Raw genomic sequence first — 57,371 nt, forward strand, 5'->3', positions numbered from 1 at the left:
CACCCACAATGACAACATCAAACGTCATATCATCAGAGGGTGCTTTTGATGACGTTTCAGTGGCTGCTTGCCAAATAACGCTAGAGCGGTTGCCTGTTCGACAATACGCATGAATGTTGTCGCCGTCCTTAATGACGGCTTTAAACGCTTCCACATCCGAAGGTTGCATTTGCCCACCGCTGAAGGGAATGTGCACGGCATTAATGTTTTTTTCTTTTGCCAAGGCTTTTACCTCAGCAAAAGTCAGTTGACCTTCTTCTTCATTATCAGGTCGGTTACAAATGATGAGAGTGATGCCTAGCTGTGACAAGGTTTCTACGTTGGCCAGGCTAATTTGATCAGACACCGAATAATTGTCCGTAATTTGTTTGCGTAACATGTTTGTTTCCTCGATGTTTTTATTAGAATTTATGTATTAATGAATACCGTTGGATTACTTAAAGGCATTCAATGGGATTTTTAAGTAAGCCAAGCCGTTATCTTCCGCTTTTGGCATATGCCCAGCCCGCATGTTGATTTGAAGTGAGGGTAGAATAAGGCGTGGCATGGCCAATGTTTTGTCTCGCGTTTCGCGTAAATTGACAAACACAGACTTACTAATGTCACTCTTGACGTGAATATTTCCTTCTCTTTGTGCTTTTACTGTCGTTTGAAACTCCAATTCGCGACCATTTGGACAATAGTCATGGCACATGAAAATACGATAATCTTCAGGCAAGGCTAATATTTTTTGAATGGAATCAAACAAAGTGCCGGCATCCCCGCCGGGAAAATCAGCGCGGGCTGTGCCGGCATCAGGCATGAATAACGTATCGCCCACGAATACCGCATCCCCCAAAATATGGGTAAAGCAAGCTGGTGTATGACCGGGAGTGTGCATTGCCACACATTGCATTGACCCCACTTGATACACTTCATCATCACTGAATAAGTGATCAAACTGGGAACCATCATGTTTAAAGTCGGCGCCTTCATGGAAGACGGTGGCAAAGGTGTCTTGCACGGTTGTAATGTGTTTGCCTATGCCGATTTGACCGCCTAGTTTTTCTTGCAAGTAAGGCGCGGCGGAAAGGTGATCCGCATGAACATGCGTTTCAATCAACCATTCAACAGTTAGTTTATGAGCGGCGACGTAGTTTACGATCTCATCGGCTCCCTTATAAGAAGTACTGCCTGAGGCATAATCAAAGTCTAAGACGCTATCAATAATCGCGCAGTTGGATGAATCTGGATCCTTAACCACGTACGAGAAAGTATTAGAGTCTTTATCAAAGAAAGCCGCGACATTGGGTTTTGTTATTGTGTTCGTCATTACTCTTTCCCTTTCGGTTTTGTCTTTAATTCGTAAATAACCGCTTATCGGTTTGATAACCTCCATAGAGCAGAAAGCATGCCAATGATGTGGTTTAAATATAACTCATTGAATTTAATGTGTTTATTGTATTTTATGAGTTTTTCTAATTAAATTAACTTTGACTAATATAGTGTAAATTGCCATATTTCGTTTTCAATTTTGACAAATATGACAATTTTTTATGAACATCATTGCATCCGATGTACCTTCTTATGAAGGGATGGCGAATATGTTAGAGGGCTATGACTGTCCTGCTATTTTAGTGTCTGTGGATTATCAAATATTAGCGATTAATCAACTTTACCGAAATGAATTTGGTGATGTTCCACTGCCTAAAAAAGCCCGTTGCTATGAGGTTTCTCATGGCTATACCGTTCCCTGCGATGAGGCCGGAGAGGATTGTCCTTTGTCTGCGGTAATGCACAGTGGTCATAAAGAACGAGTGCTTCATATCCACCAAACGCCGCGTGGAAAAGAGCATGTCGATGTAGAAATGCTGCCAATTCATGATGCTCAAGGTGAGCTGCTTTTCTTTGTTGAACTATTGCGAAGAGTGTCAATCGCCAGTGCTGAAAACATGAGCAACAAGCTGGTGGGGGCGAGTAAACGCTTTAATCAGATGTTAGAAAAAGTCACCCGAGTGAGTAGAAGTGAGGCTTCCGTTCTCTTATTGGGGGAATCAGGAAGTGGTAAAGAGCTAGTGGCGACGGCGGTTCATCAAGGTAGCCTGCGGGCCAATAATTCATTAGTAACGTTAGAGTGCGCGGGGCTTACCGACTCGCTGTTTGAAAGTGAACTGTTTGGTCATGTAAAAGGCTCTTTTACAGGAGCCAACAACAACCGAACAGGGCTGGTTGAGCTGGCCAATGGTGGGACTTTATTTTTAGATGAAATTGGTGATGTGCCACTTTCTATGCAGGTAAAACTGTTGCGTCTTATTGAAACGGGGTCTTTTCGGCCGGTGGGGTCCTCGACGATTAAGCACAGTAATTTCCGCTTAATTTGTGCGACTCATAAAAGCCTTGCTCAAATGGTGAGAGCAGGGGCGTTCCGTCAAGACCTCTATTACCGGATTAATGTTTTTCCTATTTATGTGCCTTCGCTGCGCGAGCGACAAGACGATCTGCCTTTGTTAATCAATACTTTACTTAAACGTATAAGCGAACGAAAAGAGTATCACCTCACCGATTCTGCCTTACAAATACTAAAGCGATACGATTTTCCGGGTAACATCCGAGAGCTGAGTAATATCCTTAACCGAGCGGTCATTCTGACGGACACCAATCTTATTGAACGCAGTACAATTCAAGAATGCTTGAATATTGATAATGAACTTAGCCAACAAAGTGATACTCCGTTAACACTGCCGTTGAGTTCTCATAAAATCCATGGTTTTGAAGAGAAGTGGGTGGATTTGAAAACTGCGGAAAAGCATTATTTATCTGACCTTATGGCGTTTCATAATAATGATAAAGAGAAGGTGGCGCAGGTGGCGGGTATTAGCCTTCGTTCTTTATATCGTAAGTTATAAAACTCTTGTTGGTACTATGAATCTTATACTTAACCAACATACTAAATAGCTGAAAGTGGCGACGAAAGCTATTGATCGTCGTGAACAAAAAATCCGATCTTACCCCTAGAGAAACAAGTGAGCTTGTTCGCACCTCCCTAGTCTATCCTCCCTAAGATGTTAACTGCTTATTGCCTGTCATGGATCACTGTTTGAGCCGTCGACATTACGCTAACGTAGTAGTTACAGATAAAAAATACAGCACTCCAGTGATTGAAGAGGGTAATCAATATTAAGTTTTATTACTTAGATTGAGCTTTCTTGGCGATGGGCATGATAGATGGTTTTGTATCGACCTGATTGGCGTTGGGATGTTAATAAAGGGATTAAGGCATGACAGACTTGCACACTAGCGTCAAAGAAGCAGAAGAAATCACCTCAGAAACAGCCCCCCTTAACACTGGTACTGTGATTTCGATACGCGGCAGTGTCGTGGATGTGCGTTTTGATCATCAGTTGCCACCGATTCGTACCTTGTTGCATACCGGAACCAAAAAACAGATTGCCATTGAGGTTTTTTCTCAATTAGACGCTCATCGAATTCGTTGTATTGCCCTGACGCCAACCCAAGGTCTTGCCCGTGGCATGTTGGTAGAAGACACTGGAAAGCCCCTACAAGCGCCGGTTGGAAAAGAGATTCTGTCGCGCATGTTCGATGTATTTGGCAACACCATTGATCAAAAAGCGCCACTGAAAGAGGTTCAATGGCGTTCCGTTCATAACGAACCACCCGCCTTAGAAAGACGCTCCACCAAGACACAAGTATTCGAAACCGGAATTAAGGTGATTGATGTCTTAATGCCGCTTGAGCGCGGCGGAAAAGCCGGTTTATTTGGCGGTGCGGGTGTTGGGAAAACCGTTCTGTTGACCGAAATGATTCATAACATGGTCGGTCAGCATGCAGGCGTGAGTATCTTTTGTGGCATTGGTGAACGTTGTCGTGAAGGTGAAGAGCTCTATCGCGAGATGAGAGACGCGGGCGTGTTGGATAACATGGTGATGATGTTTGGGCAAATGAATGAACCGCCCGGCGCGCGTTTTCGTGTGGGTCATGCGGCGTTAACCATGGCGGAGTATTTCCGTGACGACGAACATCGCGATGTTTTGTTACTCGTCGACAATATTTTTCGTTTCATTCAAGCGGGCATGGAAGTGTCTGGTTTAATGGGACAGATGCCTGCTCGGTTAGGTTATCAGCCAACCATGGGCACTGAATTATCACAATTAGAAGAACGTATTGCCAATACTGGCAGCGGCGCAATCACCTCGATTCAAGCCGTGTATGTGCCAGCCGATGACTTTACTGATCCTGCCGCCGTGCATACTTTTTCGCACCTTTCCGCCTCTATTGTACTGTCACGTAAACGTGCCAGTGAAGGGCTTTACCCCGCGATCGACCCGTTACAGTCCAGTTCAAAAATGGCGACGCCGAGTATTATCGGCAGACGACATTATGACCTTGCGCAGGATATTCGTCGTACGTTGGCGCAATACGCAGAGCTCAAAGACATCATTGCCATGCTCGGCATGGAACAGTTATCGCCAGAAGACCACAAGGTGGTCGGGCGAGCTCGACGTTTAGAGCGTTTTTTAACTCAGCCGTTTTTCACCACCGAGCAGTTCACCGGTATGTCTGGGAAATTGGTCAGTCTTGATGACGCGTTGGATGGTTGTGAACGGATTCTTAAAGACGAATTTGAAGACTATCCCGAAAGCGCGCTCTATATGATTGGCGCGATTGATGAAGCGCATAAAAAATACAAGCTACCTGGTGCAAAGGAGGATCAACATGGCACTAACGTACATGACGCTTAAGGTTTTGTTGCCTTACAAAGTCTTTGCCGAGGTACCCCAAGTCAAGCGCATTGTCGCGATGACGCATCAAGGCGCATTTGGCATTTTACCCAATAGATTGGACTGCGTCGCCGCGTTGTCAGCGGGCATCTTGGTCTTTGAAACAGAAGGTGCAGAAGAAACTTACCTTGCGGTGGATGAGGGCGTTTTGGTGAAAACGGGTTTGGATGTCAGGGTTTCTGTACGAAATGCCATGAGTGGCATGGGTTTGGACGCCTTGCGAGCCGCGGTAGAAAAAGAATTTATGCAGCTCGACGAGCAGGAACGAACGCTGCGTTCTGTGTTGACCAAGATGGAAAGTGGTTTTATTCAACGCTTGGTGGCGTTTAAGCCGGATACAAACGTGTTATGAAAAACGAGAATGAACCGAACTCTACATTGAAAAAAAAACCGCCCAGCAGCGATAGCCAACAAAACTACAGCCAGCAGGTGGGCGACATGGCGTCACGCAAGCTAAAGGCGCAGCGACATGTTAATAAAACCGTGTGGTCTGGGTTAGGGATGATGGGATTAATTGGCTGGTCTATAGCGATTCCCACGGTGCTCGGTGCAGGGCTTGGTATTTGGTTAGACGATCTTTATCCCGGTGGGCGTTCGTGGACATTGGCGCTGCTGGTCGTTGGTCTTTGTCTTGGCTGTTTTAATGCGTGGCACTGGGTCGATAAAGAAGACAAAGATATTCATCAACATGAGGATAACAATGATGCTGATTGATTTTAGCGACAACCTATGGGGCGGTATTGCCTACGCAATTTTTGTGGGCGTATTGCTAGGTGTTTTTTATTTTGCAGGACTTTGGTGGACCGTACGTCGACTAGGTTCTAGTCACTATATCGCGCCATTGTTTCTATTTAGTATGGTGTTTCGTATCAGTGTCGTCATGGTCAGCTTTTATGTCTTTTTGGGCAATGATTGGCGAACGTTATTACTGGGCTTACTCGGGTTCTTTGTACTGCGCTTGTTTGCTACGGGTCTCATTCGTTTAAAGGACAACCCTGTTGTCATCGCTCCCGTTCTGAGCATTAACGATGAACATTCTCATGCAGGTGATCGTTAATGCACCTCAGTCCGGATCAAATTATTTACTGGCAAATGGGGTTCTTTAAGCTCAATGCCACCATCGTATTTACTTGGTTGGTGATGTCAGTGCTGGTGGTGGCTTCTATCTTTATCACTCGTAAATTGTCTATCAATCTACAGAGCTCTCGCTGGCAGAATCTGTTGGAAGTGGTGGTGATCAACATCAGTAAACAGATCGAAGAAGTGGGACTAAGCCAACCTCATAAATACCTTGGTTTTTTGGGCTCGCTGTTTTTATTCATTGCGCTTTCTGCGCTTGGCACTGTGATTCCGGGGTTTGAACCACCCACAGGCTCGCTCTCTACCACGGTCGCTTTGGCTGTGTGTGTGTTGGTGGCAGTGCCGTTATTTGGTATTCAAGAGCAAGGGTTGGGTTGTTACCTTTCTTCTTATGCCAAGCCAACCATCATTATGCTGCCATTTAATATTATCAGTGAGGTGTCGCGAACCTTGGCGCTCGCGGTGCGATTGTTTGGCAATATGATGAGCGGCGCTATGATCATCGCGATTTTGCTTACCATTACGCCATTCTTGTTTCCTGTAGTGATGACACTACTGGGTTTGCTGACAGGCATAGTGCAAGCCTACATCTTTTTTATTCTGGCAACCGTGTACATCGCGGCGGCCACCCGTTCCCAAAAAACAGAAGTCCAACAAGCTGAGCCTAATGCGCCCAGTTAACTGTTATGACGATTTAACTTTAATGGCTATTTAATCTTATGAACATTTATGGAGTGACTATGGACAGCATGACGATTATTGCGGTGGTATCGATTATTACCGCGGGACTGACGATTGCCATCGGTGTTATTGGGCCGTCATTGGGGGAAGGTAAGGCTGTGGCGACCGCGTTGTCGTCATTGGCTCAGCAACCAGATGCCTCAGCAACCATTACCCGAACCTTGTTTGTGGGTTTGGCGATGATCGAATCCACCGCGATTTATTGTTTTGTGGTGTCAATGATTTTGCTGTTTGCCAACCCTTTCTGGAATTACGGCATTGCCCAAGCGACAGGTCAATAAATTATGTTGATTGATTGGTTTACCGTCATTGCGCAACTCATCAATTTTCTTGTTCTCGTGTGGTTGCTGAAGCGTTTTTTGTACCGTCCTATTCTTGATGCGATCGATGCACGTGAAAAACGCATTGTGGACGAGCTTGCTGATGCCGACGAAAAGAGAGCGGAAGCCGAGCAGCAGCGTGAGACATTCCAGCAAAAAAATGCAGAATTTGATCAGCACCGTGCCGCGAAAATGAGCAAAGTGACAAAAGACGCAAAAGCCGAAAAGGCGCGTTTGCTGAATGAAGTACGTGAAGAATCGGATGCGTTACGCAGCAAACTAGAATTGGCGCTTAAAAACGAGCAGCATAGTTTGCAGGATGCACTGAGTCAGCGAGCGCGAGAAGAAGTGTTTGCGATTGCTCGGAAAGCGTTGAGTGACCTTGCTGGCACCAGTTTAGAAGCACGCATGGCCGTTATTTTTGTGCAGCGTTTAGACGCATTAAAAGACGAAGAAAAAGCCAGCTTACAATCTGCCTTTGCAGGCTCGGATCAGCCTTTAATCGTTCATACGGCGTTTGATCTTCCAGAAGAGCAGACCGCGCTTATTAGAGCAGCACTTAAGGATATCTTGGGAGATTCGGTAGACATTCAGTTTGCTACTGAGCCTGCGGTCGTCAGTGGTATCGAAATCAATGCTAACGGTCAGAAAATAGCGTGGAGCATTGTCGACTACCTTGCCACATTAACTAAGCGTGTGAACCAAGTGTTGCAGTCCCATGACGATAGTCGCCAGCAGGATCAAAGCAAAGAGCAAGCCTCATGAAGTCTATGTTTGACGAATTATTCTCAGGCTTAGCTCAGGCACGACAATCTTTCGAGCCAGCATTAACGCCACGTGAAGTCGGTGTTATTACCAGCGTTGCTACCGGTATTGCCAAAGTGTCCGGCTTGCCAGGTGTGGGCTATGAAGAACTGCTTAAGTTTCCCGGTGATATTTATGGCATAGCCTTTAACGTGGATGAAAATGAAATTGGTGCCGTGTTGCTAGGTGACTATTGGCACTTACAGGCGGGCGATGAAGTTGAACGTCTCGGTCATGTCGTCGATGTACCCGTTGGTGAAAATTTGATCGGCCGTATCATCAACCCAATCGGTGAACCTCTGGATGGCAAAGGCAAACTAGTGGTCAGTGAACGTTTACCGGTTGAGCGACCATCGCCAGCGATTATGGATCGTGCCGCCGTTAGCGTACCTTTGCAAACTGGCATCAAGGTCATTGATGCCTTGATTCCGGTGGGTCGAGGACAGCGAGAATTGATTCTTGGTGATCGGCAAACCGGCAAGACGGCGATTGCGCTTGATACCATATTGAATCAGCGCGGAAAGAATGTGTTGTGCGTTTATTGCGCCATTGGACAACGTGCTTCTGGTGTTGCCAAAGTTATTGCGACGTTGCGTGAACAAGGCGCGCTGGAATACACCGTGGTGGTGGTAACCGAGGGGAACGATCCACCGGGGCTTGCGTACCTTGCGCCTTATGCGGCTACCAGTATTGCTGAGCACTTTATGGAAAAGGGCCGCGATGTACTGATTGTTTATGACGACCTGACACATCACGCACGAGCGTATCGTGAATTGTCACTCTTGTTACGTCGGCCGCCGGGTCGAGAAGCCTTCCCTGGTGATATTTTCTATATTCACTCGCGGCTTTTGGAACGGGCGACGCACTTAAGTGCCGAGCTTGGTGGTGGTTCATTGACTGCGTTGCCGATTATCGAAACCGAAGCGCAGGATATTTCAGCGTACATTCCTACCAATCTAATCTCTATCACCGATGGGCAGATTTATCTTTCGCCTGCGTTGTTTGAACTGGGGGTTTTGCCCGCAGTTGATGTGGGAAAATCAGTGTCTCGTGTTGGCGGTAAAGCCCAAAGAGCGGCGTACCGCGGCGTGACAGTCGATCTTAAATTAGCGTATGCCCAGTTTGAGGAGTTAGAAGCCTTTGCCCGTTTTGGGGCGCGATTAGACGATAATACGCTGAAAATTATTGAACATGGCCGACGCATTCGAGCGTGTTTGATGCAGCCTGAATTCGCTCCTGTGTCGATGGCAGAGCAAATTACTGTTTTGGTGGCACTGACGGCAGATTTGTTTGATGACATTTCTTTAGCGCACATGCCAGCGGCGGAGCAAGCGGTACGTGATGCGGCGATTAACATACCTGATCAGCTGGTTGAACGATTAGAAAGTTCTGAAAAATTAAGCAAGGAAAATAAAGCCGTTATCCTTCAGCTTGCACGCCAAGCGCTTGATGATTTTCAGTCAGACGTTGATTTAACAGGTTTGGATTGGACGGAGAAAGCGTCTAAGCAAACGCATTCAAGTGAGCCGTCATGACCGACAGCATCGCCAGTTTGCGCCATAAGATCACCAGTGCTAAAGACCTTCAATCCGTCGTGCGCAGTATGAAAACCATCGCGTCCTCGAGCATTGGGCAATATGAAAAAGCGGTTCATTCGCTGGACGATTATTACCAAACGGTGCAATTGGGGCTGGTGGCTTGTTTGTCAGCAAATACCCAATCGGCTGAGTTGGGCAGGCCTTTAGCGATCGTAAACCGATCTCAAAAAAACGTGTCAGGTGTGGGCGTGATTGTGTTTGGTTCGGATCAGGGATTGGTAGGACAATTCAATGAAGCGATGGTTGAATTTGTGGTTGAATCCTTGGCTAAGTTACCGGGTGAAAAAACCGTCTGGGCGGTTGGGGAGCGTGTACAGTCTCGCTTACTCGATACCGCACTCAAAACAGAAGACAGTTTTACCTTACCCGGCTCAATTCATACCATTACCGCACTGGTGGGCAACATTTTGATCGAACTGGAAGCGAAGCGCGAGCAAGGTGTGATTGATCAAGTATTTCTTTTTCATCATCGGCCCGAATCTGATTCGATTTATCGGCCAGTCTGTCAGCAACTACTGCCCTTGGACGCCGCTTGGCAGCACAATCTTGAGGGTATTCACTGGCCAACAAACAACCTTGCGGAAGTGATGCCAAATCAAGATCAAACACGGCGTGCGTTTGTGCGTGAATACTTGTTTGTTAGTTTATTTAGAGCGTGTGCAGAGTCGCTTGCCAGCGAGAACGCCAGTCGTCTCGCTGCTATGCAGCGAGCTGAAAAGAACATCGATGAATTACAAGAAAACCTAAACCAAACGTTTCACCGTTTGCGTCAAAGTGATATTGACGAAGAGTTGTTTGATGTCTTATCAGGCTTCAACGCGCTGAATTAGAACCTCGATCAATACTTCCTATAAAAAAACGTATGCTTTTTTTAAAGAGAGATGTGCTTGGTAAAAGCCAATCGCTTCAACCTCATAGCGATCCATAACGCGCTAAATTTTTAAAATACGCTTAGAAACGATTTGTGTTCAATCTTAGAACTCAGTAATAAGTGCGCTCATTGTAGATTTAATGATTTAGCGCAGTGTCAGTGTGTATTTAATCTTGCATTATAAAGTGGTGTTGTACATTTAAATTGAAAATTTGAGTATGGCAGGCTTTTAATTTAGTGGTGCTGAACTTAAGTGCTACTGATGTTTGGGTTTATTTTTCCTTTTATTTAAATTGTATTTTTTAAAATAACTGAATACGACTGTACTCATTATTTTAATGAAAGTGATTTTTTAAAAGGTGCTTTTTAAATAAAAAATAGAATCCCCCCGTTTTTTAAAGGACGTTAATAATGACTTTTAAATTTCCAACCGCGTATACCATTCTTTTTATTTTAATCGCATTGATCGCTGCTGGCACTTGGATTGTACCCGCTGGACAATATGACCGTGTTGAAAGTGTGGTACTAGGAAAAGAAGTGCCTGTCCCTGGTACTTATCAGCAAGTTGAAGCGAACCCCCAAGGTGTTGTTGATGTTTTCCTTGCGCCCATCGCTGGATTTTATAATCCAGACAGTTATGAGGCCGCGGCGATTGATGTGGCCTTATTTGTTCTGATTATTGGTGGTTTCTTAGGTGTGGTCACCAAAACGGGCGCGATTGATACTGGCGTTTCTCGCGCCATGGTGAAGCTGAAGGGCCATGAAAAATGGATGATACCGATTTTGATGGCGCTATTTGCGCTGGGCGGTAGCACCTATGGCATGGCCGAAGAATCACTGGCTTTTTACGCCTTACTGATTCCAGTGATGATAGCCGCAGGGTATGATTCTGTGGTGGTGGTGGGTATTATTTTATTGGGTGCTGGTATCGGAACGCTAGGTTCAACCATTAATCCCTTTGCGACGGTTATCGCTGCTAATGCGGCAGACATTCCTTTTACTCAAGGCATTGTATTGCGATTTTTTATCCTGCTTAGCGGTTGGTTGGCTTGCGTTGTCTATGTGATGCGCTACGCCGAAAAAGTCAAAAACAATCCTAAACTGTCTATTGTTGCTGATCATCAAGCGGATATAGAAGCGCAATTTTGTAAAAAAACTGACGTTGCCAGCGAGCTTGAGCTGACGCTTTCTCAGAAGTTGGTATTGGTTATTTTTGCCTTAACCTTTGCGGTGATGATTTGGGGTGTATCAAGTCAAGGCTGGTGGATGGCAAAAATGGGCGCGCTCTTTATTGCATCGTCTGTGTTGGTGGGGTTTGTCACTTGGATGGGGGAAAAAACCTTTACAGAAGTCTTTATCAATGGCGCCCGTGATTTATTAGGCGTGGCCATTATTATTGGAATTGCACGGGGTATTGTTGTTGTCATGGACGCCGGTCACATGACAGATACTATTTTGCATTTAGGTGAAGAAACCCTCAGTGGTTTATCGGCTGTCGTCTTTATCAATGCGATGTTTGGTATTGAAGTACTTATGTCGTTTTTTGTTCCTTCTTCCTCTGGTTTAGCGGTTTTAACCATGCCGATTATGGCGCCATTGGCTGATTTTTCTGGCGTAGGCCGTGAATTGGTGGTGACGGCGTATCAGTCTGCTAATGGACTGGTGAACTTATTTAATCCTACGTTTGCTGTGGTGATGGGCGGATTGGCCATTGCTAAGGTGCCTTACGAAAGATGGTTACGCTTTATTTGGCCGCTATTGTTGGTTCTTTGTCTCATCATTATGGGCTCTCTCAGTGTTGTCGCGCTAAGCGCATAAGCCTTGGCTTATTCGTACCTTTTTTGGCCTTGATGAATTGTTTTTGTGCTTGGCCTTAGGTTTTTTCAACCACTTTTTAGGACACGATTATGATCGAATTTGGCGTTCACTCCGAAGTAGGCAAGTTACGAAAAGTTATTGTCTGCCGACCGGGTCTTGCCCATTCCCGCCTCACACCGGCCAATGCCGCGGAGTTATTGTACGACGATGTGTTGTGGGTTCAGCAGGCGCGGACAGACCACATGGACTTCTGTATGAAAATGGAGAGTCGTGGCGTAAAAGTACTCGAATTTGGGTTGTTATTAGAACAAACCTTACGCGATAAAACGGCGCGGGCTTGGGTTCTTGATCGTCGTATTAACGAGAATCAAGTGGGTGTTGGTATGTTGAATGATTTGCGCAGTTGGCTCGATGATATGCCGGCTGAGCAATTGTCTATTTACCTTATTGGTGGTATTTCAGTTCATGATTTACCTTTCCAATCTCATGGCATGTTCGGTAACTATCTTGGGGTTGATGGTTTTGTCATTCCCCCGTTACCAAATACACAATTTACCCGAGATAACAGCAGTTGGATTTACAACGGTGTCACAGTAAACCCTATGTATTGGCCGGCACGCCGTCCAGAAACATTATTAATTACCGCGGTATATCGCTTTCATCCTGAGTTTGCACCTGCCTTTAACAATGGCGATTTTAAAATTTGGTGGGGTGACCCAGATCAGGATCATGGTCCAGCAACCGCCGAAGGGGGCGATGTGATGGCCTGGGGCAATGGCAGTGTGTTGATCGGAATGGGCGAGCGCACGTCGCCACAAGCGGTTGGGCAAATTGCCAAACGACTCTTTGAGCAGGGTGCAGCCACTCGAGTGATTGCTTGTCAAATGCCTCGTTCTCGTTCTGCCATGCACCTTGATACCGTATTTAGCCATTGTGATCGAGATGTCGTTACGGCTTTTACCGATGTGTGTGATGAGATTCAATGTTATAGCCTACGACCAGGCGATAACGCTGGGCAGATTGATTTTCGTAAAGAGAAGAAACACTTGTTTTCCCTCGCAGCGGAATGCTTAGGCATTAAAAAACTCAACGTGGTGCAAACCGGCGGTGACCATTATCAAAAAGAACGCGAGCAATGGGATGACGGCAATAACGTCGTTGCACTGGAGCCCGGAGTGGTGGTTGCTTATGACCGTAATACTTATACCAATACCTTATTGCGCAAAGCGGGCGTAGAAGTGATTACGGTGAGTGGTGCAGAATTAGGCCGAGGTCGCGGCGGCGGTCATTGTATGACGTGTCCTATTTGGCGTGACCCAGTTGAATATTAGGTCGTAACGTCAGACTTTTTAATCACTTTTTTAAATGCACCTGTTACCAATATTACTCATTGTTATTAGCTAAATTCACATTATTTGAATTTATCTGATTCTTATTCAAGGAATTTAAAATGTCGTTCAATTTACGTAATAGAAACTTTCTTAAGTTATTAGATTTTAGTCAGCGAGATGTTAATTTTTTATTAGATTTGTCTCGGGATCTTAAACGTGCGAAATACAGTGGTATGGAGCAACAGGGATTAAAAGGCAAAAATATTTGTCTGATCTTTGAAAAGTCATCGACTCGAACTATGTGTGCGTTTGAAGTCGCTTCTTTTGATCAAGGTGCACAAGTGACTTATTTAGGGCCTTCTGGTTCACAAATCGGTAAGAAGGAGTCAATGAAAGACACGGCTCGTGTGCTGGGTAGAATGTTCGACGCGATTGAATACCGTGGCTTTGGTCAGGACGTTGTGGAAGAGCTTGCTCAATACGCGGGTGTGCCAGTGTACAACGGTTTAACCAATGAATTTCATCCAACTCAAATGCTGGCCGATTTGTTAACCATGCGTGAACACAGTGGCAAACCATTGAGTGAAGTAAGTTACGCCTATGTGGGCGACGCTCACTCTAATATGGGTCATTCGCTGATGATTGCAGGTTGTCTAATGGGCATGGATGTTCGTATTGCGGCGCCTAAATCCCTATGGCCGAGTGATGAGTTTTTAAAACCAGCACGTGAGTTAGAAAAGCGCTATGGCGGTAAACTGACCATCACAGAAGATCCTAAGGAAGCGGTTAAGGGATGTGATTTTATCCATACCGATGTTTGGGTTTCTATGGGTGAACCGGATAGTGTTTGGGAAGAGCGTATTAAACTGTTAACGCCTTACCGTGTCGACAGTGCTTTGATGCAATCGACAGGCAACAGTGCCACCAAATTCATGCATTGCCTACCGGCCTTTCATAACCGCGACACGGATGTGGGCGAAGAAATTTTCCAAAAATTTGGCATTACTGAAATGGAGGTTTCCGATGACGTATTTGAATCGGTAGCGGGCATTCAGTTTGATCAAGCAGAGAACCGTTTGCACACCATCAAGGCGATGCTAGTGGCAACGTTAGGAAATTAATAAGTGGCAACACTTGGGAACTAAAGGAGTGATGGTATGAGAATTGTAGTTGCTCTGGGTGGCAATGCTTTGCTTAAGCGCGGTCAACCGTTAACAGCGCAAGCGCAGCGTGAAAACATCAAAATCGCAGCGCAGGCCTTGGCAAAAATTGCCGTAAATAATGAGCTGATTATTACTCATGGTAATGGTCCTCAAGTCGGCCTGCTGGCGTTACAAGGCAATGCTTATAAGCCGGATGAATTGTATCCTCTTGATGTGTTAGGGGCAGAAACCGAGGGCATGATCGGTTACATGATAGAACAAGAAATGGGTAATTTAGTGCCATTCGAACGACCTTTGGCGACACTGTTGACCATGGTGGAAGTAGATCCTAAAGATCCCGCTTTTAGTAACCCTACTAAATTTATTGGTCCTGTGTATGAAGAAGCGGAAGCCAAAAGATTGGCCAAAGACAATCACTGGAGCATTAAGCCGGATGGGCAAAAGTGGCGCCGTGTTGTGGCTTCTCCTTTGCCAAAACGGATTTTTGAAATTCGCCCGATTCGTTGGTTATTAGAAAAAAATACCATCGTGATTGCCAGCGGTGGTGGTGGTATACCCACCATGTACGATGCGGACAGTCATTTGCAGGGCGTTGAAGCGGTGATAGATAAAGACCTATCGAGTGAGTTGCTAGCGCGAGAATTAGGTGCGGATTTATACATCATGGCCACCGATGCCGAGGCGGTATTTCTTGATTGGGACACCCCTGAGCAACGAGGGATTAAGTGTGTGAATCCGATTGATTTAGCGAACTATGAATTCGCCGCTGGTTCCATGGGGCCAAAGGTCAGTGCAGCTTGTCAATTTGCCGAGAAGACCGGAAAAACCGCAGCGATTGGGTCATTGGAGGATTTAGAGCAAATCGTCGCCGGTACAGCGGGAACTCGAGTCAGTAAGCTAGTTAGGGACATGGAAAGTTATTGATGCACAGTTTGTTTTTATTGACGTCAATATTTTGTTCATTTGTATGGGCCCGAATTCAAGTCCGAAGTGCGACACTTTTTATTTCAAGCAACTAAGCACATTTCTTTAAAAACCATCGCTGGTTGCTTGAACCCTAGACACTTTTTTGGACGATAGTTTATTCGTCTCATCGCGAAGTGTATTCTCTCTTCTGTAACTTCTCTTAAATCAGTGCCTTTGGGTACATACTGCCTTAAAAGTCCGTTGCTATTTTCATTAGCGCCACGCTCCTAAGAGCTATATGGATGAGCAAAATACACTTTCGTATTTAATGCTTCAGCTATCTCAGCATGGTAGGCAAACTCTCGGCCATTATCGGCTGTGATCGTGTGTACATGATCTTTAAACGGCATAAATAACCCTAAATTCAGATAATAAGTGCGACACTGCAATAGAGGTGTAGAGGAAGCCAACTGCTGAAGTTGGTATGATTCTTCTTACCACAGAATGAAGCAGTACCAACATGAATTATCAGCAGTTGACCGAAGGCAAAAGATACCAGATTTCCGCTCTTTTAGGACAAGAAATATCAGTGGCAAATATTGCACGAACACTGAATTGTCATAGAGCGACGGTTTATCGTGAGCTAAAGCGGAATAAAAAAGTAACAGAATATTGCCCTGACAAAGCTCAAAGCGCTTGTTTAATACGGCGAAAAACATCCGCTAAATATCGTATATCATCAAAGACGATTGATTTTATTCGTATTTTAATTGAAATCGACTGGAGTCCTGAGCAAGTCTCTGACGTACTCAAAAACTGTGGTGTTCCTGTTAGTCATGAATGGATTTATCAGTACATCCATGATGACAAAAGAAACAAAGGGACACTTTATCGCCATTTGAGACAAGGAAAAAAACGCTACCGGAAAGGTCAGCGAACGAAAGCAGAAGTGATTAAAAACAAGGTCTCTATTGATGAGCGCCCAGCCATTGTAGAGACAAAAAAGCGTTTTGGTGATTGGGAAATAGACACTGTTTTAGGCAAACATGGAACAGGTTCTATCGTCACCTTGTTAGAAAGAAAGACGCGCTTTTACCTCATAAAGAAAGTGGATTCGAAATCAGCTAAAGATGTGACTCAAGCGACTATAGAGTTATTGATGCCGTTTAAAGATCATGTACACACGATCACAGCCGATAATGGCCGAGAGTTTGCCTACCATGCTGAGATAGCTGAAGCATTAAATACGAAAGTGTATTTTGCTCATCCATATAGCTCTTGGGAGCGTGGCGCTAATGAAAATAGCAACGGACTTTTAAGGCAGTATGTACCCAAAGGCACTGATTTAAGAGAAGTTACAGAAGAGAGAATACACTTCGCGATGAGACGAATAAACTATCGTCCAAAAAAGTGTCTAGGGTTCAAGCAACCAGCGATGGTTTTTAAAGAAATGTGCTTAGTTGCTTGAAATAAAAAGTGTCGCACTTCGGACTTGAATTCGGAACCAAACACGAGAGCCATGAACGCGACCACTATTCTGAACAAAATCCTTCCTCTTGTCAGCCCAAATATGCATAAAACTCGCCGCAATGCGCTATCGGCTTGTGTACTCAGCTTAGCGCAAGGTAATCTTTGCACCGTGACGAGTATCGGTCGAGGCATCCAATCAAAAGTGTACGAAAAGCACCGTATTAAACGCTCAGACCGATTGCTCTCCAACCCGAATTTACGTCACGAAGCATTATCGATTTACGCTTATATCTGCCGACTCTTTGTGATTCAAACGCGTCCAATCATTAGCGTGGATTGGTCTGATTTAGATGCTCGTGGACAACACTTTCTAGTTCGTGCCAGCATGGCTTTTGAGGGGCGATCCATTACGCTTTATGAAGAAGTGCATGACAAAGCTCACAAAAGAAAAGCCTAAAACACATCGGCAATTTTTAAGCGTTTTAAAAGCACTGCTTCCAAGTAAAGCAAAGCCCATCATTGTAACAGATGCTGGATTTATGACGCCTTGGTTAGATGAAGTTGTGAAACAGGGCTGGGATTATGTCGGACGAGTCAGAAGGCCGCGTAAGTACTATGATGACTCGCTTCAAGCTTGGCGCTGCATATCCACTTTGTTCTCTAGTGCTAATCAAAAGCCCAAGCATCTAGAGCTTAAACATCGTCAATCTAACCCAATCACCAATCAGTTTGTCCTTTACAAGAGCTCACCGAAAGGGCGTCACTCTATCAATCAAAAAGGTAAAAGACGTGCTTCTTTATCTTCGCTTACCGCAGCTAGAGGGGCAAAAGAACCTTGGTTATTAGTGTCTTCTCTTCCTGTGAACCGTCTTTTTGCGAAGCGTTGCGTCAGAGCATATGAAACGAGAATGCAAATTGAAGAAGGGTTTCGCGGTATGAAAAGTAGCCGATTCGGCCTGGGATTTGAGTTGAACTTTACATCAAAGGTAGAACGGTTGAGTAACTTAATCCTGCTTACAACTGTCACTGCGCTTCTGCTTGTTATAATCGGTAAAGTCATAGAGCTGACAGGCTATGCAAAACGCTTTCAGGTGAATACTCTACGTAAGCGAAGAGTTCTGTCACACTTTTACCTTGGGAAACGAGCCATTATGACCCGTTTCCAGATACCAAAAAAGGAATGGCAGGACGGCATCAGGCAACTCGTTCAGCAGCTAGAACAAGGAGCCTATTTATGAGTAAATTTGTGGGGATACCTCAGGGTCAGATGAAAATACGCACTAATTTTCATCTGACCCTAAAAGTTCGTGACCCTAAAAGTTCGCACGTTCAGATAACAATGCATTCATGTTTATAAAAGGAGCTAGAGATGATTTCAGGTTATAAGTTCAGTTCTGAAACGAATGATATGGATGTTTCGGTTATTCATGGTTATATCTCTAGGTCTTATTGGGCTACTAATATTCCTCTGCCTACAATGAAAAAGGCAATAGATAACTCATTATGTTTTGGTGTTTTTACTGATTCAGGTGAACAAGTAGCTTTTGCTCGGATGGTTACAGACTCTGCGACATTTTCTTATTTAGCTGATGTGTTTGTTTTAGAAGAGCATCGCGGTAAGGGTCTTAGTAAGTGGATAATGAAAAATATTATGGAGCATCCAAACTTGCAAGGTATCCGTCGTATGGCACTCGCGACAAGTGACGCACATGGTTTGTATAAGGAATTCGGTTTTAAAGCATTAAACTCTCCAGAATCATTCATGGAGTTACATCAACCGGATGTATACAAATAAGCATAACAAGTGACTATGGTGTCAATTCCTGATGTTAAACCATTTTAGAATTCCACATGACACCATCTCTCTCCATCGAATTTATGATCACTACGAGCTTTCTAATACAGACAATGATGGCTACCTTTTTAGGTTGGTATGGACCATAACATCGAAAAGCTCAGGAATAGCCTTCATTAGCCGAAAGGCAAGACTTCATACACATTACTTTGCTTAGTGCGTTCACACTTTATTTACGGCTTATCATCAATCTGTGATTGAAAAATAGAATCACCTATTGAACATTGGATGTAAGTGAAATATTGTGGATTTATATTAATTAAATGCGCTGAGAATGTAGAAATTCTACAGCCTCGTTATCTACCTACAAGGATCAAGTAAGTGTCTAAGTCTGAAGTAATCACAATCAATGATGAATTCTCAAGAGTGGTTTTTCTCAATGGTAGAACACCTGAGACTACTGATGAGGAAGCAAAGAACGCTTTTGCTTTATTATCAGAATACAGAGAAGGAGGAATTTACATTGCTCATTACTCTGGTTTTAGTGAGTGGGAAAGGCATCCTCAAGGTGATGAGTTTGTTCATGTTTTGGGTGGAGAAACAGCACTCATTCTTTTGAATGATAATATAGAGCAGTGTTATAATTTATCATCGGGTCAAATGCTGGTGATTCCAAAAGGTATTTGGCATCGTTTTGAATCCCCCGATGGCGTTAAGATAATGACTATTACGCCACAGCCAACAGAACATAGTATTAAACTACCAGTCGCTACATAACGAGTCATTTTAATAAGAAAAATGATTGTCGCTATTTTAACCAAAAATTATTAATCCCTTAGCTCGATGTTGATTTATTACTCTTGGGGAAATTTTTGCTTTTGATGCAAGACTCGCATAATACGAATGATTTTTCCGTCAACCCAATAAGAAACAATCATTGATATTTCTGGGATAATCAATATTCGGTCACGAAAGATATGTCTTTGAACACTCATTAGAAGTTGTATAAGTAAATTCTCAACTTTAGCCTCAATAATTTGATCCGTTTTTTCAGCAGCGCTTGGATTAAAATTAAATATTTTTTCACGATCATTTAGTGATTCTTCTTCCCAAAAAATCATGATTTATTCCGATTACGGATCTTATTCTTTCTAATTTTAATCTGTGTTTTAGCTTGATCGTGTTCAATAAAAATGGATTTACCACTTTCAAATTTATCAAATGCCGCATTTATTTGTTCTGTTAACTACAAATCATGCGTCATAGATTTCCGTTGTTGTTCGGCTAAGTTCTCGGTTAGCTCCCTGCATGCGTCACTTAATGTGCGCCCTTGGCTTTCGGCCATTAATTGAGCTAAGCGTTTAGTTTCTTCATCAATTCTAAATTGAATGCGGGTGTCCATAATACGTTACCTTTAATTTATGCTGTACACACAAACGTTAGCACTGGTTTTGTGTGCAGGCAACTAACCAGCCACCCACCCAAGAGGACAAATTGAAGCTGTTTTATTGTTCCTTCGAGGCTTATTTTAGCCAACTATTTCACATCGTTTAACGAGGCCGTTATGCACGTGTTTTCCTTCCTTCCAACCCCCTATTTCTATAATTTCATTGACATTCCGTTGTTCTTTATATAGAACGTTCTATATAAAGAACAATTTTGGATGCACGATGAATAAACCGATTCTCGGCTCGTTGGGCCGAAATATACAAAAGCTGCGCACGGCAAAGGGACTGTCTTTGTCTCAGCTTGCGTTAGATGCTGGGCTGGCGAAGTCTAATTTATCTCGTATTGAGCAAGGTGATGGCAATCCGACTTTAGAAACGATCTGGCGTTTGGCGGTACAGCTGAATGTCCCGTTCGGGGATCTTGTTGCCAGTGTGGAATCCCCATTGGGAGAAAACGGTGTACAGGTAAGGTTGATTGATCAAGGTGAGGGCAATCCGCGTGTTGATGTGTATTGGATGTCTTGCGCGCCCAACACCATTAAGCAATCAGAGCCGCATATTGCTGGCACGACAGAGGCCATAACATTAATCAGCGGAAAAATGCTGGCGGGTGAAAATAATGACCTATATCATCTGGATATTGGCAAAGCGCACACTTTTGCTGCCGATGTTCCGCACAGCTATCAAACTGACGATTCAGGGGCGACTGTCATGATGGTCATAACTTACGCTAAACAGCTTGATGCTAAACAGGACCTTCCAATATGAGTACGACGACCCGACCCCTTGCAGGAACACCTTGGAAACAAGGCGTAAAAGACGCGATTCCGCTACTTGGTGGTTACATTCCGGTGGCCATTTCTTTTGGTCTTATTTCCATTCAGTCTGGCTTTAGCGTGCTAGAGACTATTCTGATCTCTACTTTTATTTATGCTGGCGCCTCACAGTTTCTCTTTGTTGCCATGGCGGCTTCTGGAGCACCGCTATGGTTGGTGGTCATAATGACGCTGCTAATCAACGCTCGGCACGTTGTTTACGGGCCAAATCTCTCTCCCTATTTAAACCAAGATAAGAAGTGGCTGCCATTAATGCATGGTTTGACGGATCAGATCTTTGCGCTGGCTCATGCCCGTTTGCCTCAGCTGCCTGAACAGGCACGGATAGGTTGGTACACAGGCGCGGCGGTGTTGGCTTGGTTGAGCTGGATTGGTGGTACTGCACTGGGCGCCATTGCCGGTGGAGAATTGACGCAGCGCTGGCCATTAATCAACGATATTTTACCTTTTGCACTACCCGCTCTATTTTTCGTTTTAATCATTCCACGTTGCAATAATCGCCTATGGTCACTGACAATTTTTTTGTCTGCTGTTACCGCTTTAATTTTGAAAATATTAGGTTATCCGAATGTCGCTATTCCGTTAGCGGCTATGTGCGGTGCGATACTGTTCTATGCACTAAAAAACCAGCGTATTATGGGAGGGCTGTAAACATGGATATGTCTGTGTGGCTGGCGCTCGTCAGCATTGCCATTGGCACGTATTTACTTCGTCTTTTGCCGTATCTTTGGATGAAACGAAGCTTGGCTAAAAAACAAACGGAGGACGGCGTTGGCTCAATGCCAACTTGGTTAACCATTTTGGGGCCAACCATGATTGCAGCGATGTTTGGCACGTCTTTAGTGCCTGCTCACCCTGGTGCTCTGTCTTGGTTAGCGACTGGGGTAGGTGTACTCGTTACCTTCGGTGTTTGGAAGCGTACCCGATCCATGGGCTTGCCCATTTTATGTGGGGTAGTGGCATTTGGGGTGATAACGCTTTGGTTTTGAGGTAAATGGGGTCAAGTTAAATGGAGGTAGATGATAATAGACTCTAATTTCCATCTGATCTTAAAAGTTTTAAAAGTCTATGGTTGAGTTGTTATCTCGTTTTTGTCCATCCATCTGATATTTTGGTGAATATAGTCTATGAAAAAAAATATGGAAAAAGAGTTTTCCCCTTCTTGCGATAGAAATAAACAGCCTATTCTTGAACAGCTTTCTGTGCATTTTTCAGATCGCAAAAACGTGCTTGAGGTGGGTTCTGGTACGGGTCAACATGCGGTATTTTTTGCTGAGCATTTACCTCATTTGATTTGGAATACCAGTGATATGTTTGATTACCACGGTAGTATTCAAGCTTGGATGGCTGAGGCGACGTTGAGTAACCTTGTTTCACCTATCGAGTTTCACTTTGGTAAAAATGATTGGCCGAGCTTAGATATTGATAGTGTATTTACGGCGAATACCACCCATATTATGCAGCGTAATGATGCACAATTGATGATGAAAACGATCGCGGCGAATTTAAAGTCGGGCGGTATATTTTGTCAATACGGTCCAATGAATGTGAATGGTGAATACACCAGTGAGGGTAATCGAGAATTTGATCAGCACTTGAAAGAAAGTGGCTGTGGCGGTATTCGCGATGTGGCTGAGTTGGTTGAATGGGCGGCTGGGATGGAATTGATAGAACAGGTTTCAATGCCTGCGAATAATTTTTTGCTGGTATGGAAAGTTGCTTAACTTCCTATCTCGTTGTCTTTGATAAGAGCCGCTGATAAAGGCTAGAGCTACCACTTTTCATACGATTGAAAATGGGCTTATAGAAACGAAAAATGAATTTTGATCTGATGGAATAGAAATTCAAGAGTAGAGTACTAAGTGGATGGAAGTCATATTAAGTGAGCTGAGAGCATAACAAATGTCCTCGTACTGAACGACGCGTTGGACTGGTCTTGGATGATGAAGTGGTTCAACGATATGTCGTGATTTTTTAAGCGACTCTTTAATTCTGCTTTAGTGTGTTTGTATTCGCGAAGGCTAAATCTACCCTAAAACATTTCTGCCGATGGATAGCATATTACTTCCACTCAATGTACATTGGGTGCTCGATCTGTTTATTTATTATAGCTAAATGGGGCCAGATGAAAATACGCTCTAATTTTCATCTGGCCCCGAAAGTCTAGAAATTCTCCTGTTTTATTGTTAGACAAGCCATTTTACGGTTTGGACAACGTCACCATCGAAACGATTTGTCACTCACTGCAGAACGACTACAAACTGGGTATCTTGATTCTAGTTAGTCATGTTGCTAGCCGATAAGGAAAGAACGCTCGAATCACCGAGCTTTAAATTACCCTCTTCAATGTGTCTCTAAAAAAGAAGGTTAAAGGAATATTTTTTACTTTGCTGATCTAGTTTATCTTATTTTTGTAACAAAAAAGAACATTATGCATACCGTATAGAACTGTTCTTAATCGTTGTTCTGTATATAATTTTTGTTATGGAAGATTAAGCTTCTATTGAATGAGAGAATTTTATGCTAAGTAATTTAAAAATATCACACAAAATAGCCATGTTGACATTGACTCAAATTATAGTGATTGCGTCTCTTGGTTGGATGGCTTTGTCACAAATGAAAAATATTGGTAAAGAGATTGATGATATTGCAGAGATCGATGTTCCCTTAACAAACATGCTTACCAAAATAACCGAGAACCAACTGCAGCAAGTCATTTCATTTGAGAGAGGCGCTTTTGAGGCCAGCTTAGTATTGGTTGGAAAAGGAAAGCAGGAAAGTGTTCTACGTGAGATTGAAACATCAAAAGCACTGTCTGCGGCTATTGAAAAAAAATTACATGAAGCAAATGGATTAGTTGACGACGCAATTATAAATGCACAAACCCAGTTTACTTCAGAGAAGTTCTCTGAATTTAGTAATGTATTGAAAACTATAGAAGAACATTATGTCACTTTAGATCATGAAACCGTGACGATAATGAATAAAATCAAAAATGGCGAATTACTAGAGAACATTGATCAGATTCATTTACTTGAAAAACATCAAACTGAATTTGATCACGAATTATTGGACGCGTTACATCAACTCCAAAAGTTCACTGCAAACTCGGCGAAGCACGCAGAAGAATATAAATTAAACGCTATTTATATGATTACGGTAGGATTGTTTATATCGATTTTGATCGCTGTGTTATTGGGTACTTTGATCGGACGGACAATTACTAAACCAATTATCGAATTGAAAAACCAGCTAGAAGCAGTATCGAGTGGAGATGGTGACCTTACAGTACGTCTTAATAAGACCGGTAAAGACGAAATCGCGTCTGTTGCTCGTTCATTTGATAGGTTTGTAGAAAAATTATCGGTAATAATGCTTCAGGTAGGGACGTCTAGCACCTCTTTACAAGAATTGTCTAAGATTTCTGTCGATCTGATGAATCAAAATGAGAAGAATATACAAGAGCAAGGCCATGAAACGGAAATGGTTACTCATGCCATTACAGAAATGAGCCTTGCAACAGATGAAATATCACAAAACACGACTAAAGCGTCAAGTATTGCTGAAAAAGTAAAAAATAGCGTTGAACAGGGTAAAAATAGCGCTGTGACAACACAAAGAATCATCAGTGAAATGGCTGAAGAAGTGTCTAAGACATCTAATGATTTAGAAGTTCTTGCAAAAGAAACAGACAACATAGGTACTGTTTTAGAAGCGATTCAAGGTATTGCTGAACAAACCAATTTATTGGCACTGAACGCAGCAATTGAAGCCGCTCGTGCAGGTGAAACAGGTAGAGGTTTTGCTGTTGTAGCGGATGAAGTTCGTACCTTAGCGCAGCGTTCTCAAGAGGCGACAGTGAGTATTCAGACTCTAATTGAAAAATTACAATTGGGTGCGAAAGACGCTGTTGCGAGTATGTTAGCTGGCAATCAGAAAACAGAAGAGTGTCTAAAACACAGTAATGAAACGGTTACCGTGTTTAATGAGGCATTTGATGCTGTGAATAGTATTTCTGACTTGAACATACAAATTGCCGCTGCGGTAGAAGAGCAATCTCAAGTGGCTAAAGATATTCATGCGAGTGTTGGTAATATTCAAGAGATCTCGGTAAATACGACAAAAGGCACACAAAAATGCTCTGATACGAATAACAGCATGGCGACCAGTATTAATGAACTGAATCAAAGTATAAATCAATTTAAAATATAGAACGTTCTACTGCTTGTGAAGGCAACACTTCCTTCACAAGTAGTGACTACAATTACATTCAAAATTTCTAAATGACTCCTCTTAATAGCCTAAATTACTGATGAAAATATGTTGATAAGTAATTTCAATAAATCAATAAGGGAACATACAACAAAGTCGAATTGACGTATCTTAATTTCTTAAAGTGTCTTTTCTACGACTTAGGGAATGTGCGAATAAGTCATATCTTTAGCTTCTGTGAATAAATAATTACATGAAGTATCAACTAGATAGAGTCGTCACTAAAACGTAAAAACGACTTGTTCGCAGCATCCCTAAGTCAAGGTTTTCATACTTTAATTCTGCTTTAGTGTGTTTGTATTCGTGAAGGCTAAACCTACCCCAAAACATTTCTGCCGATGGATAGCATATTACTTCCACTCAATGTACATTGGCAGTTCGATCTTTTCATTTATTAAGATCAACATTGGCTATTTACAGAGCCTAACAGCGTTATCCCTGCAATATTGGCGTTCAAATAGGAGTGCTAGATGCAAGCTAAGTTTTCCGTTCAAATTGATTCTTTCCATAAAATCAGCAAGATTCAAAACGCGTGGTCCAATGAGGATTATCGTGCCCTCATGAGCATTATGGATTTTGACGATGATGTCGATGTCATGGAAGCGACTGAACTCAGAGAGATGTGCATGATGTCGCTCAATGACCTTGAGCCTGCTGACGCGGCAAAGGCAGTGTTGACACATTTATTTCCTGAATTGCCAAAAGGTAAGATAGAGCAAATAAGTCACGATATGATTGATGATCGCTCGTGGGAAGAGTATCCAGATTGTTTGTTTCATGAGCGCTTCTTTAATGCTTATGCGTTATTACGAGAAGCGTTTAATGGGGTTTTCGCGAAACCGGCGGGTGTTGAATTGACCATGACTGTGACAGCCGCACACGATGAAGATATGACGATATTTGATGAGTCGCTAGAGTCTTCTATCGTGCGTTTATTAGCCAGTGGGCAAGGTGATGATGCTTTAATAAATCGTCTGTACGAAGATCAAATTCAAGGAACGCAGTTCCCTGAAGCGCCGGGTATCGTATGGCGGTTGAAGCAGACAGCCGATGCAGGATTAACCCGTCAATTTAGCTTAATCAGTTCCAGTTTTTGGATGGAAAATTTCGAACAAGTCGACGGTTTTAAAGCGGTATCTCATGCCGATATAGATGATTAGATTTTTTTGGTCACCTTGATTGGTTCGTGTGTGATAAGGCTGATAGTTTAAAAGAGAGTAGGTAGGACGGAATTGGTTCTGTTAAAAGATGACGATTAAAACAGTCCTACCTAAGGAGGGTTACGCTTTTTCGGCAGCGAGTCTTGTTGCTTTAATATAGCCTTGAAGCGTGTCTTTTAACTGTAGACGTTGTTTCTTTAATTTCTCTTCTTCTAACGTAGTCGATGGGATAATTTCCTGCTCCCGTTTCTCTACTTCTTTTGTTAGATGATTGTATTCGTCGTAGAGCTTTTTGAAGTGAGCATCGTCCATTTTTAACTGGTGAATGTCTTCTTTATACTCTGGAAATTCGTTGATCAAACTATGGTCTTCGATTGGCATATTTGCCTCCTGTCTTTGTTTGCTTTCATCTTAGGATAGTCTAGTTAAGCCTATCGTCTCTTGATGCTTGTCAGGCTTTTTACTATTTTATTAAAAATAGTAATGGCCTGTTTATTCGCGTTTTCAACGACAAGCTTTAAGTCTAGGCAACACTTCATTTTCTGTTGGTTTTCTTGGTTATTTACTGACAAAAAAAAGCCGTGGTAGAGTTTTCCTATCACGGCTTTTTTTGTAGATCGTTTATGGCTTCAGCTATTTTTCTGAAGTGGCGCGCTTAAAGTGCTGTCTTTAAAGCAAAGTCCCATCTCTAAAATAAAGAGTCCTAGAAATTTAATTCGACTCTTGGTTGGCTGGATTTTGATAAATCTATTTCTGGAGAACAAAGGTAAATGCGTGACGAGCTGATGCCTTCCTTAACTAAATGATCTTTTAAGTAGTGTGCTCGTTCTTGTGCAAGATTTTTTGCTATGTCTTTTGCTGCGTCGTCAATCGAGACGGGTGGATTATCAAATCCTAAGTCAAGATAGCTTGCGACGCCACAAGCTTTAAGCTGGCTGTCTTTTTTGTCTTTCATTAAGGCGATAAGCTGTTTTATAAAAACGTCTTGCGATGCATTCAGGTTGCTTTCTTTGGCTTCAAATAACAGTGGTTCAACACGAATTTTTAGCAGTTGATCACCTGCAAATTGTGCGATGCTGATCACATTCGCGTAAGGCACAAAGGTTTGCATTAAATAGCTACTGGAAGCCGTAAATAGGGCTTTACGCACAGGCAGGAGTAAGAAGTCTTGCCAGCCAAACTCAGGATTATCGATGTCGCCAGAAAGGGGAATGTCTAAATCAATATTGTTTTTACTGTCTTTTAAAATGCTCACCGCAATATTAAGAGGAATGGCGCCCGCTTTGATGACAGAATTGCTTTCTTTGCGTCCTCCTAAATCAAACTCTCTTAATAGAATATGAGAGTTACCATCCAATACACCGTTTTCTGCGTCGAGTTTTAGATCCAAGTCCAACTGCCCAGAATCGATTTGATAGCCCAAAATATTGGCAATATAAGATGAGTAGGGCGGCAACTCCGCTTCTTTAATAATCAATTCACTCTTCATAGTGAGTTTGTCGGCCAGCGGCCAAATGGTGATGTCGCTTTGTAATATGGCGTATTTCCCATTGCGGGCTCTGAGCGCCAATACAGTAGCTTGATCTTTTTTCTTGGTATTGAGTTTTCGTAATGACAGAGTCTCTATTTCTAATGAGCGTAGTAAAGTGGGTGAAATGCTTTTGTCTTGTACATTAATGCTGGAGGTGCCTGTTGTGTCATAGGCTTCTAAAATGACGTAATACGGCGCCTTAAACGCTGGATCTTGCTTGTTAATGGTGCTCTTAACATCTTTTTCTCTAGGTGTGCTTGAACTTTTTAGTGAAGGTTGCGACGCTTTTTGTTGATCCGCTTTTATAAATACAAGATTTTCTAGGCGCTTTTGTTTGTCAATAATAAGGTTCACATTGACTGAATCTGTGGCGATGGTGTTGATACTGGCACCATCTTGGTTTGCTTCTACTTCGCTTATCTTGATACTGCCAATATGGCTTAGCGCTGGTTGCGGTTGTTTGTCGTTTGTATCTGAAAGTGTTTGAGACAAGGTTAAGTCAGCGATATTTAATTGAGCGAATTTGATGTCAAACGTTGGGTCTTGTTGGGTGAACGAAAGACCACTAACGTCTGCGCTCTTCCAAGATGCTGCTCGTTTTTCATTGCTTAACAGACTGTCGAGTAATTGACTTGAAAAGTTTAGGTTAACGCCTTCTAAAATAGATGGTTGCTGATTTTCTTGCTTAACGTTTAATTGCTCTGCAGTGAGTGTTGCGACACCCAGTGAAAATTGTTTTCCGTCAATTTGAGTGGCTTTTAAACCATTAATATTGATGTCTAATTGCGTATTTTGAGCCGTGATGCTATCGCCTTCCTTTCTCACCGAAAGGGTATTAGACAGATTGAAGACGTCATAATTAGCGGTGTTGCCTGCTTGTCGTACCGATAAATTATTGCTTTGTATGTCAGCGGTTAGCGACGCTGTTAGTGCTTCTTGCGGGTCCATAGCAACGGTTAAATTACTTAAGCCAATCTGTGTTGTTCCGTTTTCTACCGCAAGGCTATCGAGTGCAACAGACACGTCAGTCATGTCTATTTTGGTTGTGGTACTTTTGGCCGTAAGGCCCAGTGCATCACGCGTTATGTCCAACGGCGTATTTATGTTCAGTTGACCATATTGTATTACTTGTCCCGTTTGTGTGAAACGAGACTGTTGTGATTGGAGTTCTAGTGTCCCAATCACGGACAATAGATTGGCAGATACGAATTTAATATTAGATTGTGTCAGCTTTAGCGAGGTTGATTGTGTCGCAAGACTGTCTGTCTCGTTTAAATTTAGACCGAGTGCTTCCACTTGCGCCTCTAAATTTAAATTATTTAGCGTCAATGTCGGTTCGCCATCAAGCACATCACGTTTTATATCAAGCGGCGCTTTCATGCTTAATAGGCCAAATTGCATCACTTGGTCCGCTTGTGTGATGTGTGACTGTTCTGATTGAAGCGCTATCGCCCCAGTGATGGACAATTGATTGGCAGAGATATACTCAATATTAGATTGTGTCAGTGTCAGTGAGGTGGATTGTGTCGCAAGGTGATCTGTTTCGTTTAAATGCAGATCGAGTGCCGCGACTTGCACCTCTAGATTTAGATTGTTAACTGAAAATACTGGCGCGTTATTAGCTTGTTTTTGATGGAATTGGAATTTTCCGGCTAGATTGAATTGTCCTTTGCCTTCATTAAAGGGCGATGGTAAAAAATGATGAAAGCTTTCTATTGGGAGGTACAGGTTTTTTATGCTGATATCGGCATTGGCTTGTTCGGGCGTGTAATCAAAGTCGCTATTGATGGATAAGGATGCTTGGTTAACCAGCGCAGACAAAGCAATATTTCCTTTCCAATTGAGTTCATGGCCTGATAAGCCCTTGATAGACAGTGACGACAAGCGGAATGTATCTGATTCAACAGGTTTCGTTAAATCCTGCTGGCGGGATAAATTTACCTGACTGTCAGTCACGGTAATGGCAGGCAGTTTTATTTTCCAAGGCGAATGCGTTGGAGAAACGTCTTCTTGTTTTGTATCGTCGGCTTTGGGTTCGTTTTCTGTATTTTTTGCAAGATATTGAGCGGTATCAATTCCGGCGACAATCCAATGGTTTTCTTGCTGGGCAACGAGCAGGTTTAACCCTTCTATCTTTGCTTCTGATATGTGTACGGTCTTAGTTAGCAGTGGCAATATTTCCACTTCGAAAATAGCGCGTTTTAGTGTCAAGGTGTCTTGGGTTTTGTTATTGATGGTGATGTTTTTCAAATCCACTTTAGGTGGAAAAAAATCAACAGACAGTTTGCCTATAGAAGCGTCTTCGCCTTGTTGATGAAAGTAAGCGATTAGATAATGTTCTGCAACAAACGGCGTCGCCAGCCAAAGCGCCGTGATTAATCCGGTAAGAACCGCGAATGGGTAAAAGACAAAGTTTCGAAAATACCGGCGTTTCATTGTGTTCTGCCTTTTTAAAGATTGTATCCGTGGATAGGATTAATGGGGTTTGTCTTCTACGTTTTTTTGCTTTTCAGTGTGTTCAGTATTTTCTGTACGTATTGGCATTCGTAGTAAGTAAATACTGACGGCTACACCGACAGTTACAAGTCCAATGGTTGCCCACAAACGTGAAACAATAAACATGGACACGGCCATGCCTGCCCACATAAAAAAGATGGCGCGATTTCTTGATCGTTTAGGGATGCCATCAGAAGATTGCCAATCACGAATAATCGGACCAAAAAGTTTGTGGCCAAGTAACCAAGCGTGGAATCGTTCCGAGGATTTGGAGAAACACCAAGCCGCTAGTAAAACAAGTGGTGTAGTGGGGAGTAATGGTAGGAAAATGCCAATAATGCCAGTAATGAGGGAAAGCCACCCTAACATCAATAATAAAATTCGCTTTCCTTGCATAGTGAAACCCACCATATGGATAAAGAAAAAACGAACCTTAAAAAATAAGGCTCGTTCTTAGTGTGGCGCTATTTTCCAGAATGAAAAATGGCGGCCATGTCATCTTCTTCTACTTCATTTTCGATCAAAGGCCAGCCCCCAAGGCGTTTCCATTTGTTCACCATTTCGCAGAATAATTCAGCGGTTTTCTCTGTATCGTATTTCGCTGAATGTGCTTCAGTATTGCTAAAAGGTATTGACGCGGCTTCACACGCCTTAGCTAATACTGTTTGTCCAAACACTAAACCCGCTAAACTAGCTGTATCAAAGCTAGAGAAAGGATGAAATGGGTTGCGCTTAATATCTGCTCGTTCAATCGCCGCATTCAAAAAGCCATGATCGAAAGCGGCATTGTGGCCCACTAAAATGGCGCGCTTACAGCCCACTGATTTTAGTTCTTTCCGAACTTTAGCAAACATTTGAGTCAGCGCTTCCCCTTCTGGTATATCTTGTCTATCCGGTGCAAAAGGGTCAATACCTGTAAAGTCTAACGCTGCTTTTTCGAGATTAGCGCCTTCAAATGGCTTGATCAAAAACTCTAAGGTTTCATAGATATATAAGTCGCCATTTTCATCCACTCGCAGGATACTGGCGGCCATTTCTAGTAAAGCATCGGTTTTTTGATTAAAGCCTGCGGTTTCTACGTCGATAACTACCGGTAGGAAGCCGCGGAATCTATCTTTGATTTCATGGTTTGACAAAAGAAGGTCCTTAATTCTGCCGCTTGATCAACAGTGACGTTGTACAATAGGATCGGATCATAACACAATTGATAATGCTTGAACGAGATGTCTAAATGGGAATTACCCAACAACTTCTAATTCGCACTACACTTTTATTGACTGCTTGCACTTCATTTGGGCAGGCAACTGCATTCACGCAATACCAATCAGGTATTTCGGATTCTGAGTGGTTACTTTCGGGCGACATTTTTTCATGCAGTTTAACGCACCCCGTTCCTCATTACGGCGAAGGTCACTTCATTAAAGAAGCGGGCGAGCCAATGAAATTCATTCTGCAACCAAAGAATGAAAAACTAGGCCCCGGTCAGGTGTATATTATTTCTCAGGCACCAGATTGGTCTCCTGGTGTAAAACCAGAAACATTAGGTATTCTCCCTTACCCTGGTTATGGACTGACGGTTGAAGTCGGCGGAAAAGTGGCCGAGAGAATGCTGACCAGCTTGGATAGAGGGCGTCATCCCGTGGTGGCAGGAACTGCTTGGGAAAACAGTCGAGAGACTATCGAAGTGGGCTTGTCGAACATCAACTTTGCGCCAGCGTACAGCGAATTTCGACGTTGTTTGTCTAGCTTACTGCCAGTGAATTACGATCAAATTGCGCGAACAGCGGCTTTATTTCCGCTTAATGGTGTGAATCTCACGGATCGAATTAGGGCTCGCTTGGATCTTGTTGCTTTGTATGTTTCTTTTGATCCCAGTGTTGGGTACATTTATATTGATGGTCATACCGATGCAATTGGTTCTCGACGCGAAAACCGTGAATTGTCAAAAGTACGTGCTGAAAAAGTAACGGCGTATTTGCTTGAAAAAGGCGTTCCTGCCGAGAAAATTATTTCTCGTTACCATGGTGAACGCTATCCATCTACAACAAACAATACTTCTAAAGGCCGTGAGCGTAACCGACGCGTGACGATACGTTTAGAAAAAGCCGATGCGGGCTAATTTCTCTACAGTTTTTATTGATACAACTACCAAAAAAGAGCCCCGTTTCGCCCAATAATCTACGCGAAACGGGGCTTTTTACTTGCTAAGCAAGAATCGAAATCTTACACTAGCAGCCCCTTTTTTTAATTATTAGCGCCGCCATGTACTGGTTTGAAAGCATTGGTGTGGGAGCGCGATCTCGTTGAGGAGAATAGAAATAATGTCTGACGTGAAGAAGGTAGTGCTTGCCTATTCTGGCGGCCTGGATACTTCAGTAATCGTGAAGTGGCTTCAAGAAGAGTATAACTGTGAAGTGGTTACCTTTACCGCTGATTTGGGTCAGGGTGAAGAAGTTGAACCAGCTCGCGCGAAAGCTCAAGCGTTGGGTATTAAGGAAATCTACATCGAAGACTTGCGCGAAGAATTTGTGCGCGACTTCGTGTTCCCAATGTTCCGTGCTAACACCATTTACGAAGGTGAATACTTGCTTGGTACGTCCATCGCTCGTCCTTTGATAGCTAAACGTTTGATCGAAATCGCGAACGCAACAGGCGCAGATGCTATTTCTCACGGTGCAACGGGTAAAGGTAATGATCAGGTTCGTTTCGAGCTTGGTGCTTACGCATTGAAGCCAGGCGTAAAAGTGATCGCGCCTTGGCGTGAGTGGGACCTGACGTCCCGTGAAACCTTGATGGCTTATTGTGAAAAACACAATATTCCAGTGGATTTCTCAACTAAGAAGAAAAAATCCCCTTACTCTATGGACGCTAACTTGCTGCACATCTCGTTTGAGGGTGACCAGTTAGAAGACCCATGGACAGAGCCAGAAGATGATATGTGGCGTTGGTCTGTGTCTCCAGAAGACGCGCCAAACGAAGCGACTTACATTGAAATCGGTTACGAAAAAGGCGATCCAGTTTCTATCAATGGCGAAGTGATGTCTCCAGCAACAATCTTGGAAACACTGAACAAGATTGGTGGCGCGAACGGTATTGGCCGTGTAGACATCGTAGAAAACCGTTTTGTTGGTATGAAAGCGCGTGGTTGTTATGAAACACCAGGTGGCACTATTATGATGAGAGCGCATCGTGCAATCGAGTCGATCACATTGGATCGTGAAGCGATGCATTTGAAAGATGAAATGATGCCTCGTTATGCCAAAATTATTTATAACGGTTTCTGGTGGTCTGAGGAACGTCGTATGATGCAAGCCTTGATCGATTCTTCTCAGAAATACGTCAGTGGTACGGTTCGTCTTAAATTATACAAAGGCAATGTGACCGTGGTTGGGCGTCAGTCTCCAAATAGCTTGTTCGATAGCTCTATCGCTACGTTTGAAGATGATGCCGGTGCATATGATCAAAAAGACGCTGCGGGTTTCATTAAGTTAAATGCACTGCGTATGCGTATCGCTGCTCAGAAAGGCCGTAGCTTTTTAGACGACGATAAATAAGCCTTTATTCTTATAGAAAATAAGCTTTTAAAAACGTTCCATTCTTAAAGAATAGGAGCGTTTTTTTATTTCTGTACGATTGGTCAAGATTTATTGTGTTATTTGACATAAAATGTCGACTAGTCCTATTTTTGTCGTTCACTCTTGGTCAGTATAAGAGTTGTAAAGTCGACAGTATTATAAAAATAATAGCCGATGAGCTTACCCTGAAGGAAGGGAATTATGACGATTTATAACTTTGGTTCGATTAACCTCGATCACCTTTATCAGCTTGATCATTTTGTTCGACCAGGCGAAACCATGGCCTCTAATAGCTATCAGTGCTTATTGGGCGGAAAAGGTGCAAATCAATCTGTCGCACTAGCAAAAGCGGGTGCCAGAGTGAAGCATGTAGGTGCAATCCACCATAGCGATCAAGCCATTATTAAACAGTTAGAGTCACTTGGTGTGGACACTGACTTAATAAATCAAATTGATGTGCCAACGGGGCACGCTATTATTCAATTAAATAAAGAAGCCGAAAATTCGATTATCTTGTATCAAGGTGCAAATCACGCGCTGACAGAAGAGCAAGTAGATCAGGTGTTATCTCAGGCAACGGCAGGAGATTGGGTGTTATTGCAAAATGAAACCAATCTTATCGAATATACGATGCGAAAGGCGCAAGAGCATGGTGTTAAGGTGGCGTTTAATCCGGCACCTATGGACGCTGAATTAACCAAAAAAGTATTAGGCTTTGTTGATTTATTAATCGTTAACGAAGTGGAAGCGATGGATTTAATTGGTACGTCTGATATTGACAGTACCATTGCTGCTTTTCCTAAGGCCTATCCTGAGCTTGCTGTGTTGATGACGTTAGGTAAAGCAGGCGTATGCTACTTTTCTGGAAAAGAGAGTGATGGAAAAAAGAGCACAGGCGAAGAAAAACTATTCGTTAAAGCCTTTTCCGTTAAAGCTGTTGATACGACGGCCGCAGGTGATACGTTTATTGGCTTTTGTTTGGCTTCACTAATGAATGGCGATGACATTGCGCAGTCAATCACTCGTGCTTGCGCTGCTTCTGCTATTTGCGTTACTCGTCTGGGCGCCGCGTCTTCTATCCCAACACAAGATGAAGTGACTGCGTTTCTTGCTAATAAAAAGTTTGCTAATAAAAAGTTTGCTAATAAAGAGTTTGCTCAAAAGAGTTAGTTAAAAACAGTTTTCCAAAAAAGAATTAGACAAAAACACATAGCCAAAAATGTACTGTCAAAAAGAGGAAGGTAAACATGGCTCGTAAAATTATTATTGATACGGATCCAGGCATTGATGATGCGATGGCGATTTTCTTTGCATTTCAAGCACCACAGTTAGACGTATTGGGTTTAACGACAACGTTTGGTAATGTCCCCGTAGAGTTGGCAACACAAAACGCCATATCGTTAACGGAAATTGCGAAAGTCAATGTGCCTGTTGCTCAAGGTGTATCGGTTCCTTTTGTAATCGCGCCGCGCCCACATCCTGATTTTGTACATGGTAAAGATGGGTTTGGTAACATCAATTGGCCAGCACCCAAAGGCAAAGCGATTACTAAAAGTGCGGCGCAATTTATCGTCGATACCGTGCGTGAGTTTCCCGGTGAAGTGACTATCATTGCATTGGGTCCTCTGGGTAATCTAGCCGCAGCGCTTATCTTAGATCCAGAAGTGGCTAACCTTGTTGATGAAGTTGTATTGATGGGTGGCACAGCGATTGAGTACGGTAATGTATCGCCAGTGGCAGAAGCGAATATCATGAATGATCCACACGCAGCGGACGCGGTTTTCACCGCTGCTTGGCAAGTTACCATGATTGGTTTGGATGTAACGCATCAAGTATTGTTGGATAATTCTATTCTAGGGCGTATAAAAGCAGCCAACCCTGTAGAAGGCGGGTTCTTATACGATTGCGCACAGCATTACATTAATTTCTATAGCAGCCGTTTTGATATGGATGGTTGTTACTTCCATGATGCATCGACAATTGCGTATGTTATGGATCCGAGTCTTTTTGGGGTTGAGCTAGGTGCTGTGCGTGTTTCTTGTGAAGGTATTGGCATCGGCCAAACTATTTTTGCACCACAAGGAATGGAATTCCCAGAACCGCATTGGAATAACGTGCCAATGACGCAGGTTTGCATGGAAGTGGACAGCGAAAAATTATTAACACTATTTGAAACGACCTTGTCATAGATATTTGCCATCCATATTGGGCATTGATAGACAAAGACATTCAAGATAGTTAAAAGTCACTAGTAAAAGGCATGAGAGCATGTTCTCATGCCTTTTTTATTGCAGAATCCTATAAATGAAGAGGGTTGTTGAAAGCCTTCTCCAAAGAGAACGATTGAAATGAAACTATTAGTAAGAAATCTTGCGCGTAACACGACTGAAGAAGAGTTAAGAAAACTGTTTTCTGTTCACGGAACATTGCAGTCATGCAGTCTTGTGATGGACAAAGCAACCGGCGAATCTAAAGGGTTTGCGTTTGTTGAAATGCCAAAAGTTGGAGAGGCTAAAGCGGCCATTAAAACATTAAATGGTTCGGATGTAGACGGTTCTATCATTCGCGTTAAGAAAGCGGAAGATCTAGTAGCAAAAGAAGAAAGTGGTCAAAGTAAAGATTAGAGTGCCTAGTAATTCTATATTAACCTAGCTCATTATGGCGATGAGCTAGGAGTGATAATCGGCATACTCCCTAATGAAGGTTAAGTCTTTATCAGAAATCGTATGATAAATGAGCTTAATATAATGTTTATTATGCTCATTAAAAACATCAAGCTGAGGGTCACACAATACTTTAAGCGTTGCCGTCTTCCCTTCGTGAATGGCCTTCAGTTCCAATTTTACCATTTTTGATCCCTGTAAACCTTCAGGCGCTTCTACTTCTATCATTTTAGTGGATATGTGTGTGCAATGTATTGGCATGACGGTGCCATTGGTCAAAAACAGCGAACCTGTCCAAAAACAGCGAACATAAGGGGAATGTGAAATAGACACTGATTTCTATCCTTTTCTGGGTGAAGATCCAAGGTTTTTTCTGATTCTTCTAGTACAGCCATTATAGAGTAAGAGCACAGGGTAGTGGTAGCTAGAAGCATTTGATATGAATCAAGATGTTGTTGTTCGCTTATTTACAACATCTTGATTAAAGGGAGATTGATAGCAGTCGGCTAAAATAGTTTAGCTTTGTTGTCTTATGGTTTCGCCTAACGCATTGATGACACTGTCTATTTCAGATTGTTCTGTGGTAAATGGAGGCGCTAACTGAATGGTATCGGCACCATAACGAACGTAATAACCTTTGTCCCACATGGCCATGGCAATCTGGAAAGGGCGTTTTGCTGGTTCATTTCCTATAGGAGCAATCGTGATGCCGGCCGCCAAACCGTAATTGCGAATATCGGTAATCATCGAGCTTGCGCTTTTTAGCTGATGAACGCTGTTTTCCCAGGCAGCACTCATATTGCTCACTCGCTCGACCAATCCTTGTCTTTTAATTTCCCCTAATGACGCCAACCCAGCAGCGCAGGCAATAGGATGCGCGGAATATGTGTAGCCATGAGGAATTTCTAGCATGTAGTCTTGGCCACCAGTGTCCATAAAGGTGTCGTAAATCTCCTGTTTGAACGCAACCGCGCCCATAGGAATAACACCATTCGTAACCTGCTTTGCCATGACAATCGCGTCTGGTGTGACCCCAAAGGCTTCTGAGCCAGTTTTCGCGCCCATACGACCAAATGCCGTAATAACTTCATCAAAGATCAACAGAATGTTGTGTTGGTCACAGATTTCACGCAAGCGCTGTAGATAGCCTTGTGGCGGCACAATAACGCCCGCAGAACCAGACATAGGCTCGACAATCACTGCAGCAATGTTTGATGCATCGTGCATCGTAATAAGGCTGATAAGGTCCTCAGCGCGTTCTTTACCTTGTTCCGCCATACCTTTAGTAAACTCGGTACCAGGTACTTGAGTGTGCGGTAAATGATAAGACTCTAAGCCTTGTCCATATAAGGTGCGGTTCGCTGGAATACCACCGACACTGAAACCAGAGACACTGGCACCATGATAGCCTTTGGCACGGCCAATAAATTTCGTTTTGGTGCCCATGCCTTTTTTACGCCAGTATGCGCGGGCCACTTTTAGTGCGGTGTCGACCGACTCGGAACCCGAACCAGTAAAAAAGACTCGGTTGAGTCCCGCTGGCATAAATTGAGTGATTTGCTCGGCCAGCAAAAACGATTTTTCATGCCCAAATTGAAAGGCAGGGGAGTAGTCGAGCGTTTTAACTTGCTCAGCAACCGCTTCGTTGATAGCGGGAACGCTGTGTCCAAGCCCACAAGTCCATAAGCCAGATAAACCGTCGAAAATTTTGCGACCGTCAAGATCCGTATAGTAATGGCCAGCAGCGGACGTAATAATACGAGGATCTTTTTTGAATTGACGATTGCCTGTATAGGCCATCCAGTGTGCATCAAGTTGAGCTTGGGTTAAGTTGGATTTAGCAATATGGCTCATGGCATCCTCTCAAAAATAAAGTGAAAACAATAGGAGAAGAATGCCGAGCTAGAAAGGTTTAATAAATTTGATGTTATTTAATTTTAGATTAGCTTTTACTTAACTAAAGAGACTTAACTAAAGAGACTTAACTAAAGAGACTTAACTAAAGAGACTTAACTAAAGAGACTTAACTAAAGAGACTTAACTAAAGAGACTTAACTAAAGAGGGCTAATTAATTGGGCGTCAGTCGTACTAGTCTGATGTCTTGTCTTTAAACTCACACAAATCTTCTATAACGCAGGCGTTACACTTGGGTTTGCGTGCCACACAAATATAGCGACCATGCAAAATCATCCAGTGATGAGCGTCTAATAAGAACTCTTTTGGCACGAATTTTAGCAGCTTCATTTCCACTTCTAAGACGTTTTTACCGGGCGCGACTTTAGTGCGATTACCAAAGCGAAAAATATGCGTATCCACCGCCATAGCAACTTGTCTGAACGCAGTGTTTAAAACAACGTTGGCGGTTTTACGGCCCACACCAGGAAGTGCTTCAAGCTCTTCACGGGTTTCTGGCACAATGCTGTTATGTTTTTCAATGAGTATCTTACAGGTTTTAATCGCATTTTCGGCTTTGGCGTTAAATAAGCCAATGGTTTTGATATAGCTTTTCAGGCCATCGACGCCCAAATCGAGCATTTTTTCTGGCGTGTCGGCTATTGGGAAGAGTTTACGGGTGGCTTTGTTGACGCTCACATCGGTGGCTTGTGCGGAAAGCAAAACGGCAATCAATAGTTGAAAAGGCGAGTTGTATTCTAACTCGGTTACGGGGTTTGGGTTTTCCGCTCTTAGGCGAGAAAAAATCTCGTAGCGCTTCTCTTTATTCACCTTAATTTGCCTTTATTTATTTTAGATTAATGCCCCCTCCCAACCTCCCCCTTAGCAGGGGGAGGGTGGGGTTGTTGTTTTTAGCGTATCAAAAAATTAGCTCACTTGTCCTGTTACCCGAACCCGTTTTGATTCACTAGGGCCATCTTGCGCTTTTTGTAAAGCTATGCGTTTCTTTTCTCGCTCATCAAGGTAGTTTTTCCCTGCGATAAGCAACCCTAAACCAATGAAAGCGCCGGGCGGTAAAACGGCAAACAGTACGTTTGGATAATTTTCGAACACGACCCATTTCCAATGAATCGCCATATCGCCAAAGAGCAATTGCATGTCTGAGAACAATGTTCCTTGGCCGATCAGCTCGCGCATAGCACCCAATGTCACTAGGATCACCATGAAGCCTAGCCCCATCATAAAGCCGTCTAATGCCGAAGGTAACACAGGGTTGCGGCTAGCAAAGGCGTCAGCGCGTCCTAGAATCGCACAGTTGGTAACGATGAGAGGGATGAAGATACCTAGAATTTGATAAAGCTCATAAGTATAAGCTTGCATGATGAGTTCTATACACGTGGTGAAAGACGCGATAATCATCACAAAAGCAGGCAGTCGCACCGCATCCGCCACATAGTTTCTGATCAAAGAAACGGCAATGTTTGAGCCGACCAATACGACGAGTGTCGCAAGCCCCAATCCTAGCGCGTTAACCACGGTGCTAGTAACGGCGAGCATAGGACACAAACCAAGTAGTTGAACCAATGCGGGGTTGTTTTTCCAGATGCCGTTATAGATGATTTCCGCGTAATTGGCGCTAGGTTTACTCTCGGGAACAGATTCATCTGTGGCAATTTCGGCGCTTGTTTTCATTGAATTATCCTAACGCGCTAACAGCGCATCTTTGTTTTGTTCAAAATAAATTAGTGTGTTCTTCACCGCGCGAACGACGGCTCGGGGCGTGATGGTTGCGCCTGTAAATTGGTCAAAACTACCGCCGTCTTTTTTCACACTCCAGCTTTTTAATGGCGGATTGGCCAAAGACTTGTTTGCAAAGCTTAAAATCCACTTAGATTTTTTAAGGTCGACTTTATCACCCAACCCTGGCGTTTCTTTGTGGCTTATCACTCGGCTTCCGGTGACAACGCCGTTTTTATCAATGGCGACCAGCATGTTTAAATTACCATTGTAACCGCGCGGTGCAATGGTCTCGAAAATGATTCCCGTCACGTCACCGTTTTTTCGAGCAATGTGTATTTTGATGCTTTCTTGGCTGCCCAATAGAGGATCGACAGGTAGTAAGGCAATGTCTTTGGTTAAATCATTATCGTATAAATTTGCAGGCAGTATTTCATTGAATGCCGAGATTTGAGCACTCAAAATATTGTCTTTAATGGTGTGATCCGTTAGCTGGTGGGTTATCGCAATTAGGCCAGCGGTTAAGACAGCAAAAATGCCCAAGCCAAGACTGTTACGGCGAATGGAGGCAAATAATTCCATTAGTTATCTTCCCCTATTTTAAGTCCCGTTTTGGCTTTTTTATGGCCGTAAGTTCTGGGTTGAGTGTAGTAATCAATCAGAGGAGCGGCAAAATTCATTAGCAAAACACCAAAAGCCACGCCGTCAGGATAACCACCCCAAGAGCGAATAATGTAAATCAAAATACCAATACCGGCACCATATATCAGCTTGCCACGGTTACTTGTGCAAGAAGACACGGGATCTGTGGCAATAAAGAAAGCCCCAAACATGGCCGCACCTGTGGTGAGATGGAACAGAGGTGTTGCTGTATTACTTAGGTCAAATATATGAAAGACGCCAGCCATAATAAACAGTGCGCTGAGCAGTGCCACCGGAGTGTGCCAAGTAATAATACGCAACCAAAGCAAAGCCAAACCACCGAATAAGTAGGCAAGGTTTACCCATAACCAACTATTTATACTGGCCGCTTGCAATGCTGGAACGGTACTAAATGCGGTTTGGCTGTCTAATAAATCTTTGTGTTTAAAGCCGTCTAACGGGGTCGCCATGGTATAGGCGTCGATCGTTGGAAGGTGATTGAAAATAGCGTGTAAGCTTTGTAAGAAAGACAGTGTATTGCCCGAAGCGACAATATCTTGTGCGCCGAGCCATTGGCTCATGGGGGCGGGAAAAGACACAAGCACAATGGCATAGCCAACCATAGCTGGGTTGAATGGGTTATTTCCCAAACCACCGTATAATTGCTTGGCAAAGATGATGGCGAAACTAACCGCGGTTACTGTTACCCACCAAGGTACACTTGGCGGCAACGCGACTCCTAGTAGCACAGCGGTTAATAGCGCGCTGTAATCTTTTAAGAAAAAGCCCACAGCGCGACGGCGAATGGCCAAAATCGCCGCTTCACTCAATAATGCGGTGATGCACGCAATCATTAGGTTAATTGGTGTGCCCCAGCCAAATAGCCAAGATTGTACGACAATGCCAGGAATGGTCGCTAAAATAACCATCTGCATCACCCAAGATGTGCGATGTCCTCCACGTTGAGTGTGGGGGGAAGTAATCCTCAATAATGCCATCTAACGATTCTCTTGCGAATGGGTGAGTTGCGCTAACAAGGCTTCGGCGTCGTGTTGTTTTTGGCGCGTTGCTGCTATTTCTTGTTGGATACTGTCCGCGTCTTCAGGCGTGTTTTCCAAGCGTTTGGTTAATTTATTAATTTGCGCTTTTGCCAATGCCGCTGCGATTTTTTGCTTTTTGACCTTTACGGCTAAATCCGATTCAGCAGTCGAAATTTGCGTGATTTGTTGCTCGGCGTTCGAGTCATCCTTGTCAGCATCAGATGGAATATTTTCTGACTCAAGTTTGGTGAGTTTTTCTTGCGCCACGATCAGTTTTTGAGGCCATTCTGACGCGTTGATCTCTGTCTCATCTTTGCCTTGTTCTTTTAATAGGGCAATGTTCTTTTCGGCTTTTTTGATGCCCGCTTTGGCAATGGCGAGATCAATTTTACGTTTTTTGGCCGCATCGGCGTCCACGTTTGAACCGGAAGGTGGCGTAGCTTTTTCCGCTTGAGTTGCGGCGCTTGCAGGATTGGCTAAAGCTTTTTCCAGCTCATCGGCACGTTGCTGCGTGTCTTTTAGTTGCTGGCGTATTGCGTCTATCTCTGGTGCGTTGATCTCTTCTGCTTTTTTGAGCGCCTTCTCGACTTTTTTCACCGCGGCTTTGGCCATGGCTGCATCAATTTTCGCTTTTTTCAATTCGTCGCTAAGCGGTGTTTTTTCCGTAGTGGTTGCTGGCGCGGCAATAGGCGCTGCGGTTTTTGCCAATTGTTCTTCTAACGAAGCAATGGTCCTTTCTTGCTCTGTCAATTGCAGTTGTAGCGTATTTACTTCTTCAAGGTGTTCGCTCTCTTGCGCTTCAAGCAATTGCTTTTGCAGTTTTTTAAGCTTGGATTTGCCAATCGCTACGTCCACTTTCAGCTTTTTCGTATCATCGCTGATTGGCGCAGTAGCGGGTACAACTTTCGTTGGAGCGGCTTTTTTATCACCAGCGGGTTTACTTGGTGCTGCTTTTTGACGAGCAAGACGTTTCGCTTCTTTCTCAGCGGCTTCGGCGTCCTGACGTGCTTTACGTGCTTCAAAGCGCTGCTTCGCTAGGTCGGCTTTCACGTTGGACTCACGGGCTTCGCGAATGCTGCTTTTTGAGTGGCGGTAATATTGCACCAAAGGAATACTGCTTGGGCAAACATAAGAACAGGCACCGCATTCGATGCAATCGAACAGGTTGTGATGCTCGGCTTTTTCGTGTTCTTGGCTTTTGCTGAACCAAAGTAACTGCTGAGGCAATAAACTAGCAGGGCAGGCCTGTTCGCACATGCCGCAGCGAATGCAAGCTTGTTCTGGTGCCGGTGTGGGAAGTTCTTTTTTGGTCGCCGCCAAAATACAGTTACTGGTTTTAACAATAGGAACCGCAGCAGAATCTAGCGTGTAGCCCATCATTGGGCCACCTATAACCAATCTGTGTAGTTTGTCTTGTTTTGATTCGGCGTAATCCAGTAAATGCGCAACGGGTGTTCCCAACAACACTTCAACGTTTTGCGGTGCTTTTAGTGCATCACCCGTCAAGGTGGTGAAACGTGAAATTAGTGGCTTACCAAGGTAAATTGAATCGTGAACCGCGACACAAGTCCCGACGTTTTGACAAAGCACGCCAATGTCGGCTGGATATTGGCCGCTTGGAACTTCTTCGCCCGTGAGCAATTGAATAAGCTGCTTTTCACCGCCGGAAGGGTATTTAGTCGGTACCACTGCTAATTGGATGTCGCTGTTACGCTCTTCAAGTAATGATTTCAAAGCCGAAATTGCAGTGGGTTTATTGTCTTCAATGCCAATGATGACCTGATCCGCTTCTACTAGGTGTTGAAGTATTTCGATGCCTAAAATTAATTCTAGGGTTTTCTCACGAATCAACATATCGTCCGCGGTAATATAAGGCTCACACTCAGCCGCATTGATAATGAAATGCGTCAGTGGATTCTTGTGAGCGCCTTGCAGCTTTACCTGCGTCGGGAAACCTGCGCCACCCATGCCGACAATGCCCATTTTTGCTAAGTACGTTAATACGTCGGTTTTGCTGTTTGTTTGCCACTGGGTCAATGGTTCAAGTGCCGTCCATTCTTCTTTTCCATCGGGTGACAAAATGATGCAAAGGTCACTTAATCCAGAAGGGTGTGCAATAAGTCGTTCTTCAATGGCCGTGATGGTGCCTGACGTTGGCGCGTGTAAAAAACTGCTCAAAAAACCATTGTTGATGGCGATGGTCTGGCCTTTTAATACGTGGTCGCCAATGGCCACAAGAGGACGAGAACTTTGTCCTATATGTTGTCCAAGCGGCAATATAAGCTCGCTTGGTAAGCTAGGTCGGCCCAATGGTAGCTGCAATGATTGCGCTTTATTTTCAGCAGGATGAATGCCGCCGTGAAAAGAAAAAATGTTCGCCGTTTGCATTAGTGAACAACCTCCGCTGAGCGGTCGGTGGCAATAATGTTCAACGAGGTTTCCGCGATGCCTTGCGGTTTGTTCCACGTCCACGTTTTCGCTGTCACGCCAACTTCTACCATGTCGATACAATCTACTGGGCAAGGTTCAACACAAAGGTCGCATCCTGTGCATTCATCGGCAATCACGGTGTGCATTTGTTTTGCCGCGCCTAAAATAGCGTCAACAGGGCAGGCCTGAATACATTTTGTGCAACCTATGCATTCGTCTTCGCGAATCACGGCGACACGTTTTGCGCTTTCTATGCCGTGGTCACCGTCTAATGGAATGGCTTCTACATCGAGTAAATCCGCTAACGCTTGAATCGTTGCTTGTCCACCGGGAGGGCAATGGTTGATGGCTTCACCATTGGAGATGGCTTCTGCATATGGGCGACAACCTGGATGGCCACATTGACCACATTGAGTTTGTGGGAGGATCGCGTCAATTTGGTCAATTATCGGGTCGCCTTCCACATGGAAGCGCACATTGGCGTAGCCAAGAATAGCGCCGAAAACAAGCGACAACAGCACCAAGATTCCAATAGCGAGTAAAACGGTTAGCATATCGGCTCCTAAATCTGCACTAGGGCGGTAAAGCCCATGAAGGCCAGAGCCATAAGTCCTGCGGTAATCATACCGATTGCAGAACCTTTAAATACCGTTGGTACGTCAGCGACGTTAATGCGTTCGCGCATGGCAGAAAATAGAATCAGAACGAAAGAAAACCCCACCGCCGCGCCAAAGCCGTAAAGAATGGATTCTACAAAGCCGTTTTGCTTACTGATGTTTTGTAATGCCACACCTAACACCGCGCAGTTAGTGGTGATAAGCGGTAAAAAAATACCGAGTACACGATAAAGAAGCGGGCTGGTTTTACGGACGACCATTTCAGTAAACTGCACAACGACAGCAATTACCAAAATAAAGGAAATGGTTTGCAAATACTCAAGGCCAAACGGCTGAAGTATATAGGTGTAAGTCAGGTAACTACACAGGCTCGATAAGGTCAAAACAAAGGTTGTCGCCATGGCCATGCCAATGGAGGTTTCCAGTTTCCCAGACACACCCATAAAAGGGCAAAGGCCCAAAAACTGTACCAATACAAAGTTATTAACCAGAATGGTACTGACCAGTATCAGGAGATATTCAGTCATCTCACGTCCAAAAAAGTGTGTAGTGAATTTGTTGATTTTAGGTGCTTTTGATAAAAAGTATCTTCGAGCGTAACTATACCAATCTGCTTATAACTAACAAGACTAAAATTCTAGTGTATTTAGTCTGATTTAGTATATAGGTAATAAGTTATGCTTATATAAGTTTGGTTTATGTTTGTCTAAAAATGCTAACGCTCACCTTATTAATATTCTTTCTCATTTACTAAGGTGAGCGTTACTATTGTTGCCACAATGGTCATGTTACTTACATGACGCAAACGCTTTTACATAACGCGTTGGCCAGGCTTAGCACCACGATGAGGCTCTAGAAGATAAATGTCTTCACCGCCAGGGCCTGCGGCCAATACCATACCTTCTGACAGACCAAACTTCATTTTACGTGGTGCAAGGTTGGCCACCATGACGGTGTATTTGCCTTCTAAATCTTCTGGCTTGTAAGCAGACTTAATACCCGAGAAGACGGTGCGAGTTTCACCACCGATATCGAGCGTCAATTTTAGCAACTTATTGGCTTTTTCAACGTGCTCTGCTTTGGTGATTAGCGCGATACGCAAATCCACTTTAGCAAAGTCATCGAAATTAATTTCTGCTTCAATCGGTTCTTTGCTCAGCTCTGTTGCTTCTTGCGATGCGGCTTGATCTGAAGGCTCTGCGGCTTCTTTTGCCGCGGCTTCTATCAAGGCTTCTGCTTTGCCTTCTTCGATCATGGCATCAATTTGCTTCTGATCAATACGACCCATCAAGGGTTTAAACGCATTGACTTTATTACCAAATAGTAATTCGCTGCGGTTGTCCCATGTTAGTTCTTTACCAAGGAAGGCTTCGGCGTCGGCGATCATGTTTGGCATCACAGGTTTCAGATAAGTCGCTAAGATACTGAACAAGTTCAAGGCGACGGTACACACTTCTTGAACCTTCGGCAGCGTTGCTTCGTCTTTTGCCAAGACCCAAGGAGCTTGATCGGCAATGTAAGTATTGGCTACATCGGCAAGGCGCATTATCTCACGAATGGCTTTACCGTATTCACGGCTTTCATAATGCTGAGCAATCGTTTCGCCTGCATCGATAAAAGACTGGATCATCTCAGGTTCGCTGATCTCGCTTGCTAATTGGCCATCGAACTTTTTGCCAATGAAACTGGCTGTTCGGCTGGCGATGTTGACCACTTTACCAACGACGTCTGAATTCACGCGTTGGATGAAGTCTTGTAAATTCAAATCAATGTCGTCAATACTTGCATTCAGTTTTGCCGCGAAGTAGTAGCGTAGATATTGTGGATCTAAGTGGTTCAAGTAAGTACGGGCTTTAATAAAGGTACCGCGAGACTTGGACATTTTTTTATTGTCTACCGTAACATAGCCGTGCGCATTAACCTTAGTCGGAGTGCGGTAGCCAGCACAGTCCAGCATCGCAGGCCAGAACAAGGCATGGAAGTTAATGATGTCTTTGCCGATAAAGTGATAAAGCTCTGCGTCAGAATCTTTCGCCCAGTAATCGTCAAAATTCAAACCTTCGGTGCGATCACATAAATTCTGGAAGCTCGCCATGTAACCAATTGGTGCGTCTAGCCAAACATAGAAATACTTACCCGGCGCGTCTGGGATTTCAAAACCAAAGTAAGGCGCATCGCGGCTGATATCCCATTCTTTTAAGCCTGAATCAAGCCATTCGGATAGTTTGTTAGCGACTTGCTCTTGCAAGGTGCCACTGCGAGTCCATGTTGTTAGGAAATCTTGGAAGTCTGGAAGCTTGAAAAAATAGTGTTCCGATTCTTTTTCAACAGGCGTTGCTCCAGAATACACAGAAACCGGATTGATCATTTCCATTGGCGTGTAAGTCGCAGAACACACTTCACAATTGTCGCCGTATTGGTCTTCCGCTTTGCACTTAGGGCACGTTCCCTTAATGAAACGATCCGCGAGGAACATTTCTTTTTCTGGGTCGTATGCTTGCACGATAGAACGAACAGCAATTTTGCCGTTATCACGTAACTGTTTATAAATATGGCTTGAAATTTCACGGTTTTCGTCAGAATGCGTTGTATGGTAGTTGTCGTAACCAATCAAGAAATCGTTAAAGTCAGCCATGTGTTCTTGGCGAACGTCTTCAATTAATGCTTCTGAGGTGATGCCGAGTTGAGCGGCTTTAATCATAATGGCGGTGCCATGGGCATCGTCCGCACAAACTGCTGTACAAAGATGACCGCGCATTTTTTGAAAACGCACCCAGATATCTGTTTGGATGTGTTCCAGCATGTGCCCTAAATGGATAGAACCATTAGCATAAGGAAGGGCGCTGGTGACTAAAATTTTGCGTTGCGTTTGTGCCATTTTTGATAAGCCTGCTGGATTAAAAAAGGTCGGATATTCTACCAAGAATTAGGGACGGATGACGAACAATTAAAAAGCCTAAAACACAGATAGTATGTAGAGTGCGTAATTATAAGAACCAAGCACAAGTGTGCAAGGGTTAGACTTGCTTTTCCGCAATTTGCCCCCACACTTGGCACATAATATAAAATTATTTTTATCACGGCCTCATTAGGAGCACCGAATGCAAACTGACGCCCAACTACAGGCAACATTAGAAACGCTGATCGATGATAACTGCGGTCAACCTTATGGTGCTGTTTGGACTCTAATCAGTGACGAAAAGCGTCTGCACATTACATTGAGCTTGGGTTACCCCGCTCATAAAGAGCAAGCGTCTCTTGAAGCCCGTATTAAAAGCCAATTAAATGAAAGCCGAGACGTGGTGCTAGACATAGAACACAAGATTGAAAGCCACGCGACACAAGGCAATATTGCGGGATTAAAAGGCGTGAAGAACATCATCGCGGTTGCCTCTGGTAAAGGCGGAGTGGGCAAATCGACCACCACCGTCAACCTTGCTTTGGCCATGGCAAAAGAGGGGGCTCGCGTGGGGATACTCGACGCTGACATTTATGGGCCAAGCCAAGGCATGATGATGGGCTTTGCCGAAGGCACTCGCCCTCAGGTTCGCGAAGACAAATTTTTCACCCCCCCAATGGCCTATGGTGTTCAAGTGATGTCGATGGCCTTTCTCACTACCAAAGACACGCCCGTTGCTTGGCGTGGCCCTATGGTAACAGGCGCCCTGATGCAAATTTTGACGCAAACCGATTGGGATGATTTGGATTATTTGTTCATAGACATGCCACCGGGTACAGGTGATATACAGCTTACCTTGGCGCAAAAAGTGCCGGTAGCGGGTTCGGTTATTGTTACCACACCACAAGACATTGCTTTGCTGGATGCGCGTCGCGGCATTGAAATGTTTAATAAAGTGAAGATCCCCGTGTTGGGTGTGGTCGAAAACATGTCGACGCACATTTGTTCTAACTGCGGCCATCATGAAGCGATTTTCGGCGACGAAGGCGGCGCCAGCCTTGCCAAAGAATACAACGTCAACGTATTAGGTAAACTGCCATTAAGCTTAGCGATCCGCGAGAAAAGTGATGCAGGTAAACCCATTGTAGTGAGCGCGCCAGAAAGTGACACCGCTGTTATTTATCAGTCGATTGCGCGCAAGCTTGGTGCTACCCTTGCCTCCAATCAAAACGATCAATTCACTATGCCGACCATTGGCATGAGTGACGACTAAGGAAAAACAATGCGTTTGTGTGACCGAGATATTATAAAAGCCCTAGACGAGGGTTCCATCGTGATCGAGCCTCGCCCTGATAATAGTGTGATCAGCGGAGTGTCTGTTGACTTGCGATTAGGGAATTCGTTTCGCGTCTTTCAAGGTCACCCAGCGCCGTATCTTGATTTAAGCAGCTCGAAAGCGGATTTAAGCAAAGTCATTGAATCCGTCATGAGCGAAGAAATCCTTGTTGATGATGGCAAGCCATTCTTTATTCATCCGGGTGAATTGGTGCTTGGCGTAACGAAAGAATCCGTCACCTTACCTGACAACCTTGTCGGATGGCTCGACGGCCGTTCGTCCTTAGCGCGCCTTGGGTTAATGGTTCACGTGACCGCACATCGAATTGACCCAGGTTGGAGCGGCGGCATCGTATTGGAATTCCTCAACGGCGGCAAACTACCCATTGCCTTAAGCCCCGGAATGACCATCGGCGCGATTAACTTCGAAACCATGTCAGGTTCCGCAGATCGTCCTTATAACAAACGCGCCAACGCGAAATACAAAAACCAAACCACAGCGGTAGGTAGCCGGATCTCTGGCGAGAATTAGTTTTTAATTGCAAACTCAAATCAGCTTTGAGGAACGTCATTCCCACGAAGCATCTACATGTCATTCCCGCGAAGGCGGGAATCAAGCTCTTTTGGTCTATGGTAGATCGTTGCTTTAGCCCGACGCGGAATTTAGGTTCCATTTAAACGTTTTGTATTCCCAACCTTTATTCCGCTCTGCTGAGCGGGTAACTTTTGTCCAGATCCACAAAAGTAACCAAAAGGTCTCTTTATCGGGCTATCGCCCAAACGTCTCATTTAATCTGTTTAATATCGGTTTAGCTAGACGACTTTTATCGTAAGGCATGGATTGTTCATTTGGTGAGAGATGAATCGTCAAACAACGACTCTGAAACTCCATAAGGTCGCGCAATCGGGATTGCGTCGAACTGAACACTTCAGAATTTCAACGTATGGTAGGTCGCGGCTTTAGCCCGACGCGGAATTTAGGTTCCATTCAAACGCTTTGTATTCCCAATCTTTTTTCCGCTCTGCTGAGCGGGTAACTTTTTGCTAGCGCCCAAAAAGTAACCAAAAATTCGCTTTAAGATCTTTAATGCCTCCTTTTCTTCATAAGAGCATGATTGTTTCCTACGCTCCTTTTATCGTAAGGCATAGATTGTTTATTTAGTCAGAGATAGCTCGTCAAACAATGACCCTGAAACTCCATAAGGTCGCGCAATCGGGATTGCGTCGAACTGACGGCTTTTAGTGTGAAGGCTAAAGTGCAATTTATGGGTGGATATACAGTTTATTTTTGTAATAATCGCATTTTTGCGCGTTTAACCATTTTAAATAAACGAGTTGTGCGTGTTTTGTACTGGTGAAAAATTAAAAAATCCTTTAGTGTCAATGGATAAGAATATCTCAGATGAAATAACGAGCTGTGGATAAATGAAATAACGCGCATGCTTGTTTTTCCAGTTTTAGTTTTTGTTAATAGCTTAATAAAGTTTTTATTATTCATGGCTTTATGATGATATTTAGAGGCTTTACGAAATGTCTAAACGCGCATGCGCACTATTAAACTGTTAGCAAGATTAAGTAATATTCATGTAATTTCAACTTTAGGTGGAAAATAATGATTAAAGTAAGTGTAATGTACCCAAACTCGTCAGATACGAATTTTGACATTGAATATTATTGCAATACTCATATGCCAATGGTTGAAGGACTTCTTGGCGACGTCATAAAAGGAGGTAATATTGACTCTGGTATAGCAGGAGGAACTCCTGGTGAAATGGCTCCTTTTATAGCCATAGGGCATATGGTATTTGATTCAGTGGATAGTTTTCAGAAAGCATTCGGTCCTCATGCAGAAAAAATCATGTCAGATATTCCCAATTACACAAATGCTCAGCCTCAAATACAAATAAGTGAAATTAAAGCTTAGTGGTTCATCTTGCTAACAAGGCATTCAAACGGACAAAATACAGTTGGTTTTTTCACTCCGTTCAAAATTATAACCAACTATATTTAGCCGCTTAATGTGGCGTTAGGCAGAAACAATATGATACCCACCCTTGATACGCCGCAATTCAGATTAATACCACCAAATCTTGATTGCTATGAACTCTATAAAGCATTTTATACCGATGCTAATGCGTCGGAAATGTATGGAGGGCCCATAGGCATTGAACAAGTTTGGACTAGATTAAAAGCAGATATTGGTTCTTGGTACCTATTAGGTTATGGCGTTTGGATAATACAGCAAAAATCTGACGATAATCTTATTGGGACTTGCGGCTTTTGGAAAGGTAAAGATTGGCCAAAAGAGCTTACTTGGTGGGTTATGCCAGAAGGTCGTGGTAAAGGTGTGGCTACAGAAGCGTCAAAGGCTGCAATATTTCATGCTTACAATAAGTTTAAATGGAGTTCTGTTGAAACCTATATGAATGATGACAATATTGCTGCACGTTCTTTGGTAGAAAAGCTGGGTGGTAATAAAGTAAATAGGAAAGAATTTCCAGATGGTTTATCAAGGGATATATATCAATTTCCAAAATCTGCCTAACAAGCCGTTTAAACGGAATGAAAACAGTTGGCTTTCCGTTCGTGCCTCACTTATTTTAGCCAAATTGTTATTAGCCGCTTAATGTGGCGTTAAGGTTACAAATGTACGACTTTCTCAATACATTTACACAGCTTATTTCAGTGGCCATAGCATTAGCCGCAATGATGATTACTGCGATCTTAAATTGGAAAGCACTTAAGAGAGCGTGGGACTCAAGGGATGTACAAAAAGCTCGTAACAAAGTAGACAGTCATAGAAGAAAGTTGATAAAAGCATTTCCAATCCTAGCTGTAGGTATCGGAGGCTGGGGAATTATTCGATTTACACCAATATATGAGAGTCTAAAAAAGGGTTTATATCATTTTCTTCCAAGCAGTAATGAGCTTGTAGTTAATGATAAGAATGGAGTCATTCATCATAAAGTCTTGTGCTCTGAGCACCTACCAAAAAAAACCTCAAAATCAACACCTTATAAACTGGCAGCTAAAACTAGATTCCACGGTTCGCAAAAAGTAGGGATTCTGTCAGAATTGACAAAGGATGTAAGTGCAGAGGATGCGATAGAAATTTTATTGCTAGCAGCAGATGATAACCCAACTTCTGTTCATATCTACGATAGAATTGTTAGGTTACTAGGAAAAATTAAACGTTATGAGTCAATTCATATTTTGCTTGAGAACGCTGAAGCCAATCTCCTGGAGAAAATAAAAGACCTAAGAACCGGAAGTAAGAAACACAAAAAATATTCGAAGGCTATATCCCATATTCAGTTACAACGCCACAAAGCTAGAGAAAGGGCAAGATACTCAGCATTAAGAATTTAGGGCCGATATGTCTCGGGGAGACTGCAAACAGATGGAAAGCTGCCAAGTGCGAGGGAGGTTCGGCTCCTCCAAGGCCCACCTTAACATGTGCAGGAAAGGGACGCTCCTAGCGTCGCGCCCCTGCTGCAAACGTTATATTACTAGTTAAGTTTAGTAGTTTTTATCATCGTCATATTCATTATTATATAGGGAATTACATTATGGATGATTTAGGATTTGTGTTTGGGATTATTGGTATGTCAATGGGCGTTCCTGCTTTTGTCTTTGCTACGATCTCAATGAGTAAAATAGATAAGCTTGAAAAAAAGTTAAAAGAATTAGATGTTTTAAATCAAGATTTTTAATCAAGTTGATTCTGATGTAATTACTCTATCGTTAGGTGTAATCGCAATATAACAAGGCGTTCAAACGGACAAAAAATAGTAGGCTGCTTTACTCCGTTCACAATTGTTTTCGTTTAACGTAGCGTTAAAAGTCCCTTCGATGCAATCCCGATTGTGCGACCTTATGGCGTTTCAGGGTCATTAACGGAAAGGATCTCTAACAGCAGAACCAATCTATGCCTTACGATAAAAGTCGTGTTGCTAGGCGTGATATTAAACAAAGTGAATGAGACGTGTGGGCGATAGCACGATAAATAGACCTTTTGGTTACTTTTGCACTTTTCTGAATTAAATGACAGGCAAAAGTTACCCGCCCAGCAGGGCGGAGCCAAGATTGCAAACTAGGAATCGTTGAGAAGTAACAGATATACTTGCAGACCAAAGAAAACTAACCCAACCACACAAAGTGCTCCCAATTTATGCGTTTGTTAAAGTCCTCTATCCATCCAAGTTTAAATTCCCTCGATCAATCTTCTTTTTTACGTCTTGCGGCCCGTGGGATTATCGTAAAAGGCGAGGACATTTTGATGTTGTATACCCAGCGTTACGACGATTACACCTTACCGGGCGGTGGGATTGACGAAGGTGAGAATCAGGTTGAAGGTTTGATTCGTGAGTTAACAGAAGAGACAGGCGCGCGGAATATTTGCAATGTCGAGGCGTTCGGTTTGTATGAAGAGTTTCGGCCTTGGAATAGGGATGGTTTCGATATCATGCAGATGAAGTCTTACTGCTTTACCTGTGAAATTGATGACGAGTTAGGTGAGACGAGCCTTGAAGATTATGAAGTCAAAAACGGTATGAAAGCCGTGTGGATAAACGTCCATGATGCAATTAAGCATAATCTAGGTACTATTAGACACAGTGATAAAAAAGGGATGTCGATTGAACGAGAAACTTTTTTGTTGTGCTTGATCAGGGATGAGTTATTGACTGTATCGGAATGAAGGAATGCGTGGGGGCAGCGGGAAATTTGGGTCAGGGTAGTATTACATGGTAAAAACACCGTAACCAGTGTCTCACACCATGGTCTTAAAATACCTTTCAGGGGTTAAGTTTTGAGTCGCTTTTAATGAAGGTTGAATAGTTTTAAACTATGCTTTGAACAAGGTTTTAAATCTATTTTACCTCAATATATTTAAGGTGTTTTATGTGATGTATAGAGATTATTATGTTTCTGTCGAGCTTATATAAGTAATGTTAACGGCTTATCCAATGGAATATATTGACGCTATTCAATCTGCTCAATCTATAGAGGAGGTTGTTGAGGCGGCTGAGCAATTTGCTAAAGTATTGGGCTTTGACTATGTATCTTATATTCATCGTCCGCATACGCCTTTTGCAGAACCGAAGTTGACCATACGCAGTACTTACCCCAAGGCGTGGCAAAACATTTATCTGGGTCAGGAGTATTTCAAATATGACCCTGTGGTACTGCATGTAAAAACATCCACCGCGCCACTCATTTGGACAGCAGAAGGGAACTTTCAATCTATCCCTGATTTGCGAGAAGACATGGCGGCCTTTGAATTGAATTTTGGATGGTGTCAGGCGACTCGTAATATGGCAGGAACGTCCATGATGTCATTGTCTCGGCCAGGTGAACCTATGTCTCAAACTGAAATCCATACCCATACACCTACCTTAATGTGGTTCACGCAGGTGTTTAACGACGCGCTAGAAAAACTCATTAGTACTGCTTCAGTCATAGATACAGAGGTGCATTTAACCAATCGGGAAATCGATGTAATGCGATGGACGTCGGATGGCAAAACATCTAATGAAATTTCTGTAATATTAGGTATATCAGAGCGTACAGTGAACTTTCATTTAAATAATGTAATGACCAAGCTGGACGTTAATAATCGCGTGGCGGCGACGGTTAAAGCTATTTCACTCAGCCTTATATAACGCACTTTCATTGGATTGCAGATCCAAGTCTTTCTCGAATATTCTTATCCTGTCAAATTTACCAGCTAGTCGCATGCGCATTTTTTGTTTATTTTAGTGTACTCAAAACACAATATATAAAGCGTCTATGCAAAGTGTATTACTCAGTCATTATCCGCTTTTGTGTTCCATTTTTTTAGAACGAAGGGTTCTTCATGAAGTTTTATTTGATGGTATTTATACTGCTTTCAACGACCGCGTGCTCAAACCTAAAAAGGCCTAATCCCGGCCCATTCGTAGGATATGAATTAGTAGAAATGGGTCTTAATGAGTTTGATGAATTTGCTGGAGAAGTTGGCTACAACTTTGATTCCGTTAATCAAGTGAGACTCGTCCGAATGGACGTCAATTTAAAAGAGCGTCATCTTAAAAGCGACGAGGCTTCGGCTGTGACTGGGTCTGGGGTTACTGGGTCGTTTGAAGGCTGGGAAATCAGTTATGATCGCTATCTATTTGATGGGAACTTCTTTGTAAGCCTAAATGCTGGGGAGTATGAATTTGACTATTATCACAAGAACCTTAATGAGATGAGTGAGAATAAATCGATCACTCTGGGTGCAGGGCTAGGTTACACTGACAGCAACTTCCTTGATGTAGAAGGGTTGTACTTGAGATTCTCCTATCCCATTCGATTTTTGGTAGATAAAGTGGATGAAAAGCAGCTTGGCTCTGCCACCGTTAATGAATTAAAAACTCTAGACAATGTTTGGTTTTTCCTAGGGTATGCATTTTAAAAGGAATAAATGGACCAGTGCGACACGACCTATGAAAGCAATATGTTTGAAGAAGGCAGCTCAATACACTTTTTATAAGTGGAAGATTGCACGATTTTATGGCGCTTTAGAGTCAGGTTAAAATTCCCCCAAACTATTTTCTGAAGAGAAGGGCAGAATAAAGCCTGAGAATATAAGGCCTTTAAATGAACGCTGTCTGTATTTCAACTTGAGGTTAGCTGCTAAGAGGCGTATTAATATCGTTTTTTTTAGCAAAAGAACCTTTTTTATGCCGATGAATTATCTTGCTTTACTCGCTTTTTGTGGCTTACTAAGTCTAATCAGCTTCTGTCTCTATGGGCTGGATAAGTCCGCAGCCAAGCGTGGTAAGCAGAGAATTAGAGAATCGACGTTGCATTTTTTGTCGTTATTTGGTGGTTGGCCGGGTGCAATGCTTGGCCAAAAAATGTTTCGCCATAAGACGAAAAAACGGCGTTTTCGCGTTATATTTTGGCTGACTGTATTACTAAATATCATCTTGTGGGGAGGCGCTGCTTATTTTTTTAATCATTTTCATGTTGGTTAATCTCGTTATCTGGCGTAATGTCCATGAAAGTACCACCTTAACTAAACCGATATTTACCTCTTATTCGACGGCACTCGGCTGAGTTCTCTTCTACAATAGATGAACAGCACTGAATTCTTAGGTACACAATTTTATGAAAAACAATGAGCTAGCGATAGATCTAGCTGATGTCATGGAGCTGATGTTAGATGCGGTTTGTGTCGTGGATCGACTTGGATATTTTGTCTTTGTAAGCGCGGCGTTTGAAACCATGTTTGGCTATGAGCCAAGTGAAGTGATTGGTAAGCAGATGTTGAATTTTGTGTATGCAGACGATACGCAAAAAACGTTGGACACAGTGACGACTATTATTGCGGGTCAAATACAGCCTCGTTTTGAAAATCGCTGGGTGCGAAAGAATGGCGAGGTCGTTAATGTACTTTGGTCTGCACGTTGGTCGGAAGCGCATCAAGTGAGAATTGCGGTTGCCCATGACATTACCGAACGTAAGCGTATGGAAGAATTGTTACTTTATGCGGCAGGCCATGATGATTTGACTCACTTGCCAAACCGCACCTTACTTCTAGACCGCTTGCAGACGGCGTTAACGTTAGTAGAGCGTGAGAAAGAAGGCCTTTCTGTTTTGTTTATTGATATTGATGGTTTTAAAGGTATTAATGATCGCTATGGTCATGCTGTTGGTGACAAGTTGTTACAGAAAATTGCTGAACGGCTCACTGCCTGTATTCGTAAATCAGATACTGTTGGGCGCTTGGGCGGCGATGAGTTTTTAGTGGTCTTAAATAAGACAAGTACGGCGGAAAGCGTGTCTCTTGTTGCCGAAAAGATTTGCGCTGAATTGGCAACCGCTTTTATGATTGATGGTTCTTCACTTCAAGTCTCTTCTAGTATTGGAATTGCGTGCTATCCAGAAAATGGTAAAGAGTCATTGGAATTGGTACAGGCTGCCGATCACGCTATGTACAAAGCTAAACATCATGGCGGGGATAAGGTTGTTTTTGCAACTCATCGGTAACTTCATCTCTTAAGTTATTGAGCCCTTCTTGCTAAGTAAGATAATACCTTCTTTCGTATCATCACTTTTTTATTGTTCTCTTTTTCAGTGTGTATTAAGAAAATT

The 57,371-nt window shown here is 43.3% G+C and carries 59 protein-coding genes and 2 pseudogenes (1 of these 61 running past the window's edge); 41 read left to right on the forward strand and 20 right to left on the reverse strand.

Annotated elements, in window-relative coordinates; genetic code table 11:
- Together M3I01_RS06895 and M3I01_RS06900 are read right to left on the reverse strand one after the other, a co-directional pair.
- Positions 1-379 carry the start of a bifunctional protein tyrosine phosphatase family protein/NAD(P)/FAD-dependent oxidoreductase gene (locus M3I01_RS06895; RefSeq protein ID WP_255895048.1) on the reverse strand. The gene continues 1,199 nt to the left of window position 1, outside the view, so only the first 379 of its 1,578 coding nucleotides appear in the window; its start codon is at positions 377-379; its stop codon lies beyond the left edge, outside the window.
- 54 nt (positions 380-433) lie between these two features.
- Complete coding sequence (locus tag M3I01_RS06900; protein ID WP_255895049.1) at positions 434-1,312, reverse strand: MBL fold metallo-hydrolase; 879 nt, start codon at positions 1,310-1,312, stop codon at positions 434-436.
- Between the two features lie 223 nt (positions 1,313-1,535).
- Between M3I01_RS06900 and M3I01_RS06905 the strand changes: the two genes are divergently transcribed.
- The 14 genes from M3I01_RS06905 (at position 1,536) to arcC (ending at position 15,428) form a co-directional block, all read left to right on the forward strand.
- Complete coding sequence (locus tag M3I01_RS06905; RefSeq protein WP_275564991.1) at positions 1,536-2,885, forward strand: sigma-54 interaction domain-containing protein; 1,350 nt, start codon at positions 1,536-1,538, stop codon at positions 2,883-2,885.
- A 372-nt stretch (positions 2,886-3,257) separates the two neighbouring features.
- Positions 3,258-4,739 carry a F0F1 ATP synthase subunit beta gene (atpD, locus tag M3I01_RS06910; RefSeq protein ID WP_255895050.1) on the forward strand — a complete coding sequence of 494 codons (1,482 nt, stop codon included), beginning with the start codon at positions 3,258-3,260 and terminating at the stop codon, positions 4,737-4,739.
- Entirely contained in the window at positions 4,714-5,130 is a 417-nt protein-coding gene (locus M3I01_RS06915; RefSeq protein ID WP_255895051.1) for a F0F1 ATP synthase subunit epsilon, read from the forward strand. The genes atpD and M3I01_RS06915 overlap by 26 nt, the downstream gene beginning before the upstream one ends.
- Positions 5,127-5,492 carry an AtpZ/AtpI family protein gene (locus tag M3I01_RS06920; RefSeq protein WP_255895052.1) on the forward strand — a complete coding sequence of 122 codons (366 nt, stop codon included), beginning with the start codon at positions 5,127-5,129 and terminating at the stop codon, positions 5,490-5,492. The genes M3I01_RS06915 and M3I01_RS06920 overlap by 4 nt, the downstream gene beginning before the upstream one ends.
- Complete coding sequence (locus M3I01_RS06925) at positions 5,479-5,835, forward strand: N-ATPase subunit AtpR (protein ID WP_255895053.1); 357 nt, start codon at positions 5,479-5,481, stop codon at positions 5,833-5,835. The genes M3I01_RS06920 and M3I01_RS06925 overlap by 14 nt, the downstream gene beginning before the upstream one ends.
- The gene (locus tag M3I01_RS06930; RefSeq protein ID WP_255895054.1) at positions 5,835-6,539 is read left to right on the forward strand and encodes a F0F1 ATP synthase subunit A; all 705 of its coding nucleotides are present in this window, start codon (positions 5,835-5,837) and stop codon (positions 6,537-6,539) included. The genes M3I01_RS06925 and M3I01_RS06930 overlap by 1 nt, the downstream gene beginning before the upstream one ends.
- Before the next feature lie 59 nt (positions 6,540-6,598).
- Positions 6,599-6,880, forward strand: coding sequence for a F0F1 ATP synthase subunit C (locus M3I01_RS06935; protein WP_112140065.1), 282 nt, complete (start codon positions 6,599-6,601; stop codon positions 6,878-6,880).
- 3 nt (positions 6,881-6,883) lie between these two features.
- On the forward strand, positions 6,884-7,684 hold the full coding sequence (locus tag M3I01_RS06940; protein WP_255895055.1) for a F0F1 ATP synthase subunit B family protein: 801 nt from the start codon (positions 6,884-6,886) through the stop codon (positions 7,682-7,684).
- Entirely contained in the window at positions 7,681-9,258 is a 1,578-nt protein-coding gene (locus tag M3I01_RS06945; protein WP_255895057.1) for an alternate F1F0 ATPase, F1 subunit alpha, read from the forward strand. Before M3I01_RS06940 ends, M3I01_RS06945 begins: the two co-directional genes overlap by 4 nt.
- A complete protein-coding gene (locus M3I01_RS06950; RefSeq protein ID WP_255895058.1) occupies positions 9,255-10,151 on the forward strand; it encodes a F0F1 ATP synthase subunit gamma in 897 nt (298 codons plus the stop codon). The genes M3I01_RS06945 and M3I01_RS06950 overlap by 4 nt, the downstream gene beginning before the upstream one ends.
- Positions 10,152-10,603: 452 nt before the next feature.
- A complete protein-coding gene (locus M3I01_RS06955) occupies positions 10,604-12,010 on the forward strand; it encodes a YfcC family protein (protein ID WP_255895059.1) in 1,407 nt (468 codons plus the stop codon).
- An 89-nt stretch (positions 12,011-12,099) separates the two neighbouring features.
- Positions 12,100-13,341: an arginine deiminase gene (locus M3I01_RS06960; RefSeq protein ID WP_275564992.1), complete on the forward strand. Its 1,242-nt coding sequence runs from the start codon at positions 12,100-12,102 to the stop codon at positions 13,339-13,341.
- Positions 13,342-13,460: 119 nt separating this feature from the next.
- Positions 13,461-14,462, forward strand: a complete 1,002-nt coding sequence (gene argF / locus M3I01_RS06965; RefSeq protein ID WP_112140055.1) for an ornithine carbamoyltransferase — start codon at positions 13,461-13,463, stop codon at positions 14,460-14,462.
- Between the two features lie 36 nt (positions 14,463-14,498).
- A complete protein-coding gene (gene arcC / locus M3I01_RS06970; RefSeq protein ID WP_255895061.1) occupies positions 14,499-15,428 on the forward strand; it encodes a carbamate kinase in 930 nt (309 codons plus the stop codon).
- Positions 15,429-15,511: 83 nt separating this feature from the next.
- Here the strand turns inward: arcC and M3I01_RS06975 are convergent.
- Positions 15,512-15,826 (reverse strand): annotated as a pseudogene (locus tag M3I01_RS06975) (IS30 family transposase); the annotation flags it as partial.
- Between the two features lie 104 nt (positions 15,827-15,930).
- Between M3I01_RS06975 and M3I01_RS06980 the strand changes: the two are divergent.
- From M3I01_RS06980 to M3I01_RS06995, 4 genes are all read left to right on the forward strand, one after another.
- Complete coding sequence (locus M3I01_RS06980; protein ID WP_255895063.1) at positions 15,931-16,878, forward strand: IS30 family transposase; 948 nt, start codon at positions 15,931-15,933, stop codon at positions 16,876-16,878.
- Between the two features lie 51 nt (positions 16,879-16,929).
- Positions 16,930-17,337 carry a hypothetical protein gene (locus M3I01_RS06985; RefSeq protein WP_255895064.1) on the forward strand — a complete coding sequence of 136 codons (408 nt, stop codon included), beginning with the start codon at positions 16,930-16,932 and terminating at the stop codon, positions 17,335-17,337.
- Complete coding sequence (locus M3I01_RS06990; protein ID WP_255895065.1) at positions 17,309-18,118, forward strand: IS4 family transposase; 810 nt, start codon at positions 17,309-17,311, stop codon at positions 18,116-18,118. Before M3I01_RS06985 ends, M3I01_RS06990 begins: the two co-directional genes overlap by 29 nt.
- 131 nt (positions 18,119-18,249) lie before the next feature.
- Positions 18,250-18,675, forward strand: a complete 426-nt coding sequence (locus M3I01_RS06995) for a GNAT family N-acetyltransferase (RefSeq protein WP_255895066.1) — start codon at positions 18,250-18,252, stop codon at positions 18,673-18,675.
- Positions 18,676-18,709: 34 nt separating this feature from the next.
- Here the strand turns inward: M3I01_RS06995 and M3I01_RS07000 are convergent.
- Positions 18,710-18,811 (reverse strand): annotated as a pseudogene (locus M3I01_RS07000) (IS110 family transposase); the annotation flags it as partial.
- 245 nt (positions 18,812-19,056) lie between these two features.
- Between M3I01_RS07000 and M3I01_RS07005 the strand changes: the two are divergent.
- A complete protein-coding gene (locus M3I01_RS07005) occupies positions 19,057-19,452 on the forward strand; it encodes a cupin domain-containing protein (RefSeq protein WP_255895067.1) in 396 nt (131 codons plus the stop codon).
- A 77-nt stretch (positions 19,453-19,529) separates the two neighbouring features.
- On the opposite strand, the gene M3I01_RS07010 is transcribed toward M3I01_RS07005, so the two are convergent.
- Both M3I01_RS07010 and M3I01_RS18575 read right to left on the reverse strand, forming a co-directional pair.
- The gene (locus M3I01_RS07010) at positions 19,530-19,796 is read right to left on the reverse strand and encodes a type II toxin-antitoxin system RelE/ParE family toxin (protein WP_255895068.1); all 267 of its coding nucleotides are present in this window, start codon (positions 19,794-19,796) and stop codon (positions 19,530-19,532) included.
- A 125-nt stretch (positions 19,797-19,921) separates the two neighbouring features.
- The gene (locus M3I01_RS18575; protein WP_394358971.1) at positions 19,922-20,077 is read right to left on the reverse strand and encodes a type II toxin-antitoxin system TacA family antitoxin; all 156 of its coding nucleotides are present in this window, start codon (positions 20,075-20,077) and stop codon (positions 19,922-19,924) included.
- 268 nt (positions 20,078-20,345) lie between these two features.
- On the opposite strand from M3I01_RS18575, the gene M3I01_RS07020 reads away from it, so the two are divergent.
- The 6 genes from M3I01_RS07020 to M3I01_RS07045 all read left to right on the forward strand — a co-directional run bounded on the left by M3I01_RS07020 (position 20,346) and on the right by M3I01_RS07045 (position 26,391).
- Positions 20,346-20,891 (forward strand): helix-turn-helix domain-containing protein, encoded by a 546-nt coding sequence (locus M3I01_RS07020; protein WP_255895069.1) that lies wholly within the window; start codon positions 20,346-20,348, stop codon positions 20,889-20,891.
- On the forward strand, positions 20,888-21,610 hold the full coding sequence (locus M3I01_RS07025; protein ID WP_255895070.1) for an AzlC family ABC transporter permease: 723 nt from the start codon (positions 20,888-20,890) through the stop codon (positions 21,608-21,610). The genes M3I01_RS07020 and M3I01_RS07025 overlap by 4 nt, the downstream gene beginning before the upstream one ends.
- A 2-nt stretch (positions 21,611-21,612) precedes the next feature.
- Positions 21,613-21,948, forward strand: coding sequence for an AzlD domain-containing protein (locus tag M3I01_RS07030; protein WP_255895071.1), 336 nt, complete (start codon positions 21,613-21,615; stop codon positions 21,946-21,948).
- Positions 21,949-22,086: 138 nt separating this feature from the next.
- Positions 22,087-22,683, forward strand: coding sequence for a DUF938 domain-containing protein (locus tag M3I01_RS07035; RefSeq protein ID WP_255895072.1), 597 nt, complete (start codon positions 22,087-22,089; stop codon positions 22,681-22,683).
- 796 nt (positions 22,684-23,479) lie between these two features.
- Positions 23,480-25,171 (forward strand): methyl-accepting chemotaxis protein, encoded by a 1,692-nt coding sequence (locus M3I01_RS07040; RefSeq protein WP_255895073.1) that lies wholly within the window; start codon positions 23,480-23,482, stop codon positions 25,169-25,171.
- Between the two features lie 530 nt (positions 25,172-25,701).
- Positions 25,702-26,391, forward strand: a complete 690-nt coding sequence (locus M3I01_RS07045; RefSeq protein ID WP_255895074.1) for a hypothetical protein — start codon at positions 25,702-25,704, stop codon at positions 26,389-26,391.
- Between the two features lie 120 nt (positions 26,392-26,511).
- On the opposite strand, the gene M3I01_RS07050 is transcribed toward M3I01_RS07045, so the two are convergent.
- The 4 genes from M3I01_RS07050 to rnt all read right to left on the reverse strand — a co-directional run bounded on the left by M3I01_RS07050 (position 26,512) and on the right by rnt (position 31,554).
- A complete protein-coding gene (locus M3I01_RS07050) occupies positions 26,512-26,772 on the reverse strand; it encodes a YdcH family protein (RefSeq protein ID WP_255895076.1) in 261 nt (86 codons plus the stop codon).
- Positions 26,773-27,094: 322 nt separating this feature from the next.
- Positions 27,095-30,358 carry a DUF748 domain-containing protein gene (locus M3I01_RS07055; RefSeq protein ID WP_255895079.1) on the reverse strand — a complete coding sequence of 1,088 codons (3,264 nt, stop codon included), beginning with the start codon at positions 30,356-30,358 and terminating at the stop codon, positions 27,095-27,097.
- A gap of 39 nt (positions 30,359-30,397) precedes the next feature.
- Complete coding sequence (locus tag M3I01_RS07060) at positions 30,398-30,814, reverse strand: YbaN family protein (protein WP_255895081.1); 417 nt, start codon at positions 30,812-30,814, stop codon at positions 30,398-30,400.
- A gap of 68 nt (positions 30,815-30,882) precedes the next feature.
- On the reverse strand, positions 30,883-31,554 hold the full coding sequence (gene rnt, locus M3I01_RS07065; RefSeq protein WP_255895083.1) for a ribonuclease T: 672 nt from the start codon (positions 31,552-31,554) through the stop codon (positions 30,883-30,885).
- Between the two features lie 95 nt (positions 31,555-31,649).
- Here rnt and M3I01_RS07070 point away from each other — a divergent pair, with 95 nt between their 5' ends.
- The 5 genes from M3I01_RS07070 (at position 31,650) to M3I01_RS07090 (ending at position 36,617) form a co-directional block, all read left to right on the forward strand.
- The gene (locus tag M3I01_RS07070) at positions 31,650-32,537 is read left to right on the forward strand and encodes a flagellar protein MotY (protein WP_255895084.1); all 888 of its coding nucleotides are present in this window, start codon (positions 31,650-31,652) and stop codon (positions 32,535-32,537) included.
- Positions 32,538-32,739: 202 nt separating this feature from the next.
- Positions 32,740-33,972 (forward strand): argininosuccinate synthase, encoded by a 1,233-nt coding sequence (locus tag M3I01_RS07075; protein ID WP_255895085.1) that lies wholly within the window; start codon positions 32,740-32,742, stop codon positions 33,970-33,972.
- A gap of 222 nt (positions 33,973-34,194) precedes the next feature.
- On the forward strand, positions 34,195-35,163 hold the full coding sequence (locus tag M3I01_RS07080; RefSeq protein ID WP_255895086.1) for a ribokinase: 969 nt from the start codon (positions 34,195-34,197) through the stop codon (positions 35,161-35,163).
- Between the two features lie 77 nt (positions 35,164-35,240).
- Positions 35,241-36,182, forward strand: coding sequence for a nucleoside hydrolase (locus M3I01_RS07085; protein WP_275564993.1), 942 nt, complete (start codon positions 35,241-35,243; stop codon positions 36,180-36,182).
- Between the two features lie 159 nt (positions 36,183-36,341).
- Positions 36,342-36,617, forward strand: a complete 276-nt coding sequence (locus M3I01_RS07090; protein ID WP_255895089.1) for an RNA recognition motif domain-containing protein — start codon at positions 36,342-36,344, stop codon at positions 36,615-36,617.
- A 45-nt stretch (positions 36,618-36,662) separates the two neighbouring features.
- Here M3I01_RS07090 and M3I01_RS07095 read toward each other — a convergent pair whose 3' ends face one another.
- The 10 genes from M3I01_RS07095 to metG form a co-directional block, all read right to left on the reverse strand.
- Positions 36,663-36,989 carry a hypothetical protein gene (locus M3I01_RS07095; RefSeq protein ID WP_255895090.1) on the reverse strand — a complete coding sequence of 109 codons (327 nt, stop codon included), beginning with the start codon at positions 36,987-36,989 and terminating at the stop codon, positions 36,663-36,665.
- A 183-nt stretch (positions 36,990-37,172) separates the two neighbouring features.
- A complete protein-coding gene (locus M3I01_RS07100; protein WP_255895091.1) occupies positions 37,173-38,510 on the reverse strand; it encodes an aspartate aminotransferase family protein in 1,338 nt (445 codons plus the stop codon).
- A gap of 235 nt (positions 38,511-38,745) precedes the next feature.
- Positions 38,746-39,381: an endonuclease III gene (nth, locus tag M3I01_RS07105; protein WP_255895092.1), complete on the reverse strand. Its 636-nt coding sequence runs from the start codon at positions 39,379-39,381 to the stop codon at positions 38,746-38,748.
- Between the two features lie 96 nt (positions 39,382-39,477).
- The gene (locus M3I01_RS07110) at positions 39,478-40,242 is read right to left on the reverse strand and encodes an electron transport complex subunit E (RefSeq protein ID WP_255895093.1); all 765 of its coding nucleotides are present in this window, start codon (positions 40,240-40,242) and stop codon (positions 39,478-39,480) included.
- A gap of 9 nt (positions 40,243-40,251) precedes the next feature.
- Positions 40,252-40,869, reverse strand: a complete 618-nt coding sequence (gene rsxG / locus M3I01_RS07115) for an electron transport complex subunit RsxG (RefSeq protein ID WP_255895094.1) — start codon at positions 40,867-40,869, stop codon at positions 40,252-40,254.
- On the reverse strand, positions 40,869-41,927 hold the full coding sequence (gene rsxD / locus M3I01_RS07120) for an electron transport complex subunit RsxD (protein WP_255895095.1): 1,059 nt from the start codon (positions 41,925-41,927) through the stop codon (positions 40,869-40,871). Before rsxD ends, rsxG begins: the two co-directional genes overlap by 1 nt.
- Positions 41,928-44,357 (reverse strand): electron transport complex subunit RsxC, encoded by a 2,430-nt coding sequence (gene rsxC, locus M3I01_RS07125; RefSeq protein ID WP_255895096.1) that lies wholly within the window; start codon positions 44,355-44,357, stop codon positions 41,928-41,930.
- The gene (gene rsxB / locus M3I01_RS07130) at positions 44,357-44,953 is read right to left on the reverse strand and encodes an electron transport complex subunit RsxB (protein ID WP_255895098.1); all 597 of its coding nucleotides are present in this window, start codon (positions 44,951-44,953) and stop codon (positions 44,357-44,359) included. Before rsxB ends, rsxC begins: the two co-directional genes overlap by 1 nt.
- An 8-nt stretch (positions 44,954-44,961) precedes the next feature.
- Positions 44,962-45,543, reverse strand: coding sequence for an electron transport complex subunit RsxA (gene rsxA, locus M3I01_RS07135; protein ID WP_024022437.1), 582 nt, complete (start codon positions 45,541-45,543; stop codon positions 44,962-44,964).
- Between the two features lie 284 nt (positions 45,544-45,827).
- Complete coding sequence (gene metG / locus M3I01_RS07140) at positions 45,828-47,894, reverse strand: methionine--tRNA ligase (RefSeq protein ID WP_255895100.1); 2,067 nt, start codon at positions 47,892-47,894, stop codon at positions 45,828-45,830.
- Positions 47,895-48,117: 223 nt separating this feature from the next.
- Here metG and apbC point away from each other — a divergent pair, with 223 nt between their 5' ends.
- The 11 genes from apbC (at position 48,118) to M3I01_RS07195 (ending at position 57,266) form a co-directional block, all read left to right on the forward strand.
- Positions 48,118-49,188 (forward strand): iron-sulfur cluster carrier protein ApbC, encoded by a 1,071-nt coding sequence (gene apbC / locus M3I01_RS07145; RefSeq protein ID WP_255895101.1) that lies wholly within the window; start codon positions 48,118-48,120, stop codon positions 49,186-49,188.
- 9 nt (positions 49,189-49,197) lie between these two features.
- The gene (dcd, locus tag M3I01_RS07150) at positions 49,198-49,782 is read left to right on the forward strand and encodes a dCTP deaminase (protein WP_255895102.1); all 585 of its coding nucleotides are present in this window, start codon (positions 49,198-49,200) and stop codon (positions 49,780-49,782) included.
- A gap of 1,080 nt (positions 49,783-50,862) precedes the next feature.
- Complete coding sequence (locus M3I01_RS07155) at positions 50,863-51,174, forward strand: EthD family reductase (RefSeq protein WP_255895103.1); 312 nt, start codon at positions 50,863-50,865, stop codon at positions 51,172-51,174.
- A 117-nt stretch (positions 51,175-51,291) separates the two neighbouring features.
- On the forward strand, positions 51,292-51,795 hold the full coding sequence (locus tag M3I01_RS07160; protein WP_255895105.1) for a GNAT family N-acetyltransferase: 504 nt from the start codon (positions 51,292-51,294) through the stop codon (positions 51,793-51,795).
- 101 nt (positions 51,796-51,896) lie between these two features.
- Positions 51,897-52,619 (forward strand): hypothetical protein, encoded by a 723-nt coding sequence (locus M3I01_RS07165; RefSeq protein WP_255895107.1) that lies wholly within the window; start codon positions 51,897-51,899, stop codon positions 52,617-52,619.
- A 200-nt stretch (positions 52,620-52,819) separates the two neighbouring features.
- Entirely contained in the window at positions 52,820-52,963 is a 144-nt protein-coding gene (locus M3I01_RS07170) for a hypothetical protein (protein ID WP_255895108.1), read from the forward strand.
- 458 nt (positions 52,964-53,421) lie between these two features.
- Positions 53,422-53,949: an NUDIX hydrolase gene (locus M3I01_RS07175; protein ID WP_255895110.1), complete on the forward strand. Its 528-nt coding sequence runs from the start codon at positions 53,422-53,424 to the stop codon at positions 53,947-53,949.
- Between the two features lie 268 nt (positions 53,950-54,217).
- Positions 54,218-54,913 (forward strand): autoinducer binding domain-containing protein, encoded by a 696-nt coding sequence (locus M3I01_RS07180; protein ID WP_255895112.1) that lies wholly within the window; start codon positions 54,218-54,220, stop codon positions 54,911-54,913.
- Between the two features lie 194 nt (positions 54,914-55,107).
- Entirely contained in the window at positions 55,108-55,686 is a 579-nt protein-coding gene (locus M3I01_RS07185; protein WP_275564994.1) for a hypothetical protein, read from the forward strand.
- 268 nt (positions 55,687-55,954) lie between these two features.
- On the forward strand, positions 55,955-56,251 hold the full coding sequence (locus tag M3I01_RS07190; RefSeq protein ID WP_255895114.1) for a DUF1294 domain-containing protein: 297 nt from the start codon (positions 55,955-55,957) through the stop codon (positions 56,249-56,251).
- Positions 56,252-56,384: 133 nt separating this feature from the next.
- On the forward strand, positions 56,385-57,266 hold the full coding sequence (locus M3I01_RS07195; RefSeq protein WP_255895115.1) for a sensor domain-containing diguanylate cyclase: 882 nt from the start codon (positions 56,385-56,387) through the stop codon (positions 57,264-57,266).
- Positions 57,267-57,371: the final 105 nt, after the last annotated feature.

The organism is Marinomonas maritima (assembly GCF_024435075.2).
GTDB lineage: Bacteria > Pseudomonadota > Gammaproteobacteria > Pseudomonadales > Marinomonadaceae > Marinomonas > Marinomonas maritima.

Bases quoted from the DNA above. Each gene is read 5' to 3' on its own strand.
- M3I01_RS06900 (WP_255895049.1), bottom strand. From the start codon at position 1,312: ATGACGAACACAATAACAAAACCCAATGTCGCGGCTTTCTTTGATAAA.
- M3I01_RS06905 (WP_275564991.1), top strand. From the start codon at position 1,536: ATGAACATCATTGCATCCGATGTACCTTCTTATGAAGGGATGGCGAAT.
- atpD (WP_255895050.1), top strand. From the start codon at position 3,258: ATGACAGACTTGCACACTAGCGTCAAAGAAGCAGAAGAAATCACCTCA.
- M3I01_RS06915 (WP_255895051.1), top strand. From the start codon at position 4,714: ATGGCACTAACGTACATGACGCTTAAGGTTTTGTTGCCTTACAAAGTC.
- M3I01_RS06920 (WP_255895052.1), top strand. From the start codon at position 5,127: ATGAAAAACGAGAATGAACCGAACTCTACATTGAAAAAAAAACCGCCC.
- M3I01_RS06925 (WP_255895053.1), top strand. From the start codon at position 5,479: ATGATGCTGATTGATTTTAGCGACAACCTATGGGGCGGTATTGCCTAC.
- M3I01_RS06930 (WP_255895054.1), top strand. From the start codon at position 5,835: ATGCACCTCAGTCCGGATCAAATTATTTACTGGCAAATGGGGTTCTTT.
- M3I01_RS06935 (WP_112140065.1), top strand. From the start codon at position 6,599: ATGGACAGCATGACGATTATTGCGGTGGTATCGATTATTACCGCGGGA.
- M3I01_RS06940 (WP_255895055.1), top strand. From the start codon at position 6,884: ATGTTGATTGATTGGTTTACCGTCATTGCGCAACTCATCAATTTTCTT.
- M3I01_RS06945 (WP_255895057.1), top strand. From the start codon at position 7,681: ATGAAGTCTATGTTTGACGAATTATTCTCAGGCTTAGCTCAGGCACGA.
- M3I01_RS06950 (WP_255895058.1), top strand. From the start codon at position 9,255: ATGACCGACAGCATCGCCAGTTTGCGCCATAAGATCACCAGTGCTAAA.
- M3I01_RS06955 (WP_255895059.1), top strand. From the start codon at position 10,604: ATGACTTTTAAATTTCCAACCGCGTATACCATTCTTTTTATTTTAATC.
- M3I01_RS06960 (WP_275564992.1), top strand. From the start codon at position 12,100: ATGATCGAATTTGGCGTTCACTCCGAAGTAGGCAAGTTACGAAAAGTT.
- argF (WP_112140055.1), top strand. From the start codon at position 13,461: ATGTCGTTCAATTTACGTAATAGAAACTTTCTTAAGTTATTAGATTTT.
- arcC (WP_255895061.1), top strand. From the start codon at position 14,499: ATGAGAATTGTAGTTGCTCTGGGTGGCAATGCTTTGCTTAAGCGCGGT.
- M3I01_RS06980 (WP_255895063.1), top strand. From the start codon at position 15,931: ATGAATTATCAGCAGTTGACCGAAGGCAAAAGATACCAGATTTCCGCT.
- M3I01_RS06985 (WP_255895064.1), top strand. From the start codon at position 16,930: ATGAACGCGACCACTATTCTGAACAAAATCCTTCCTCTTGTCAGCCCA.
- M3I01_RS06990 (WP_255895065.1), top strand. From the start codon at position 17,309: ATGACAAAGCTCACAAAAGAAAAGCCTAAAACACATCGGCAATTTTTA.
- M3I01_RS06995 (WP_255895066.1), top strand. From the start codon at position 18,250: ATGATTTCAGGTTATAAGTTCAGTTCTGAAACGAATGATATGGATGTT.
- M3I01_RS07010 (WP_255895068.1), bottom strand. From the start codon at position 19,796: ATGATTTTTTGGGAAGAAGAATCACTAAATGATCGTGAAAAAATATTT.
- M3I01_RS18575 (WP_394358971.1), bottom strand. From the start codon at position 20,077: ATGGACACCCGCATTCAATTTAGAATTGATGAAGAAACTAAACGCTTA.
- M3I01_RS07020 (WP_255895069.1), top strand. From the start codon at position 20,346: ATGAATAAACCGATTCTCGGCTCGTTGGGCCGAAATATACAAAAGCTG.
- M3I01_RS07025 (WP_255895070.1), top strand. From the start codon at position 20,888: ATGAGTACGACGACCCGACCCCTTGCAGGAACACCTTGGAAACAAGGC.
- M3I01_RS07030 (WP_255895071.1), top strand. From the start codon at position 21,613: ATGGATATGTCTGTGTGGCTGGCGCTCGTCAGCATTGCCATTGGCACG.
- M3I01_RS07035 (WP_255895072.1), top strand. From the start codon at position 22,087: ATGAAAAAAAATATGGAAAAAGAGTTTTCCCCTTCTTGCGATAGAAAT.
- M3I01_RS07040 (WP_255895073.1), top strand. From the start codon at position 23,480: ATGCTAAGTAATTTAAAAATATCACACAAAATAGCCATGTTGACATTG.
- M3I01_RS07045 (WP_255895074.1), top strand. From the start codon at position 25,702: ATGCAAGCTAAGTTTTCCGTTCAAATTGATTCTTTCCATAAAATCAGC.
- M3I01_RS07050 (WP_255895076.1), bottom strand. From the start codon at position 26,772: ATGCCAATCGAAGACCATAGTTTGATCAACGAATTTCCAGAGTATAAA.
- M3I01_RS07055 (WP_255895079.1), bottom strand. From the start codon at position 30,358: ATGAAACGCCGGTATTTTCGAAACTTTGTCTTTTACCCATTCGCGGTT.
- M3I01_RS07060 (WP_255895081.1), bottom strand. From the start codon at position 30,814: ATGCAAGGAAAGCGAATTTTATTATTGATGTTAGGGTGGCTTTCCCTC.
- M3I01_RS07070 (WP_255895084.1), top strand. From the start codon at position 31,650: ATGGGAATTACCCAACAACTTCTAATTCGCACTACACTTTTATTGACT.
- M3I01_RS07075 (WP_255895085.1), top strand. From the start codon at position 32,740: ATGTCTGACGTGAAGAAGGTAGTGCTTGCCTATTCTGGCGGCCTGGAT.
- M3I01_RS07080 (WP_255895086.1), top strand. From the start codon at position 34,195: ATGACGATTTATAACTTTGGTTCGATTAACCTCGATCACCTTTATCAG.
- M3I01_RS07085 (WP_275564993.1), top strand. From the start codon at position 35,241: ATGGCTCGTAAAATTATTATTGATACGGATCCAGGCATTGATGATGCG.
- M3I01_RS07090 (WP_255895089.1), top strand. From the start codon at position 36,342: ATGAAACTATTAGTAAGAAATCTTGCGCGTAACACGACTGAAGAAGAG.
- M3I01_RS07100 (WP_255895091.1), bottom strand. From the start codon at position 38,510: ATGAGCCATATTGCTAAATCCAACTTAACCCAAGCTCAACTTGATGCA.
- M3I01_RS07110 (WP_255895093.1), bottom strand. From the start codon at position 40,242: ATGAAAACAAGCGCCGAAATTGCCACAGATGAATCTGTTCCCGAGAGT.
- rsxG (WP_255895094.1), bottom strand. From the start codon at position 40,869: ATGGAATTATTTGCCTCCATTCGCCGTAACAGTCTTGGCTTGGGCATT.
- rsxD (WP_255895095.1), bottom strand. From the start codon at position 41,927: ATGGCATTATTGAGGATTACTTCCCCCCACACTCAACGTGGAGGACAT.
- rsxC (WP_255895096.1), bottom strand. From the start codon at position 44,357: ATGCAAACGGCGAACATTTTTTCTTTTCACGGCGGCATTCATCCTGCT.
- rsxB (WP_255895098.1), bottom strand. From the start codon at position 44,953: ATGCTAACCGTTTTACTCGCTATTGGAATCTTGGTGCTGTTGTCGCTT.
- rsxA (WP_024022437.1), bottom strand. From the start codon at position 45,543: ATGACTGAATATCTCCTGATACTGGTCAGTACCATTCTGGTTAATAAC.
- metG (WP_255895100.1), bottom strand. From the start codon at position 47,894: ATGGCACAAACGCAACGCAAAATTTTAGTCACCAGCGCCCTTCCTTAT.
- apbC (WP_255895101.1), top strand. From the start codon at position 48,118: ATGCAAACTGACGCCCAACTACAGGCAACATTAGAAACGCTGATCGAT.
- dcd (WP_255895102.1), top strand. From the start codon at position 49,198: ATGCGTTTGTGTGACCGAGATATTATAAAAGCCCTAGACGAGGGTTCC.
- M3I01_RS07155 (WP_255895103.1), top strand. From the start codon at position 50,863: ATGATTAAAGTAAGTGTAATGTACCCAAACTCGTCAGATACGAATTTT.
- M3I01_RS07160 (WP_255895105.1), top strand. From the start codon at position 51,292: ATGATACCCACCCTTGATACGCCGCAATTCAGATTAATACCACCAAAT.
- M3I01_RS07165 (WP_255895107.1), top strand. From the start codon at position 51,897: ATGTACGACTTTCTCAATACATTTACACAGCTTATTTCAGTGGCCATA.
- M3I01_RS07170 (WP_255895108.1), top strand. From the start codon at position 52,820: ATGGATGATTTAGGATTTGTGTTTGGGATTATTGGTATGTCAATGGGC.
- M3I01_RS07175 (WP_255895110.1), top strand. From the start codon at position 53,422: ATGCGTTTGTTAAAGTCCTCTATCCATCCAAGTTTAAATTCCCTCGAT.
- M3I01_RS07180 (WP_255895112.1), top strand. From the start codon at position 54,218: ATGGAATATATTGACGCTATTCAATCTGCTCAATCTATAGAGGAGGTT.
- M3I01_RS07185 (WP_275564994.1), top strand. From the start codon at position 55,108: ATGAAGTTTTATTTGATGGTATTTATACTGCTTTCAACGACCGCGTGC.
- M3I01_RS07190 (WP_255895114.1), top strand. From the start codon at position 55,955: ATGCCGATGAATTATCTTGCTTTACTCGCTTTTTGTGGCTTACTAAGT.
- M3I01_RS07195 (WP_255895115.1), top strand. From the start codon at position 56,385: ATGAAAAACAATGAGCTAGCGATAGATCTAGCTGATGTCATGGAGCTG.